The 57,671-nt window shown below is 43.0% G+C and carries 57 protein-coding genes and 1 pseudogene (1 of these 58 only partly in view); 23 read left to right on the forward strand and 35 right to left on the reverse strand.

The annotated features are described in order from the left end of the window. From CS921_RS13275 to CS921_RS13290, 4 genes and pseudogenes are all read right to left on the reverse strand, one after another. A pseudogene (locus CS921_RS13275) lies at positions 1-1,577 on the reverse strand (DUF11 domain-containing protein); the annotation flags it as partial. Positions 1,578-1,854: 277 nt separating this feature from the next. Next, entirely contained in the window at positions 1,855-3,666 is a 1,812-nt protein-coding gene (locus tag CS921_RS13280; protein WP_099224683.1) for an ABC transporter ATP-binding protein, read from the reverse strand. Continuing rightward, entirely contained in the window at positions 3,663-5,387 is a 1,725-nt protein-coding gene (locus CS921_RS13285) for an ABC transporter ATP-binding protein (protein ID WP_121497047.1), read from the reverse strand. Before CS921_RS13285 ends, CS921_RS13280 begins: the two co-directional genes overlap by 4 nt. A 7-nt stretch (positions 5,388-5,394) precedes the next feature. Beyond that, positions 5,395-5,862: a MarR family winged helix-turn-helix transcriptional regulator gene (locus tag CS921_RS13290; RefSeq protein WP_099224685.1), complete on the reverse strand. Its 468-nt coding sequence runs from the start codon at positions 5,860-5,862 to the stop codon at positions 5,395-5,397. A 314-nt stretch (positions 5,863-6,176) separates the two neighbouring features. On the opposite strand from CS921_RS13290, the gene CS921_RS13295 reads away from it, so the two are divergent. Both CS921_RS13295 and CS921_RS13300 read left to right on the forward strand, forming a co-directional pair. Further along, the gene (locus tag CS921_RS13295; RefSeq protein WP_099224687.1) at positions 6,177-7,517 is read left to right on the forward strand and encodes an MATE family efflux transporter; all 1,341 of its coding nucleotides are present in this window, start codon (positions 6,177-6,179) and stop codon (positions 7,515-7,517) included. A 51-nt stretch (positions 7,518-7,568) separates the two neighbouring features. Continuing rightward, positions 7,569-7,961: a hypothetical protein gene (locus tag CS921_RS13300; protein ID WP_240422367.1), complete on the forward strand. Its 393-nt coding sequence runs from the start codon at positions 7,569-7,571 to the stop codon at positions 7,959-7,961. A 489-nt stretch (positions 7,962-8,450) separates the two neighbouring features. Here the strand turns inward: CS921_RS13300 and CS921_RS13305 are convergent, their stop codons facing one another. From CS921_RS13305 to CS921_RS13315, 3 genes are all read right to left on the reverse strand, one after another. Then, positions 8,451-8,798 (reverse strand): hypothetical protein, encoded by a 348-nt coding sequence (locus tag CS921_RS13305; protein ID WP_099224689.1) that lies wholly within the window; start codon positions 8,796-8,798, stop codon positions 8,451-8,453. 260 nt (positions 8,799-9,058) lie between these two features. Continuing rightward, positions 9,059-9,841: a hypothetical protein gene (locus CS921_RS13310; RefSeq protein ID WP_099224691.1), complete on the reverse strand. Its 783-nt coding sequence runs from the start codon at positions 9,839-9,841 to the stop codon at positions 9,059-9,061. Positions 9,842-9,862: 21 nt separating this feature from the next. Further along, positions 9,863-10,363, reverse strand: coding sequence for a GNAT family N-acetyltransferase (locus CS921_RS13315; RefSeq protein WP_099224693.1), 501 nt, complete (start codon positions 10,361-10,363; stop codon positions 9,863-9,865). A 189-nt stretch (positions 10,364-10,552) separates the two neighbouring features. Here CS921_RS13315 and CS921_RS13320 point away from each other — a divergent pair, with 189 nt between their 5' ends. The 3 genes from CS921_RS13320 to CS921_RS13330 all read left to right on the forward strand — a co-directional run bounded on the left by CS921_RS13320 (position 10,553) and on the right by CS921_RS13330 (position 13,448). After that, the gene (locus tag CS921_RS13320; RefSeq protein WP_099224695.1) at positions 10,553-11,110 is read left to right on the forward strand and encodes a biotin transporter BioY; all 558 of its coding nucleotides are present in this window, start codon (positions 10,553-10,555) and stop codon (positions 11,108-11,110) included. A gap of 122 nt (positions 11,111-11,232) precedes the next feature. Further along, complete coding sequence (locus CS921_RS13325) at positions 11,233-11,955, forward strand: Crp/Fnr family transcriptional regulator (RefSeq protein WP_099224697.1); 723 nt, start codon at positions 11,233-11,235, stop codon at positions 11,953-11,955. Between the two features lie 200 nt (positions 11,956-12,155). After that, a complete protein-coding gene (locus CS921_RS13330) occupies positions 12,156-13,448 on the forward strand; it encodes an LPXTG cell wall anchor domain-containing protein (protein ID WP_099224699.1) in 1,293 nt (430 codons plus the stop codon). A gap of 105 nt (positions 13,449-13,553) precedes the next feature. On the opposite strand, the gene CS921_RS13335 is transcribed toward CS921_RS13330, so the two are convergent. The 4 genes from CS921_RS13335 to rhaB all read right to left on the reverse strand — a co-directional run bounded on the left by CS921_RS13335 (position 13,554) and on the right by rhaB (position 18,366). Then, a complete protein-coding gene (locus CS921_RS13335) occupies positions 13,554-14,705 on the reverse strand; it encodes an iron-containing alcohol dehydrogenase (RefSeq protein ID WP_099224701.1) in 1,152 nt (383 codons plus the stop codon). A gap of 99 nt (positions 14,706-14,804) precedes the next feature. Next, positions 14,805-15,623: a rhamnulose-1-phosphate aldolase gene (gene rhaD / locus CS921_RS13340; protein ID WP_099224703.1), complete on the reverse strand. Its 819-nt coding sequence runs from the start codon at positions 15,621-15,623 to the stop codon at positions 14,805-14,807. 18 nt (positions 15,624-15,641) lie between these two features. Further along, on the reverse strand, positions 15,642-16,904 hold the full coding sequence (gene rhaA / locus CS921_RS13345; RefSeq protein ID WP_099224705.1) for an L-rhamnose isomerase: 1,263 nt from the start codon (positions 16,902-16,904) through the stop codon (positions 15,642-15,644). After that, on the reverse strand, positions 16,894-18,366 hold the full coding sequence (gene rhaB, locus CS921_RS13350; protein WP_099224707.1) for a rhamnulokinase: 1,473 nt from the start codon (positions 18,364-18,366) through the stop codon (positions 16,894-16,896). Before rhaB ends, rhaA begins: the two co-directional genes overlap by 11 nt. A 232-nt stretch (positions 18,367-18,598) precedes the next feature. On the opposite strand from rhaB, the gene CS921_RS13355 reads away from it, so the two are divergent. Next, complete coding sequence (locus tag CS921_RS13355; protein WP_099224813.1) at positions 18,599-19,357, forward strand: DeoR/GlpR family DNA-binding transcription regulator; 759 nt, start codon at positions 18,599-18,601, stop codon at positions 19,355-19,357. Positions 19,358-19,430: 73 nt separating this feature from the next. Here CS921_RS13355 and CS921_RS13360 read toward each other — a convergent pair whose 3' ends face one another. From CS921_RS13360 to CS921_RS13375, 4 genes are all read right to left on the reverse strand, one after another. Then, positions 19,431-19,889, reverse strand: a complete 459-nt coding sequence (locus CS921_RS13360; protein WP_099224709.1) for a 2-thiouracil desulfurase family protein — start codon at positions 19,887-19,889, stop codon at positions 19,431-19,433. A gap of 112 nt (positions 19,890-20,001) precedes the next feature. After that, complete coding sequence (locus CS921_RS13365) at positions 20,002-20,913, reverse strand: pseudouridine-5'-phosphate glycosidase (protein ID WP_099224711.1); 912 nt, start codon at positions 20,911-20,913, stop codon at positions 20,002-20,004. After that, the gene (locus CS921_RS13370; protein ID WP_099224713.1) at positions 20,910-22,031 is read right to left on the reverse strand and encodes a carbohydrate kinase; all 1,122 of its coding nucleotides are present in this window, start codon (positions 22,029-22,031) and stop codon (positions 20,910-20,912) included. Before CS921_RS13370 ends, CS921_RS13365 begins: the two co-directional genes overlap by 4 nt. 166 nt (positions 22,032-22,197) lie before the next feature. After that, complete coding sequence (locus tag CS921_RS13375; protein WP_162921775.1) at positions 22,198-23,640, reverse strand: GW domain-containing glycosaminoglycan-binding protein; 1,443 nt, start codon at positions 23,638-23,640, stop codon at positions 22,198-22,200. Between the two features lie 280 nt (positions 23,641-23,920). Between CS921_RS13375 and CS921_RS13380 the strand changes: the two genes are divergently transcribed. The 3 genes from CS921_RS13380 to CS921_RS13390 are packed head-to-tail and all read left to right on the forward strand — an operon-like array spanning position 23,921 to position 26,865. Next, positions 23,921-25,114, forward strand: a complete 1,194-nt coding sequence (locus CS921_RS13380) for a quaternary amine ABC transporter ATP-binding protein (protein WP_099224717.1) — start codon at positions 23,921-23,923, stop codon at positions 25,112-25,114. After that, the gene (locus CS921_RS13385) at positions 25,107-25,958 is read left to right on the forward strand and encodes an ABC transporter permease (protein WP_099224815.1); all 852 of its coding nucleotides are present in this window, start codon (positions 25,107-25,109) and stop codon (positions 25,956-25,958) included. The genes CS921_RS13380 and CS921_RS13385 overlap by 8 nt, the downstream gene beginning before the upstream one ends. 13 nt (positions 25,959-25,971) lie before the next feature. After that, the gene (locus tag CS921_RS13390) at positions 25,972-26,865 is read left to right on the forward strand and encodes a glycine betaine ABC transporter substrate-binding protein (protein ID WP_240422368.1); all 894 of its coding nucleotides are present in this window, start codon (positions 25,972-25,974) and stop codon (positions 26,863-26,865) included. A gap of 180 nt (positions 26,866-27,045) precedes the next feature. Here CS921_RS13390 and CS921_RS13395 read toward each other — a convergent pair whose 3' ends face one another. The 3 genes from CS921_RS13395 to CS921_RS13405 form a co-directional block, all read right to left on the reverse strand. After that, complete coding sequence (locus CS921_RS13395; protein ID WP_099224721.1) at positions 27,046-27,375, reverse strand: hypothetical protein; 330 nt, start codon at positions 27,373-27,375, stop codon at positions 27,046-27,048. Then, a complete protein-coding gene (locus CS921_RS13400) occupies positions 27,375-28,499 on the reverse strand; it encodes a hypothetical protein (protein ID WP_099224723.1) in 1,125 nt (374 codons plus the stop codon). Before CS921_RS13400 ends, CS921_RS13395 begins: the two co-directional genes overlap by 1 nt. Positions 28,500-28,716: 217 nt before the next feature. Continuing rightward, complete coding sequence (locus CS921_RS13405) at positions 28,717-29,478, reverse strand: SDR family oxidoreductase (RefSeq protein WP_099224725.1); 762 nt, start codon at positions 29,476-29,478, stop codon at positions 28,717-28,719. Positions 29,479-29,642: 164 nt separating this feature from the next. On the opposite strand from CS921_RS13405, the gene CS921_RS13410 reads away from it, so the two are divergent. Further along, the gene (locus tag CS921_RS13410; protein WP_099224727.1) at positions 29,643-30,224 is read left to right on the forward strand and encodes a TetR/AcrR family transcriptional regulator; all 582 of its coding nucleotides are present in this window, start codon (positions 29,643-29,645) and stop codon (positions 30,222-30,224) included. On the opposite strand, the gene CS921_RS13415 is transcribed toward CS921_RS13410, so the two are convergent. The 3 genes from CS921_RS13415 to CS921_RS13425 form a co-directional block, all read right to left on the reverse strand. Beyond that, positions 30,208-30,927 (reverse strand): pseudouridine synthase, encoded by a 720-nt coding sequence (locus CS921_RS13415; RefSeq protein ID WP_099224729.1) that lies wholly within the window; start codon positions 30,925-30,927, stop codon positions 30,208-30,210. The two genes, CS921_RS13410 and CS921_RS13415, sit on opposite strands and share 17 nt — an antisense overlap. A gap of 17 nt (positions 30,928-30,944) precedes the next feature. Beyond that, on the reverse strand, positions 30,945-31,265 hold the full coding sequence (locus CS921_RS13420) for a MazG nucleotide pyrophosphohydrolase domain-containing protein (RefSeq protein WP_099224731.1): 321 nt from the start codon (positions 31,263-31,265) through the stop codon (positions 30,945-30,947). Positions 31,266-31,342: 77 nt separating this feature from the next. After that, the gene (locus CS921_RS13425; protein ID WP_099224733.1) at positions 31,343-31,573 is read right to left on the reverse strand and encodes a hypothetical protein; all 231 of its coding nucleotides are present in this window, start codon (positions 31,571-31,573) and stop codon (positions 31,343-31,345) included. Positions 31,574-31,835: 262 nt separating this feature from the next. Between CS921_RS13425 and CS921_RS13430 the strand changes: the two genes are divergently transcribed. Continuing rightward, positions 31,836-32,183, forward strand: a complete 348-nt coding sequence (locus CS921_RS13430) for a DUF7674 family protein (RefSeq protein WP_099224735.1) — start codon at positions 31,836-31,838, stop codon at positions 32,181-32,183. Between the two features lie 193 nt (positions 32,184-32,376). Here the strand turns inward: CS921_RS13430 and CS921_RS13435 are convergent, their stop codons facing one another. Both CS921_RS13435 and CS921_RS13440 read right to left on the reverse strand, forming a co-directional pair. After that, entirely contained in the window at positions 32,377-34,149 is a 1,773-nt protein-coding gene (locus CS921_RS13435) for an ABC transporter ATP-binding protein (protein WP_099224737.1), read from the reverse strand. Continuing rightward, entirely contained in the window at positions 34,149-35,870 is a 1,722-nt protein-coding gene (locus CS921_RS13440; RefSeq protein ID WP_099224739.1) for an ABC transporter ATP-binding protein, read from the reverse strand. Before CS921_RS13440 ends, CS921_RS13435 begins: the two co-directional genes overlap by 1 nt. A 334-nt stretch (positions 35,871-36,204) precedes the next feature. Here CS921_RS13440 and CS921_RS13445 point away from each other — a divergent pair, with 334 nt between their 5' ends. Together CS921_RS13445 and CS921_RS13450 are read left to right on the forward strand one after the other, a co-directional pair. Then, a complete protein-coding gene (locus CS921_RS13445) occupies positions 36,205-36,969 on the forward strand; it encodes an ABC transporter ATP-binding protein (RefSeq protein WP_099224741.1) in 765 nt (254 codons plus the stop codon). 13 nt (positions 36,970-36,982) lie between these two features. Then, positions 36,983-38,788 (forward strand): ABC transporter permease, encoded by a 1,806-nt coding sequence (locus CS921_RS13450; protein WP_099224743.1) that lies wholly within the window; start codon positions 36,983-36,985, stop codon positions 38,786-38,788. A 119-nt stretch (positions 38,789-38,907) separates the two neighbouring features. Here CS921_RS13450 and CS921_RS13455 read toward each other — a convergent pair whose 3' ends face one another. Genes CS921_RS13455 through CS921_RS13465 form a run of 3 tightly spaced genes read right to left on the reverse strand, consistent with a single transcriptional unit; the run spans position 38,908 to position 42,191 of the window. After that, on the reverse strand, positions 38,908-39,927 hold the full coding sequence (locus tag CS921_RS13455) for a WxLIP family cell surface protein (RefSeq protein ID WP_099224745.1): 1,020 nt from the start codon (positions 39,925-39,927) through the stop codon (positions 38,908-38,910). Positions 39,928-39,944: 17 nt separating this feature from the next. Then, positions 39,945-40,688, reverse strand: coding sequence for a WxL domain-containing protein (locus CS921_RS13460; RefSeq protein WP_205527789.1), 744 nt, complete (start codon positions 40,686-40,688; stop codon positions 39,945-39,947). A 57-nt stretch (positions 40,689-40,745) separates the two neighbouring features. Next, positions 40,746-42,191 (reverse strand): WxL domain-containing protein, encoded by a 1,446-nt coding sequence (locus tag CS921_RS13465; protein WP_099224747.1) that lies wholly within the window; start codon positions 42,189-42,191, stop codon positions 40,746-40,748. A gap of 385 nt (positions 42,192-42,576) precedes the next feature. Between CS921_RS13465 and CS921_RS13470 the strand changes: the two genes are divergently transcribed. From CS921_RS13470 to CS921_RS13495, 6 genes are read left to right on the forward strand one after another with little or no spacing between them, the layout of a single operon-like run. Further along, positions 42,577-42,906 (forward strand): hypothetical protein, encoded by a 330-nt coding sequence (locus tag CS921_RS13470; RefSeq protein WP_162921776.1) that lies wholly within the window; start codon positions 42,577-42,579, stop codon positions 42,904-42,906. After that, positions 42,903-43,211 (forward strand): hypothetical protein, encoded by a 309-nt coding sequence (locus tag CS921_RS13475; protein WP_099224751.1) that lies wholly within the window; start codon positions 42,903-42,905, stop codon positions 43,209-43,211. Before CS921_RS13470 ends, CS921_RS13475 begins: the two co-directional genes overlap by 4 nt. Continuing rightward, positions 43,201-43,848, forward strand: a complete 648-nt coding sequence (locus tag CS921_RS13480) for a hypothetical protein (RefSeq protein ID WP_099224753.1) — start codon at positions 43,201-43,203, stop codon at positions 43,846-43,848. Before CS921_RS13475 ends, CS921_RS13480 begins: the two co-directional genes overlap by 11 nt. Then, positions 43,841-44,206 (forward strand): hypothetical protein, encoded by a 366-nt coding sequence (locus tag CS921_RS13485; RefSeq protein WP_099224755.1) that lies wholly within the window; start codon positions 43,841-43,843, stop codon positions 44,204-44,206. Before CS921_RS13480 ends, CS921_RS13485 begins: the two co-directional genes overlap by 8 nt. After that, positions 44,199-45,599 carry a hypothetical protein gene (locus CS921_RS15745; protein ID WP_240422369.1) on the forward strand — a complete coding sequence of 467 codons (1,401 nt, stop codon included), beginning with the start codon at positions 44,199-44,201 and terminating at the stop codon, positions 45,597-45,599. Before CS921_RS13485 ends, CS921_RS15745 begins: the two co-directional genes overlap by 8 nt. Positions 45,600-45,613: 14 nt before the next feature. Continuing rightward, positions 45,614-46,330 (forward strand): PoNi-like cognate immunity protein, encoded by a 717-nt coding sequence (locus CS921_RS13495; RefSeq protein WP_099224757.1) that lies wholly within the window; start codon positions 45,614-45,616, stop codon positions 46,328-46,330. 121 nt (positions 46,331-46,451) lie between these two features. Here CS921_RS13495 and CS921_RS13500 read toward each other — a convergent pair whose 3' ends face one another. Together CS921_RS13500 and CS921_RS13505 are read right to left on the reverse strand one after the other, a co-directional pair. Continuing rightward, positions 46,452-47,789, reverse strand: coding sequence for a relaxase/mobilization nuclease domain-containing protein (locus tag CS921_RS13500; protein WP_162921777.1), 1,338 nt, complete (start codon positions 47,787-47,789; stop codon positions 46,452-46,454). Beyond that, positions 47,789-48,118, reverse strand: coding sequence for a MobC family plasmid mobilization relaxosome protein (locus CS921_RS13505; protein WP_162921778.1), 330 nt, complete (start codon positions 48,116-48,118; stop codon positions 47,789-47,791). Before CS921_RS13505 ends, CS921_RS13500 begins: the two co-directional genes overlap by 1 nt. 480 nt (positions 48,119-48,598) lie before the next feature. On the opposite strand from CS921_RS13505, the gene CS921_RS13510 reads away from it, so the two are divergent. Further along, a complete protein-coding gene (locus CS921_RS13510) occupies positions 48,599-49,498 on the forward strand; it encodes a helix-turn-helix domain-containing protein (protein ID WP_099224763.1) in 900 nt (299 codons plus the stop codon). A 422-nt stretch (positions 49,499-49,920) separates the two neighbouring features. On the opposite strand, the gene CS921_RS13515 is transcribed toward CS921_RS13510, so the two are convergent. Next, complete coding sequence (locus tag CS921_RS13515; RefSeq protein ID WP_162921779.1) at positions 49,921-50,811, reverse strand: helix-turn-helix domain-containing protein; 891 nt, start codon at positions 50,809-50,811, stop codon at positions 49,921-49,923. A gap of 357 nt (positions 50,812-51,168) precedes the next feature. Between CS921_RS13515 and CS921_RS15595 the strand changes: the two genes are divergently transcribed. From CS921_RS15595 to CS921_RS13525, 3 genes are all read left to right on the forward strand, one after another. Beyond that, positions 51,169-51,342: a hypothetical protein gene (locus CS921_RS15595; RefSeq protein WP_162921780.1), complete on the forward strand. Its 174-nt coding sequence runs from the start codon at positions 51,169-51,171 to the stop codon at positions 51,340-51,342. Positions 51,343-51,885: 543 nt separating this feature from the next. After that, positions 51,886-52,044 carry a transposon-encoded TnpW family protein gene (locus tag CS921_RS13520; protein ID WP_099224767.1) on the forward strand — a complete coding sequence of 53 codons (159 nt, stop codon included), beginning with the start codon at positions 51,886-51,888 and terminating at the stop codon, positions 52,042-52,044. Between the two features lie 98 nt (positions 52,045-52,142). Then, on the forward strand, positions 52,143-53,756 hold the full coding sequence (locus CS921_RS13525; RefSeq protein WP_099224769.1) for a recombinase family protein: 1,614 nt from the start codon (positions 52,143-52,145) through the stop codon (positions 53,754-53,756). Here the strand turns inward: CS921_RS13525 and CS921_RS13530 are convergent. The 6 genes from CS921_RS13530 to CS921_RS13555 form a co-directional block, all read right to left on the reverse strand. After that, a complete protein-coding gene (locus CS921_RS13530; protein WP_162921781.1) occupies positions 53,682-54,350 on the reverse strand; it encodes a hypothetical protein in 669 nt (222 codons plus the stop codon). The two genes, CS921_RS13525 and CS921_RS13530, sit on opposite strands and share 75 nt — an antisense overlap. Before the next feature lie 310 nt (positions 54,351-54,660). Then, the gene (locus CS921_RS13535) at positions 54,661-55,365 is read right to left on the reverse strand and encodes an SIS domain-containing protein (protein WP_099224773.1); all 705 of its coding nucleotides are present in this window, start codon (positions 55,363-55,365) and stop codon (positions 54,661-54,663) included. Positions 55,366-55,380: 15 nt separating this feature from the next. Next, on the reverse strand, positions 55,381-56,205 hold the full coding sequence (locus CS921_RS13540; RefSeq protein ID WP_240422370.1) for a PTS system mannose/fructose/sorbose family transporter subunit IID: 825 nt from the start codon (positions 56,203-56,205) through the stop codon (positions 55,381-55,383). After that, the gene (locus CS921_RS13545; RefSeq protein WP_099224777.1) at positions 56,186-56,986 is read right to left on the reverse strand and encodes a PTS mannose/fructose/sorbose/N-acetylgalactosamine transporter subunit IIC; all 801 of its coding nucleotides are present in this window, start codon (positions 56,984-56,986) and stop codon (positions 56,186-56,188) included. Before CS921_RS13545 ends, CS921_RS13540 begins: the two co-directional genes overlap by 20 nt. A gap of 17 nt (positions 56,987-57,003) precedes the next feature. Beyond that, a complete protein-coding gene (locus CS921_RS13550; RefSeq protein WP_099224821.1) occupies positions 57,004-57,471 on the reverse strand; it encodes a PTS sugar transporter subunit IIB in 468 nt (155 codons plus the stop codon). 11 nt (positions 57,472-57,482) lie between these two features. Further along, on the reverse strand, positions 57,483-57,671 hold the 3' end of the coding sequence (locus CS921_RS13555) for a PTS sugar transporter subunit IIA (protein WP_099224779.1). It continues 219 nt past the right edge of the window; only the last 189 of its 408 coding nucleotides appear in the window; its start codon lies beyond the right edge, outside the window — the gene reads right to left on this strand; the stop codon is at positions 57,483-57,485.

The raw sequence follows: 57,671 nt of genomic DNA on the forward strand, positions 1-57,671 counted from the left end.
TCTGGATTTAATGGATCTGTACCTGCCGCTTTTTCATCCCCATCTGACATACCATCCCCGTCCGTATCCGGATTCAGCGGGTCGGTTCCAGCAGCCTTTTCATCGCTATCTGTCATGCCATCTCCATCTGTGTCGCTGTTCGGATCAAGCGGATCAATATCTTGACCATCTGGCACTCCGTCTCCATCCGTATCTGGATTTAGCGGATCCGTTCCAGCGGCTTTTTCTTCATCATCTGTCAGCCCATCATTATCATCGTTCGGATCATCATCATCTATAATGCCATCCTTGTCATAATCCGCTTTTACGAAAACATTTACTTGTAATTCCGTCGTATTATCTGAGCTATCTGTAACCCTCAATGTTACAATATAAGTCCCTGCTGTATTAGCATCCACTTTATCTAAATCAATAACCTCAATATCTTCCATGCGGATTGCGCCATCTTCTTTATCCATTGCGCTCGCCTGGATAGCTGATTTAAATGTATTCGCATCTGGAACCGATGTATACTGAGTCATTGTATAATCTGATTGTGCATTGATAACTGGCGCTTCACCTGCTTCAACGGTAAGCGCACTTTTATTTGATACCGCTTGATAACTTTCATCATTGAAGTTTTTATCTATATATGAAACCTTAGCTGATGTCTCTACGCCTGTAGCAAGTTGCTCTCCTTTTACATTTAAGGTTACTGAAACTTTCTTTCCATCTGAAATATCTCCTAAATCAAAAGATACTTCTTGCCCATTCACACTTACGTTTCCAATAGTAGCACCACTCGCTTGTATACTACCCTCCACATAGCTGATTTCCTCAGGCAAAGTTACCGTTACTTTATTCGCACTTGATGGCATGCCTCCATTGTTTGAAATTTCCAAATCATACGTAGTAGTTTGATTTTTAAGGATGGTGGAATCTGCAAAACTACCGCTCATACTTAGTTCGGAAGGAGTAGAGAATACAACGTCATCTATTATCCCACCATTTCCCTGTGCTGTTCTTACAGATCTAAATTGAAAGCGGGTTGTTGTCTGACCTGCTGGTATTGTATATGTACCAGTATAAAGCTCCCAACTGCCCATATACGATGCCATTTCCACCTGCTGAACCAACTGTCCGCCTGGAGCACCAAATTCAACAATTGCTTTAGAATAGCCACTTCCCCCTTGATGGTATACTTGCCATCTTACTTTTTCACCTGGTGTCGTTGAAATGTCTTGATAAAGCGCCTCATTATCCCCATCCGTATTTAAATCTGCCCATTGTAATCCACTAGCTGCCGAGTGATTCTGGTAGCCTGGTTCTTCTTTTTGAAGCTCGATCTCTTGGGTAGAATCCGTCGTATGCCATCCTGGCACCTGATCTTCCGCGAAAAATTGATTTCCAACCTGACTTGTTATCACAGGGTTTTCAAAATCACCGTTTACTAACTTTATGACATTTGAATCTACCTCATCCGCATGAACAATATGCCGATTCCCTTCTGTATCTGTAAATAATACACAAGGAGATACGCCGCCCCCAAATACAATTAGCCCTGCTACAGCAACTTTTAACACATTAATTTTCGCCAATCAGTCCACTCCCTAAATTTGATGTCATTAAAATTATATGCTGTATTTAATTTTATTTTGTCCTAAAACTAAACTAAATAGGCTGGCAAGTGTTACAAACCTGTGAATATTATCGTATGCGAATAGTACTAAAATCATATTTTGTCAAAAAACACCCTTAGTTCATAAATTCTACTTAAAAATATCTTCCCATTACATTTACATGCGCCCTTTTCATTACAGCAAAAAAACCGGCTCCCCCTTATTTGGAGAACCGGCTTTTTCGTATTTTGCTATCTTAAACCGCCTGAGCACCAGCAAACTGGCTGTTATAAAGATCCGCATAGAATCCTTTTTCATCAAGCAGGTCTTTATGTGTTCCTTGTTCAATGACATTCCCGTGATTCATCACAAGAATATGGTCGGCATCGCGAATCGTTGACAAGCGGTGGGCAATGACAAAGCTCGTCCGTCCTCTCATCAAGTTGGCCATCGCGAGTTGAATGTTCAGTTCTGTCCGCGTATCGACACTTGAAGTGGCTTCATCCAGAATCAGGATAGACGGATCAGAAAGGATCGCCCGCGCAATCGTCAAGAGTTGTTTTTGCCCTTGGGAAATATTGCTGCCCTCTTCGTTCAGAATCGTGTCATAGCCATCCGGCAAGCGGCGAATAAAGTCGTCTGCATAAGCGGCTTTGGCAGCACCAACCACCTCATCAAAGCTGGCACCTTCGTGACCATAGGCAATATTTTCAGCAATCGTGCCGTTAAACAGCCATGTGTCCTGAAGTACCATCCCAAATTTAGCACGCACATCATTTTTCGTCATGTCGCGCGTGTCAACACCCTCAATCCGAATGCCGCCACCATCGACGTCATAGAAGCGCATCAATAGGTTGATGATCGTTGTTTTACCAGCACCAGTCGGCCCGACAATCGCGACCATTTGACCTTCTTCCACCTGAATATTGAGGTCCGTCATCAGTGGTTTGTCTGGTGTATAGCCAAATTGAACATGATCGAAAATGATTTCGTTGCTTTCATTTTCATGCACTTGAATTTGGTCTGGAATAACATCTTTTTCTTCTTCTTCATCCAAAATCTCAAAGACACGTTCCGCAGAAGCGATTGTGGACTGGATCACATTGGCGATATTGGCCACACTTGAGATTGGTTGTGAAAATAGTTGTACATATTGGGTGAACGATTGGATGTCCCCTACTTGGAGCGTACCATTCGTTACAAAAATCCCGCCGCCGACACAGACTGCTACATAGCCGAGATTTCCGACAAATTGCATCATCGGCATCATAATACCAGAGATAAACTGTGCTTTTTTGGCTGCTTTATAGTAATCATCATTGACCTGGTCAAATGCCTTGAGCGTATTTTTTTCCTGACCGAACGCCTTGATGATCGTTTGACCGCCGTATGTTTCTTCGACCGTATCATTCAAAACACCAAGATTGCGTTGTTGGGCAGCAAAGAAGCGCTGACTCTTGCTAGCAATAAAGGCCACAATAATAATGCTGAGCGGCACCGTACAGACAACAATCAACGTCATCTGCCAACTGATGGTGAGCATCATAATCAAAACACCAATGATTTGAACGACTGCTGTGATTGCTTGCGTCAGTGACTGTTGCAATGTATTGGCGATATTATCCATGTCATTGACCGCACGACTCAAAATGTCCCCATTGGAACGTGTATCATAATAACGAAGCGGCAAACGGGCCATTTTTGCCTTCAAATCACGCCGCATATCATAAACCGTTCTTTGAGCCACACTCGACATCACAAATTGTTGAATAAAGCTGAACAGCGAGCTTCCAAGATAAAGCAGGAAGACACCGAATAGGATATTGAAAATTTTATCGTCGTTAATCCCCGCTGGACTCATGACGCCTTTAAAAATTTCAGTTGTTGCTTTCCCTAATTCTTTTGGACTGAAAATGTTAAAAATAGTCGATAGGATCGCAAAAATAAAGACGAGTGAGATAGCGAATGTTCTTGGCTTCATGTAGCCTAACAGACGAAACAATGTTTTCTTAAAGTTGCGCGGTTTTGCCCCGATTACCGGACCGCGTGGACCTGGGCCTGGACTCATGCTATCTCCTCCTCTGAAAGTTGTGAACGCATGATTTCCTGATAAATCTCGTTGTTTTCTTTAAGTTCATCATGTGTTCCGATACCTGCCACTTTTCCTTCATTTAAAACAATAATCTGATCGGCATCCACAACAGATGTAATCCGCTGGGCAACGATCATCGTCACGGCCTCTTTGGTTTCATCCTTCAAAGCAGCCCGAAGTTTCGCGTCTGTTTTGAAATCCAGTGCCGAGAAGCTGTCATCAAAAATATAGATTTTCGGACGGCGTATTAAAGCACGCGCAATCGAAAGCCGTTGTTTCTGACCGCCGGAGAAGTTGTTCCCACCTTGCTCAACACGCGCTTCCAAACCTTTGTCCATTTTAGAAACAAAGTTTTTCGCCTGCGCCACATCAAGCGCATGCCAGATTTCTTCATCCGTTGCGTCTTCTTTTCCGTAAAGCATGTTGGAACGGATATTCCCCGTAAAGAGAACCGCTTTTTGCGGAACCAATCCGATTTTTTGACGCAGATCATCTTGACTCATTTCACGGACATCCGTCCCATTCACGCGAACAGCACCGCTTTCCACATCATAGAACCGCGGAACCATATTGATCAGTGTCGACTTCCCTGCACCGGTACTCCCGATAATGGCAATTGTCTGCCCAGCTTTTGCCTGGAATGTAATATCTTCCAGCACTGGTTTTTCAGCCCCTGCATAACGGAAGGTGGCATGATCGAACTCTAAGAAAGCCTGTTCATTCGCCTGTTTCACTTTTTCAGGATCTAAAATTTCCGGATCCATATCCAGCACCTCGTTGATCCGTTCAGCCGAAGCTCCGGCACGAGGGATGAAAATAAAGACGGCCGAAAGCATCATAAAGCTCATCATAATTTGCATCGCATATTGAATGAAGGCCATCAAATCGCCGACCTGCATATCGCCATCGCCGATAAAATGCGCACCCAGCCACACGATCGCAATCGTCGTTAAGTTCATGATCAGCATCATCAGCGGACTCATTAATGAAAGCAGCCGGTTGACGCCAATTGCTGTCACGGCATAATCATTATTTGATTCCTCAAATTTTTTCAGCTCATCATCGCCGCGATTAAAGGCACGAATAACCCGAATCCCTGTCAAGCCTTCCCGAATGACCCGGTTGAGTTTATCCATTTTCTTTTGCAGCGATTTAAACATTGGCATGGCTTTACTACCAAGTAAAACGACCAGTAGTAATAAAATTGGCAGGACAATCACAAAAATAAGTGACAGTTTCGCATCGCGCTGTACAGCCATTAAGATACCACCAATCAGCATAATCGGTGCCATGACCATCATCCGAAGCATCATATAGAGAACGTTTTGAATTTGAACCACATCATTCGTTGTCCGGGTAATCAAAGAAGCCGTCCCTACTTTGTCATTTTCCTGTAGTGAGAAACTTTCCACACGCGTAAAAATTTTATCACGCAGATCACGTCCGAATCCCATGGAAATCCGTGACGCAAAATAAACAATAATTACAGAGAGAATAACGGCAATTGCTGAAATCAGCATCATTTCGCCGCCTGTTTTCCAAATATAGGCTTTGTCGCCCTGCACGACCCCTTTATCGATGATATTACTCATCAACGTCGGCAGATACAGCTGCCCTAAAACTTGGAAAAACGTCAAGATCAAGACAATGGCAATCCCCCAAGAATAGGGTTTTAGCCGTCTCATCAGTTTCATCATTTTGGCATCATGCCTCCTTGTTTTGTGCCTTGTTGTTCAGATAGTCTGTTAGTTTATCAAGCAGTTTGATCAGCGTCTCCATATCTTCTTCGCCAATATAGTCGCGCATATCGAGAAAACTCTTATGAAACTGCTCAATAGCACTTGCTATCAGTTTTTCTCCCTTTTCAGTAAACTGCAGGTAAGCAGCACGCTTGTCTTCCGGATTTTGGATCCGCTTGATCAATCCTTTTTTTTCAAGTGCATTAATTTGTTGCGTGACACTCGGCTTTGACACATGCAGCATGGGACCAAGATTAGCCACTTTAACGCCCAGTTCATTCGGATTCTCTCTAAGCCCGTGATGGAGCATAAAAAGAAAACGGATCTCTGCTCGTGTGTAGCCTTCAAAATGAAAGCTTAACACTTCCGCCCGTTTAAAATTCATAAAAGCTTTGATCACTGAATGCCCCAAATCTTCCGGATGTTCATGCATGACTGCACCTCCTTTTTAATTAGTTTGCTTAATTAATTATATGCCGATTCATTCATTTGTCAAGTGATAAATGTAACAAATTAAATTTACTAATTTTTACTTATGAATAAACCCTTTCGATTCAATGGCTCATTTAAATCTTCAAGATAGAATCACAGGTTGTTTTTAATTAAATTTTATCGGAAATTACCCTATACTTTTACCTCCGTTTCCTATATAATGGCATTATTATTTTTGCAGATAAAAGCGCTATTTATACCTTACACGCTTTCTTCTCCTTCCAAACCCAATACTAAAAAAGGAGGTTTTTTTGTATGCCTGAAACAGACAGTAAAATGCGGCTTGGACTTTATACACTCGCATGGCCCATCTTTGTCGAACAGCTGCTTCGACTTCTGATCAGTTATGTGGATGTTTTCATGCTGGGACATTACTCCGATGAGGCTGTAGCTGCCACTGGGGTCGCCAATCAAATTTTAACGATTTCCATTATTTTTTACGGCTTTCTGACAGTTGGCGTTCAAATCGTGAGCGCACAGCTAATTGGTGCCAATAAAAAGCACATGATTGAAAATGTGATCACCAATGGGATTGTTGTGGCTTTCTTAATCGGAATTGCGATGAGTTTTATTTTTATCTTTTTTAGCGATCAGTTTTTACGCCTGCTTGGTTTAAGCGAGGATCTGGTTGTAGTGGGCTCACCATTTCTTGAAATTATCGGCGGAAGCTCCGTGATTATTGCCCTTCATTCTTCCATTTTACCCATTTTGCGAACACACGGTTATGTTCGTCAAGCCATGGTCGTGCCAATTACAATCAGTGTGATCAACGTGGTTCTCAATTATTTATTCCTGTACGGTCCGCTCAGTTTCCTAGATTTAGGCGTAACAGGCGTTGGGATTGCAACCAGTTTTGCCAATGTGGTCGGCATGATCATGGCCGTCTGGATGCTTCGCAAATATATTGGCTATACGTTCCACTTTGCGAAACTCAAACAATGTTCCAAAAAAATGCTCGGTTCCATTTTACGCTACGGACTGCCATCTGCTGGTGAAAATTTATCCTATGCCGGATCGCAGCTCGTCGTGACGGCCATCATCGCCATTTTGGGAACGGAAGCCCTGACCACAAAAGTCTATGCGTCTAGTGTCAGCCAGTTTGTCGCCCTGTTCGCCATCTCAATCGGGCAGGCCTCGCAGATCATTATTGGTCGGGCCGTGGGTGCCAAAGAAGTCGACCGCGCTTACCGTCAAGGAATCAAAAGCTGGCGAATCGGTCTCGCGATTGCCCTTTCAGTCAGCATCCTGATCTACCTGTTTGCTGAACCGATCATGCATCTGTTCACTTCCAATGTAGCCATCATCGAGATGACCAAGGAACTATTCCTCTTGTCCATCTTCCTAGAGCTGTTCCGTGCCACGAATATCATTGTGATCAGCAGTCTCAATGCTACAGGCGATGTTCGTTTTCCATTTATCTGCGGGCTGATCGTCATGTGGATTGTCAGTTTGCCGTTCTCCTACTTGCTTGGAATTTCAGCTGGTCTGGGACTTGTGGGCGTTTGGCTGGCTTATATTATCGATGAGGGAATCCGTTCACTCTTGATGTATAGGCGTTGGCGAAGTCGGATTTGGATAAAGAAATCTCTGTTTTAATCCGCTCAGATTTGCTATACTATGTGAGGAAAGAAAAATGGGGGTGACTGTATGGACAGCATACGTTTTGTCTTGGCCTATCTGATGGTCTTTATTCTTGGCATTTTTGCCGTAATGGGAATTGAGTCGATTCTCTTTGGCCCGTTGACACCAAAATTGATTTTTGCTGCGATTCTATTTGCTGCTCCGATGGTACTAGTAGGTGCAACAGCCGCCGAAATTTATTATGGTTTCAGCAGGAATGCCACGCGCGTGCGGTTTCTGCTTTACGGTCTTATCTATGGATTTTTAACGACGATCGTGACAATCAGCATCGTTCGGATTGGGCCACTAGGCATCACACTTTTAGTTTCACTTTTTGGCGGAATCATTGGTGCCGCGCTCGCCAGCATCTTTTATCGCATTCGCGGCGGCAGCGCAGGCAGTGGCAAAGCAGCTCGCTAAAAACAGCTTGATCTCAAATAAAAAACAGGAAGTTTAAGAGGAAATAGCTCCTCCAAAACTTCCTGTTTTTATATGTGACTTACATTTAAATTTTTGGTACTTTTAGCCATTTTACCAATTTAATAACTAGAAAAATGATACCTGCTAGTATTAGAATTGGGATAACCGCACCCATAATAACAAATCCACTCATCTCGCCCACTCCTCTTATAATCCGTATAAGTTAAAAGTTCCTGATGTAGTGCTAACACTGACATAAGCTGAGGTATTTGTGTAAACCGCACCCCATACCGTATATTTTCTCTTTTGATCCAAATAATTTACCGTTGCTTTCTTTCCTGATGTACTCGTCAAAGAAGAACTATGAACCAAACCAATATAGGTACCGCTGTTGCCAACAAGACCATATGCACTTTGTGAGACCACTGTCTTTATTTTAGTTATTTTAGAACTACCACTATTTATTTTAGCAGTCGTTTTCCCAGAATATCATTGATCGCCAGGATTAATAGCATTTAAATGACTAGATATACTTCCAGTAAGAGTAACTTTAACACCCATTGATGTTTTAAATTTATTGAAATTTTCCGAAAAAGTTCCCTTATAAAGTTTCACACTTTTAAGGAGAGGTCTTCCATTTGCTGTAGTAACCTCTTCATTTGCAACAGCCCCATCATCTGAAGCATAATGCACAACAAACTCTGCATCTTCGTCAGAAAAAGGCTCTTCAACATTATATTTTTGATTGATTTTAAGAAAACGATTTTCTATTTCTTCTTCGCTTAAATTTTTATTACAATCATACATAATTTCATTAGATTGCGGTAAATTTGTCATATCTTCGGCTCTTGCATCAAGCGGGGCAAGTATGAACATTAATGAGAGGCTAGCAACTGCTACCAAAAAAATTTAAGTATATTTTTCATTTTCCTTCTCCCTTTTTGTCTATTCTGCAGCTGCAAAATTATCGTATCATGAAAGCGTTTTAAAAAAACAATGTTTTTCAAAATTTCTGTTGATTATTTTTAAATGTATTTATGTCCTATATTCAATCTAAAAAAAAGAGAAGGATTCACTCCCTCTCTTGTCCTGCCTATCTACTCTCTGCTATCTTTCACGATCTTTTGAACTACGAGTAAAAGCTTTCCCCCTGAAAACGTAAGTGTCTCTTCATGCGAGCGATAAATCATCCACTCAAAATCCAAGGCACACCAAACTGTTTCAACCCCTATTAAATCAAATTCACTACCACTTTTTTCATAATGGCTTCCCGTTTCATCAATTTGGTAAAAAGTGCCGTCTATCATGGATCGAACTGCTTGTATAAGCTCACTTTGATAAGGCGTAATTTCCTCCACATTAAAGGAAAGACTCTTCACCCCATCAACCTCGATCAATGGAATCCATGCAAAGTCATCAAACTGATAAGTCGCTTGCAGACGACGACGTATTTCCCGCGCTTCATCATCACTTAATCTTCTCACGTAAGGAAGCGGCATAACAAACTGCTCATCAATATGTGCTCGATCAATGCCGTCAAGAAAAGCCAAATAGTTCATTTCTTCTTCTAATAGCGCCTTTTTTGCTCTTGGATCAGTTGTCAATTCTGTCAGATAAATGGAGTGATAATGAACAGCCTCTCTCAACTGCGCCATGCAGTCATCCGCGTTTAAAAATATTTTGCCAACAAGGCTCTCAATCCCATATAGAATCCGCTCCAGCTTCTGGAACCTTGGAAAAATATCATAATCTTTTCGGTCCAGCTGATAGGAAGCCGACTTTATTCGCGCGCGTCTTTTAGAATAAACATTACTCCAATACTTGTAATGCTCCAAACAGTAGCGTCTCGAGAGTGTCACCAATTTTTCTTCTGCATTCATGTTGCTTCTCCTGTTCTTTTTCTACTCTTCCTCTTCCAAATGCTGCGTCAAATGATACCGGATCGTCTCCAAATCATAACCATAGAAGTCCTCCGTGAATTCTTCCAGCTTATGAAATCCGCGAGCTTCGTAAAAGCGAATCGCCTGCTCATTGCCTTTTTCCACATTGACAAACATCGGTAGCGGAATATTGAACAACTTGATCCCTTCCGCCAGTAGCTGTGTCCCATAGCCCTTATACTTCAGCGCAGGATCCAGATAAAAAGCCGCCAGTTCACTCTTTCCTTTGGCCAGCTCGACAAAATTAGCGAAACCAATCAGCTCACCGTCCTGCTCCGCTACTGCAAAAGGCGTTGCACTGATTCTGTTTTCTAGCGTTTCAATATTGTAAAACTTATTCAAAAAATACTCCTGCACATCAGCCGGGATAATCTCTTTGTATGTGTCGTGCCATGAAAGTGTAGCAATCTTCTGAACACCTAGCGCGTCTTCCAGATGGGCTTTGCGAATTTCAATCGTCATTCTGATTCCCTCCCATTTCGTGGTTAACATCGGTTTACCCGTTTGCTCGCTCGATGATGCATGATCGACGTTTTCTTTTTATTATAACGGTTTCATTTTAAATTTGCTATTTTAGGGCTTGTCAAATTCGGTCGTTAATGTTAACCTGATATCAATATTAAGTTAACATTTAATTTTAGGAGGTCTATCATGCAAAATCAAAAATTAAAATTTCTAATTGTCGATGCTTTATTTGCCGTCATTATTGCGATTCTCGCACAGATCGCCTTTCCACTTGGGCCGATTCCATTTACCGGTCAAACATTTGCTGTCGGCTTGGCGGCAACGATTCTAGGGGCTCGACATGCCACCATTTCGGTTTCGGTTTATATTTTGCTTGGGGCTTTTGGTATCCCTGTTTTTCAAGGAATGACAGCGGGTCTGGGGATTATTCTAGGCATAACGGGCGGCTTCATCATCGGCTTTCTCTTCAACGCGCTCACAACAGGCTGGATGCTCGACCGTTTTGGTTACAAGATGTGGAATGCCATCCTTGCCAATATTATTGGGGCTATGGTAACACTTGTTTTCGGCGTTCTCTGGTTAAAAATTAGTACGGGCATGAGTCTCACGGATGCACTGATGACAGGGATGATTCCATTCTTAATTCCCGGCATTTTAAAAGCAGTGCTTGCCGCTGTGATTGGTCTAAAAATCCGCGACCGCTTAGTCAAAAGCCGCTTGCTACCTGAAAAAATGCCTTCCTGATCGCGTTCACTTCTGCACAGTTCAAATGATACCCAAACTGACTTTTCTCCTATATAATGAAAAAATAGACTTCTGAGACAGCACTTTAGCCATAAATGTTTGAGAAAAAGGGGACTCAGTTTATGACTTACTATCATTTGGGAGAAAATGAGCCGCCTGCTGAAAGTGAAAGCACTTTGTTGACACTTTTGAAACAGAGCAGCGGAGCCATTTTACCTTACACAAGAGTGGAATTTAAAAGGGGCGAAACCATCTTGCTCGAGGGGGAAAATCATCCCTATTTTTATTTGATTGAGGACGGCGCCCTTGCCATGTGCAAGCGAACCTGCCGGGAAGACAGCATTCTTGCCTTCAAAGGAGCGCATGAGGGAATCGGTTTTTTACATATTGAGCAAGGACAAGTAGCACCTGTTAGTTATACGGCGATTAGTGAGGTCACAGCCTTTCGATTTGAACGGGACTATGTTCGCCATATTTTCCATGAAAAACCAGAAGCAGCTGCCTATTTGTTTCAGAGCGCCCGGCTTGAAATCGAACCCATTTTAGCCAGGGAAATGCATATCCACCTGCCCAGTGATCAGAAAGTACTGGCCGGTTTGCTTGAAATTGGGGAGAAGTTCGGGCGACTGGAAGAAGATGGTTCTTATCTGATTCCTTATTACTTTACACAAAAACTGCTCGGCAACTATCTCAACTTAGCCCGCGCCTATATTGCCACTAATTTACGCAAGCTGGAAGAAGAAGGCATCATAAAACTTTCGCCCAAGCCTTGGTGCATTTTAAAATTTAACGAGTGTAAAAAAAGCCTATTAGATCAATATTCGTCCTCATATAAATCATTTTAATCTGCCTAAAAGTGCCGTCTGTAAGAAGAGTTGCTTCTAACGGTGCTTTTTTACTGATTACTGTAGGGTATCTAATCCAAGTACAAACATTCACAATTCGGACACAAAAAGAAAATAAAACACTATTTCTTCTATCGAAAAATTCCCCCTCTTGTTATAATACAATTGTAAAACAACAACATAGAAAAGAGGTAAAATGTATGAAGAAAACAATCAAAAAAGGGATGGTTGGTGCATTATCTTTAGGCCTTGCTTTCAGTGTCGCAACACCTGCACTTGCAGAAGAAGTTGAAAGCGCTACCGAAGAAAGCACCAAATCCACTGCGCAAGTGGACAGCAAAACTGTGAAGGAAGATACACAGGCTGACGCGAGCACAGAAAAAGATGCAGCCGCAGAGGATGCGACCAAGGAAGACGCAGACAAAGCGACGGAAGAGGCTGCAAAGAAAGAAGAAACAGCTACAGATGCAAAAACAGAAGACAAGAAAGCAGATGTCAAAGCAGACGCGGACCACTCTTATACGCTTAACGAAAATGTGACGTATAAAGTCGGCGAAACACCTGATGTAAACGATTTTGTGACAGTGACAGGCGGAACAGCGGATTTTTCTGTCGTTCCATCCACTCGTCAAGTTGGCACTCAAACGGTTTACATTTCGATCAAATATGAAAATCCTTTATCCTACGTGCAGGTGAAAACAACGATGAATGTCGTGCCAAGGGCAGCTGCTCCTGTGATTACTCCCCTACCTGCCGACCAATTAGTCTTTGAAGTGGGTGATTATTTCCTTCCTGAGGATTTGGCGACAGCTACAACAACCCTTGATAATGACTACATTCTGATGACTTTTGCAGATGGAAAAGGACCTGACACAGATACAGTTGGTGTTCATACTTCAACAGTCGTAGCCAAAGATGCAGACGGCAATACTTCCACCAGAGAAATTTCCTATACCGTTTGCAACTTTGATCTGAAAACACCTTATGTCAACACATATCGTAGTACAAATACAGATATTTACGGCTCCGCAGATCCAAATGTAACAATCGTCATGACTGATGAAGATGGCAATGATGTGATGTCCGTGAAATCAGACGCAAATGGGGATTTCCATTTCCATCTTAGTCAACCACTTGAACTAGGCGATAAGTTTGGTATCTATGCACAAAATGGTGACTACGAGTTTAGTAACTACATCCAATACTATACTTACTCTAAAATCGATAACAATGGTTCAACTGGAACAGACGAAACAAACGGTATCTCTGGAAACGATGCGGCAAACACCAATTCCAATCCAAACGTTGCAGAAAATGTTTCAACAGATGCTGCTGCTAAAAATACAGCCGCTAACACAAACGTGACATCCACTGCAAAATCGACAGCCAAAACACTGCCAAAAACAGGTGACAAGAGTTCCTTGCCACTTGGCTTAGCAGGCCTCGTTCTTGCCGGTTCAGCTGCAGTAGTATTACGTAAATCAGTTAAATAAAAATTAGCAAATCTCACATCTATAATTGAAATTCCACCACCACCAAAAAGAGAGGATACTACGCGAACAGTATCCTCTCTTTTATCTATTTTATGGACTTTCTTCTTACAAAATTTCTTCAAACATAGCGATTGTTTCTTCTTTGGTTGGCATGTAGGGGTTACCTGGTGCACAGGCATCCTTCAATGAATTATCCGCTAGTTTGTTCAAATCTACGTCTGTTAAGCCAAGTTCGGATAGTTTTTCGGGAATCCCTACTTCAACAGAAAGTTCACGAATGGCATTGATGGCAAAGTCGGCACATTCCTGATCTGATTTTCCTTCCGTGTGCATACCGATCGCTTCGGCAATGCGGCGGAATTTTTCAGGGACACGTTTGGCATTCTCACGTTCGACGATTGGCAGTAGCATAGCGTTGCAGACGCCGTGTGGTAAATCATAAACGCCGCCAAGCTGGTGCGCCATGGCATGAACAAAGCCAAGTCCGGCATTGTTGAAAGCCATACCGCCAAGGAAGATGGCATAAACCATTTGCTCCCGTGCTTCAATATCATGACCATCTTTTACTGCGCGCGGCAAGTATTGGAAAATCAGTTTGACGGCACTTTCTGCTACAGCCTCCGTGACTGGATAGGCACCTGGTGTAACGAGCGACTCGATGGCATGAGTCAGAGCGTCCATTCCTGTTGCAGCTGTTAGAGCGGCTGGCTTGTCGACCATCAGCTCAGGATCGTTCACAGAAATTTTTGCTAGACTATTGGGATCAATGCAGACCATTTTTACTTCCCGCTTTTCATCAGTGATCACATAATTGATGGTGATTTCAGCGGAAGTTCCGGCCGTTGTATTGACGGCTACAACTGGCAAGCCTTTTTTAGCAGATTTTCCTACGCCTTCATAATCGCGCATATCACCGCCATTTGTTGCCAGAATGCTGATGCCGCTTGCCGCATCTTGCGGGGAACCGCCACCTAGAGAAACGATGAAGTCACAGTCGTTTTCCTGTAATTTTTTCAAACCATCTTCTACATTTTTACAGGTTGGATTCGGTTTTACTTCATCATACAACACATACTCGATTCCTGCTTTTTTGAGTGGTTCTGTTACTTTTGCCAAAATCGGGCTGCTGCTTAAAAATTTATCCGTCACTAAAAGCGCCTTTTTGAAGCCTAGCTCCTCAATATGCGGGCCAATATCATGGATGCAGCCTCTTCCCATTAAGTTGACAGATGGTACATAAAAAACGTGTGTAGTCATACTTGTTTCCTCCTTCATGTTAATGTTTTCACATATTTTATTATTGATTAGCCCTGCCTCCCAAAAGAGACAGAGCGTTCATCCAAAAATTAGTAGCTGTTACGCTAAAAAGCCTTCATGAGGGGTTACGCCAAATGCTGCGGCCAAATCGCGCAATTCCTGATCGGTAATCGTTTGCTTGATACCGCCTTGCGCTTGGACAAGTGTATAGACTTCTGCTGCTTTCTCCGCTGTTTCAATCAAGCCGAAAACTTCATCCATATCTTTCCCAGCGCCGAAAATACCGTGGTGCGGCCAAATAACCAGCCGATATTCCTTCATCTTAGCGGCAGTAGCTGTGCCAATTTCATCTGTACCCGGTACCATCCATGGCAGCATCCCCACGCCTTCTGGAAAGACGACGATACATTCGGTGCACATTTGCCAAAGCGTGCGTGTAAAGGCTTTTTCAGACAAGTCATGTGTGAAGGTCATGGCGATGATATTCGTTGCATGGTTGTGCATGATAATGCGATGTTCCGGGTCTACTTTCAAGCGTTCAATGTGGCTCATGAAGTGGGCTGGCAGTTCGCTGGTTGGGCGTCCGCCGTCCTTAAGTCCCCATAGCAGCTCGACATGACGGCCGTCTTCTGCCACGCGGATTACGCCGAGGTTCACTTCCGGTTCATCGATGACATTTTTAAAATATTTGCCGGAACCTGTGACGATAAAATAGCGCCCTTTTAGTTCGCTGGCATCAAAAATCATCGGAATTTCACGGATCACTTTTGATGTATCCAGATAGTCGCTCACCTCTTCTTCTGTAAGCAGATAGCTGATGTTGCCACCATTTCTTTCATCCCAGCCAAGACGGTACAAATTGGCCGTTGTTTTCATCATTTCTTGCGTGAATGGTGCTTCAATGATGTTTTTACTCATCCTTTTCTCCTCCTCTGATTAGCTGCGTTTCGTGAGCACTTCTTTTTCATATTGTTCGACTTCTTTTAACCACGCTGCACGTACTGGGACATCATTTTTCGCACAGTAATAATCCCAAATCGCGCCAAATGGGTAGTCTTTTAGTTCTTCTGTGAGGGCAAGGCGTGTGGTGAAATCGCCATCCAGCTCGATTTTTTTCAGATATTCGGTTGGCTCAAGCATCGCTTTAAGAAGCGCCTTGATGGTATTGCGCGTCCCGATTACCCAGGCAGCAACACGGTTGATCGTTGCATCAAAGAAGTCCAGTCCGATATAGGTTTTGCCTAAAAGGTCATTCCGAACCAGCTCCCGACCGATTTCTTGCAATTCATCATCCATAATCACCACATGATCGCTATCCCAGCGGACCGGACGGCTGACATGCAGCAAGATTCCTTCGCTGAAAAGTGCTAATGAGGAAAGCTTATTAGAAATCACTTCTGTCGGATGGAAATGGCCGGCATCTAGTGTGACCAGTTTATTGCGAGTCAAGCCGTAGCCCATATAGAATTCATGCGAGCCGACCGTATAAGCTTCAGCGCCAAGGCCGAATAATTTGCTTTCAACAGCGTCCAGTGTATACTTTGGATCGATTTCTTCGGCAAAAACTTCATCGAGCGATTCCATCAAACGACGACGCGGTGCCAGGCGATCGATTGGGTTATCCTTGTAGCCGTCCGGAATCCAAAAATTATTGACGCACGGTTCGCCTAATTCGCGACCAAAATATTCCGCTACTTTACGACTGCGTTTCCCATGTTCAATCCAGAAATCACGGATTTTTTTATCCGCACTGCTAAGCGTAAAGCCATCTGCCGAATTAGGATGGGAGAAGCAGGTTGGATTGAAGTCCAGTCCAAGTCCTTGTTCCTTCGCCCATTCGACCCATTTTTCGTAATGTTTCGGTTCGATTTCGTCCAAGTCGATTTTTTCGTCTGTATCCACGTAGATGGCATGTAGGTTGAGTTTATGCTTGCCTGGAATGAGCGAATAGGCTTTTTCCAAGTCCTGCCGCAATTCATCCGGTGTGCGCGCGCGGCCAGGATAGTTGCCCGTTACGGAAATCCCGCCAGTCAACTCTTGATCGGGTGCCATAAAGCCGCGGACATCATCGCCCTGCCAGCAGTGCATCGAAATTTTGACATCGGCTAATTTTTTGAGTACTTCGTCTGTATCCACGCCAAGTGCTGCATATTCCTCTTTGGCCGCCAGATATTTTTTTTCAATTGTTTCAGTTAACATGCTTTAGACCTCCATTTTCCTCACAAATCATTTGGTACTTCGCTAAAACTTCGGCAAAATTTTCACCGCTTGGTATATAGGTTTCGATTGGGAAAGATTCTTTGATGAGCTTTCTGGCATGCGCAATATCCGCTAGCTCTTTAGAGGCAATCAGCTGGACGGCCAAGTTGCCAATCGCTGTCGCCTCTGTCGGACCCGCAAAAACACGGAGTCCCGAAAGGTCAGCAGTCAGTTGATTGAGCAGTGCGACATTTGCCCCGCCGCCAACAATGTAGAGCGACGAAAGTGTTTTACCTGTCAGCTGCATCAATTCCCTCAGCTGCAAGGTGTAACAGATGGCCAAATTATCATAGATTGCACGTGTGACTTGCCCCGGCGTCTCTGGAACAGCCTGTCCGGTTTCCCGGCAGTAGGCTTGGATTTCCTGAATCATATCAGCCGGATTCAAAAAGCGCTCATCAAGCGGCGGAAAGAAAAATTGAAACGCTTCTTCTTTTTCAGCAAGCGCAGCCAGTTCAGGGAAACTGTATGCCCCTTTCAAAAGGCGCGCGACTTCTTGAACCAGCCACATTCCCATGATGTTTTTCAGGAAACGATAGCTGCCATAAACGCCCCATTCGTTGGTGTAATTGGCTGCAAAGGCCTGCTGACCGACAATCGGCTCACGGCTTTCGATTCCAAGCAGTGACCATGTGCCGCTGCTGAGATAAGCCCAATCCGTTCCCACGCCCGGTGTGCCAGCTACTGCCGCCGCTGTATCGTGCGTCGGTGCCACGATGACATCCGTTTCCGGCAAGCCATATTCTGCTGTGAGTGCAGGCTTCACTTTTCCTAAAAAGTCGCCCGGCTCTGCAAATGGTGCAAACTGCTCTTTCCTAACACCTGAAAGCGCGAGTAGCTCCTCATCAAAAGTACGCGTTTTCAAATTCAGCATTTGGGATGTCGAGGCATTGGTGACTTCCGTCCGCATCTCTCCGGTCAGCAAAAAGCCCAGATAATCAGGGACAAACAGGATTTTATCTGCTTTTGCGAGTAGCGCAGGATCTTCTTCATAAAGCTGATAAAGCGTATTAAACGGCAAAAATTGAATGCCTGTTTTTTGATAGATGACATCTGCTGGAAGCTTTGCAGTCACATGATCAATCGTATGGTCGGTTCGATGATCTCGGTAGCTGACCACTTCGCCTATCCGCTCGCCGGCTACATCCACAAGCGCGTAATCTACTGCCCACGTATCAATCGAAAGCGTACACTTTGTCACACCTTCTTGTCGCACTTTTGCAAGACCTGCGAGGATCTCTGTGAATAATTGATCAATATTCCAAAGACATCGACCTTGTTTTTCTGTAAATCCATTTTTAAAGCGGTGGATTTCTGTGAGTTCAAGTCTGTTGTTCTTGATTTCACCTAGAACCAGACGGCCACTCGATGCACCGATATCCACTGCCACATGCATCTTCATAGAGGTCCTCTCCTTTTCCTAACTTTCTACATGTTCATAATAAAACAGAATTCTACCCAAGTCAACACATTTATACATAATTTATGTGGTTTTATTTTTGTTTCGCTTGTTTTATGGAGGATGATTGTGCGATTATCCCGCAAAAGCCGTTCATTACATCTTGGTTCTTTTTGTTTTTTCTTTGTTTTTATACTATAATAGACGTATTGAAAATGGAAAGGATGAGGCACAGATGCTCGCATTTGAACGTCGCGAACAAATTCTGAACACTTTATATAAAGAAAAAAAAGTTTTTGTTTCTGCGCTTGCTGAGAGTTTTGATGTGACGGAGGAGACGATTCGTCGCGACTTGGAAAAGATGGAGCGCGAAGGAATTGTGACACGTACATACGGAGGGGCTACATTAAATATCCACACGAACGAGGATCTTCCTTATCAAACTCGCGGCACCATCAATATGGAAGAGAAAAAGGCGATTGCCAGACATGTCAGCGAATTTATTAATGACAGTGATACACTGATGGCAGACACCAGCTCCACCGCTTTTGAAGCATTGCGTGAATTGGCCGTTCAAAAAAATCATTTGACTGTCATTACGAATTCCGTCATCGCCCTGCAGGAATTCTCGCAAAATCAATTTCACCTGATTTCAACGGGTGGCTCGTTGCGTGCCAAATCGCGCTCGCTTGTTGGCCCGCTCTCCCATGAAGCACTCAAACGTTATCATGTCGATACGGCGATTCTCAGCTGTAAAGGGCTGTCCCGTCAAAAAGGCATTACCGATTCAAATGACCCCGAGGCAGACTTGAAAAAAATCATGCTGGAACAAGCCAACAAGGTGATCTTGCTCGCCGATCATACAAAATTCGATGAGGTCGCTCTTGTAAAAATTACCGATTTCCATTTGATCGACGTGCTGATTACTGACCAGAAGCCAAGCGACGAATGGCTGACTTTTCTGGAAGAACAGCAAATCACGGTCATTTTTTAAATGTAAAAGAATAAAGACCCAGCCATATCTAGCAGCAGTGACGCGGCTACATGGCTGGGTCTTTCCTTATCATTTATCCTGTCTGTTCGTTAAAATTTTCATCTGATCGAACGTTGATGCCATTACGTTTGAATAAAGCCGCCGCTACTCCAAGTCCTGCTTTCGTCTTGCCAGTGAATGTTCCATCATAAATATGGCACGCCCCGCAGGATGGACTTTTTTCTTTCAAAATGACTGTGTCAATCCCTAGCTGCTGCAACATTTTCAAAGCTTTTTCTGCACCGGCCAGGTAGGCTTTCGTCACATCATTTCCCGCCTGGTCGATCACGCGTGCTTGGCCGCACCAGACCGCTTCCCCGTCTCCCCCAACGATTTCAGCGGGCAGCCGAGGCGTAGCAAGTCCGCCCATTACCTCCGGACAAAGCGCTACTGCTTCTCCTTGAATGACGAGATTTTTTAATACCATATTCTCCTTATTTTCACCGTCATAGCGGCAATTGATTCCTGCTAGGCAGGCGCTGACCATTTTCACTTTTATCCCCTCATTTCACTATTTTCACTTTAGCAAAACGAAGGAAATTTGGCAATGATACTAAAAAACCAGCATGCTTCAATAAATGAAACATGCTGGTTTCGCGATGATTTTACAGTTCGTTATACGCAACGGCGATTTGGGCACCGATGAGCGCGTTGTGTTTTACAAGTGCAATATTTGCTTCCAAGCTTTTTCCTTCTGTCAGGTCTTTTACTTTAGCAAGCAAGAATGGTGTTACGTCTTTTCCTTGGATATGATTTTCTTCTGCTTCTTTTAGAGCTTGCTCGATGACAGCGGTAATATCTGCTGCCGGCATAGCGTGGCTTTCTGGAATTGGGTTGGCGATGACTGCACCACCGTCAATTTTCAGATCCCATTTTGCTTTTAGGCTGGCTGCAACTACTTGCGGATCATCCACACGCGTGCTTAGGGCAAAATCACTTTCACGTGTATAGAAAGCTGGTAGAACGTCGGTTGCGTAACCCATTACTGGCACACCTTTTGTTTCCAAATATTCCATTGTTAGGCCGAGGTCAAGAATCGATTTTGCTCCTGCGCAGATGACGGCTACATTGGTTTTCGCTAGCTCTTCCAAGTCAGCTGAAATGTCCATTGTTGTTTCCGCACCGCGGTGTACGCCACCAATTCCGCCGGTAACAAAGATTGAAATCTCGGCAAGCTCTGCACAGATCATTGTTGCAGCAACTGTTGTCGCGCCTAGTTTTTTCGTTGCGACCAAGTATCCGATATCGCGGCGGGAAACTTTTGCCACGTCGCTTGCTTTCCCGAACAATTCTAGTTCTTCGTCGGAAAGACCGATTTTGATTTGGCCGTCCATAATAGCGATTGTTGCTGGTACAGCGCCGTTTTCACGAATGATTTCTTCTACTTCGCGTGCTGTTTGGACGTTCTGCGGATAAGGCATACCGTGAGAGATGATGGTCGACTCGAGTGCCACGACGGGTTTTCCTGCTAATTTTGCTGCTTTTACTTCTTCTGAAAATGAGAGATATTGTTTCATTTGATTAATTCCTCCAAATCTTTTTGTAATTGAGATGTTGATAAATTTTGTCTAACGGTATATTCAGATTCCAGGGTGCGTGCGGCATTGACACTGCCCGCCTGCAAGACTTCACGCAAGCTCCGGCCTTCCAACCAAGCATAAATGACAGCTGAACAGAATGCATCACCGGCTCCGGTTACATCCTGAATATCCGCCACGACGATTGCCGGTTCATGAATGATCCCTTCCGCCCTACTGCCTGCCATCGCACCGAGTTTGCCATTTGTGACGATGACATTCTGAACGCCGGCATCCAGCCAGTTTTGAACGGCCTTACGCCAATCCGCTTCTGTTTCGATCGTCATACCGAATTTGGTTTCCGATTCGTCACGGTTGCAGATAATCCAGCTGACCTTCTCAAGTGCTTCGGGAAGCCGCACCATTTTCGGCGAGGAAACCGGCACGAGAACAAGTGGTATCTGGCTGACTTCGGCAAAATGCGTCAAATATTCAAGCGTTTCTTTCGGACAATTCAGGTCTGCCACGATCGCACTGGAACGACTGAGTAGCGCTTCCTGCTTGGAAAGGACATCTGGCGTCAGATGCTCGTAAGCTTCCATATCGGCCAGCGCCACCAGCAAATTCCCATCCTGCTCCAGCACCGCCGTATAGCTGCCCGTCGAAATGCTCGGAAAAGCCGTCACATAGTCCAGATTCATATAGGTGTTGCTGGCTTTTTCGATTGCATCCCAATCGGCATCCGTCCCGCAGGCTGTCAGTAAAATGACTTCTTTGCCGAGTCGCCCAAGATTTTCGGCTACGTTTCGGGCAACCCCACCGGCGCTCTGTGTCGATCTGACCGGATTGCTCGTCCCCAGCTGTGCCTGCTCTTTCATGTAAAACTTCCGATCGACATTTGCTCCGCCGATACAAATGATCTGTCTCGCTTCATTTAAAATGTAAGCTTTGCCAAGAATTCGGCCTTTTTTGATCAGACCGGAAATCAGATTGGCCACAGTCGGGCGGGAAAGATCCAAAATATCCGCTAATTCCTGCTGTGAAATATAAGGATTCTTACGGATTGAGTTGTAAATGATCTCTTCCTTCTCATTCATTCGGCTCTGCTCATTTTCCATCAAGCTGCACCTCCTGTCAAACTTTTGTTTATTTTTTAAACACAAGTTTATTATAACGCTTCCACTTTAAAATAACAACTCTTTCCACACGAAAAATCCGTCCTTTTCTAAAGCTAAAAAAGGACGGATTTTGGTAAAGATCCACTTGCCAGATAGGTGGGCTTTCTTAGTATTTCAAAAGTTCTGCACTGCTGGTCGTATTGACAATATAAGCGCCGCTCGACAATTGCTGCATCAGTTGTTTCATTTGTGTTTCTGGAATGGCCACGCAGCCGGCTGTCGGTTGACCGTTTGAACAGTGCAAGAAGAAGCCGGAGCCCTTGCCCGGTGTCCGTTCGACCGTGTTGTAATTGATGACTATGGCATATTTATACTGAGTGGGATAGTCGATCAAATGTTCATCTTGACTGCTGGAAGTGTTTCGTTCCTGCCATGAGTTATACTGGCTGTCGCTCGTATTGCTGATCCAGTAGCTGCGGTTCGTGATTTGCCGGTAGTTGAGTTTCGTGCCGGGATTGCTGGTCCCAAATGCAAAACCCAACGAGTAAGCTCCGCGTGGCGTCCTCGAGTGGTACTCATCTGCTGCCCCAACGCCTTCACTTCCTACAAAGCCTGAGACGCTAAACTTGCGGTACCAGGTGTCACCCGACTTTTGCCAATAAGCAACGGTTGCTTTACTGCCACTGGCAACGGTCGTGACGATTTGAGTGGTTTTCTTTGCAAGCGGCATATGGGAAACATAATCATCGATCACATTCGTAAACGCCCGCGCATCCACCCAGCCTATATCACGGTCGCCCTGCTTCACATAGTACCAAGTGGCGCGTGCTGTCGTCGCTTCCTGAACAAGTCGCAATGTTTTCCCCTGATAGTTTTTCATGCTGCCTTGATAAGTGGAGTTGGCGGTGGTCATATAGATTTCATTCCAAATCCCGTCATTTCGGCTCGTTTGATTGACCACGCCCTGCTTATAGATCAGGTGCTGATTGGCAATCTGATCATAGTTCTGCTGGACGTTCTTGAAGGCGCACGCATCCACCCAGCCAAGCGCTGTACTGCCTTTTTTCACATAATACCAAGTGGCTCGGGCAGTTTTGGCCTCGCGAGTGATACTGAGTGTCTGTCCCTGATAGCTTTTCATACTGCCTAAGTAGCGAGCGTTGATGGAGGTCATGTAAATTTCATTCCAAATCCCGTCATTTCGAGTTGCCTGTTCCACGGTGCCTTTCAGTGCGACATTTTTCTCATCTGTAATCGTGTCGAAAAAAAGAACATTGGTGAAAGCTCGGGCGTCCACCCAGCCGAGTGCCTTGCTGCCGTCTTTCACATAGTACCATTTCGCCTTGACGGTCGTGGCTTCCTGCGTTAGTTGCAGTGTCTTGCCTTGATAATTTTTCATGCTGCCCTGATAGCTGGCGCTGGCCGATGTGGCATAGATTTCATTCCAAATGCCATCATTTCGTGTTTGTTGTTCGACTTTGCCACTCGCATGGATGGCCTTTTGGTTGCTGATGGTATCATAGCTTGCTGCATGTGTTTCCCATGTGCCTTGAGTTAGAATCAATAGAAGTAAAGCGGTAAATAATCCCCATTTTGCTTTTCCTCGCATATTTGACTCCCCTTTCATATTCGTTTTTTATTTTACTAAAGTTCAAACTATTATTCAAAAAGTGTTATCTTTCACGTTCTCTTAAAATATTTTTTGAAATTTTTTCAACCTTGCTCAAAGCCGATGCTCATGCGGGATAAAGCGATAACAAAAACTTATCAAATCTTGAAATATAAGTAGAACACGTGATTTTACTTTGTTTTTTGTGTAGAATAGTAAATGGTTGGTTTTATTTTTGTATAAAATAAAACCTTTTGGAAAAGAGAAAGGGGAATCATTTTTGAGTAAAATCGAAGTTAAGGATTTAACAAAGATTTTCGGCAAAAAGACTTCGAAAGCTTCACAGTTGCTTTCACAAGGAAAATCAAAAACCGCTATTTTAAAAGAGACAGGCGCGACGATTGGTGTTAATCGGGCATCATTTTCTGTCGAGGAAGGCGAAATTTTTGTCATTATGGGCCTATCTGGTAGCGGTAAATCAACGCTTGTTCGCTTGCTGAATCGTTTAATCGAGCCTACCAGTGGAGAAATTTGGCTGGACGGCGAAGATCTTTCTAAAATGGATAAAAAAACTTTGCGCACGGTAAGAAGAAGAAGTATGAGTATGGTTTTTCAAAGCTTTGGTCTTTTTCCGAATCGAACTATTTTGCGTAACGTGGAATACGGTCTTGAAGTACAGAAAATTCCGAAAAATGAGCGTGCCCAAAAAGCGGCAGATGCACTGGAGCTTGTCGGACTGGCTGGTTACGGCGAGCAGTATCCCGCACAGCTTTCTGGCGGCATGCAGCAGCGTGTAGGGCTTGCTCGTGCGCTGGCCAATAATCCGGACATTCTTTTGATGGACGAGGCCTTTTCAGCACTTGATCCGCTCAACCGAAAGGATATGCAGGATCAGCTGATTGACTTGCAGGATAAGATGCAGAAAACGATCATCTTTATTACCCATGATCTGGACGAGGCGCTACGAATTGGCGATCACATTATGATCATGCGTGATGGTTCTGTAGTTCAAATCGGCACACCGGAGGAAATTCTCTCCCACCCGGCCAATCAGTATGTCGAAAAATTCATTGAAGATGTCGATCGCTCAAAAGTCTATACGGCGAGCAACGTGATGATCCGTCCGGAAATCGTTCATTTTGAAAAAGATGGCCCTCGTGTGGCTTTGCAGCGGATGCGCGAGGCTGGTACGAGTAGTATTTTTGTGGTCAAGAAAGGCCGGGAGCTGATGGGCATTATCCATGCCACCGATGTCTCCCGTCTGATCAAAGAACAGGTGACATCGCTTGAGTCGATTATTGATGCGAATGTGCCGACGACGGAACTGGATACGCCACTGACCGAGATTATGGATCAAATGTCGACAACAACTATTCCGATGGCTGTGACAGAAAATGGAAAACTGCGGGGCATCATTATTCGCGGTTCCGTTCTGGCGGCACTTTCGGGAAATGAGGTGAACCTGAATGACTAATGTACCCATGATTCCACTAGCTGACTGGATTGACAAATTAGTCGACAGTCTGACACAATTTGAAGGCTTCTTCAATGTGATTACCAACATCATTGGCGGCATTGTCAATGCGTTTCAATGGGTGTTCGATTTGATCCCGCCAGCACTTTTCATTTTGCTGGTCATCGCCTTCACTTTTTGGATCAACCGGAAAGGAAAAAAATGGGGGCTCATCCTCTTTGAACTGATTGGGCTCCTCTTGATTTGGAATTTGGATCTGTGGCGCGACATGACGCAGACCTTGACACTGGTTTTGACGAGTAGCTTGATTGCGCTTGTTATTGGGGTACCGCTCGGCATTTGGATGTCGAAAAGCAATCTTGTCGAGGCGATTTTCAAACCGGTGCTCGACTTTATGCAGACGATGCCGGCGTTCGTTTATCTGATTCCGGCGGTTGCCTTTTTCGGCATCGGGATGGTACCGGGCGTTGTGGCCTCTGTCATCTTCGCCATGCCTCCAACAGTCCGGATGACAAATCTGGGTATCCGGCAGGTATCGACAGAATTAGTGGAAGCGGCGGACTCGTTTGGTTCGACTGGCTGGCAGAAGCTCTTCAAGGTACAGCTGCCCATGGCGAAATCAACCATGATGGCCGGGATCAACCAGAGTATCATGCTGGCGCTTTCGATGGTCGTCATTGCTTCGATGATTGGGGCGATGGGGCTTGGAACTCAGGTTTACTTTGCTGTAGGCCGAAACGATGCCGGGGGCGGTTTCGTGGCAGGTATCGCGATCGTCATTGTGGCCATCATTTTGGACCGGCTCACACAAAGTTTCAATAAAAAAAGAATGGGCGAAAAATAAGGGGGTTTTTCATTTGCGTAAAAAAATCACGGTTCTGCTTGCCGCGCTGCTTGGCGTTTTCACCTTGACGGCTTGCGGAACGGAACTTGCTAGCTACGATCCTGAAAAACCTCTTGGCGAACAGATCAATTATACGATTACGGGGATTGACGCGGGGGCGGGCATCATGCTTTCCACGCAGAACGCTCTAGAGGCATATGGCTTGGCGGACGAAAACTGGCAACTACAGACGAGTTCCACGGCGGCGATGACGAGCACACTTGAAAAAGCAATCAAAAACAAGCAGCCCATCGTTGTGACTGGCTGGACGCCGCACTGGATGTTTACCAAATACGATCTAAAATTCTTGGACGATCCGAAAAATGTTTACGGAGATGCCGAGGATATTCATACGATTGTTCGTAAAGGCTTGAAAAAAGACATGCCTTCTGCCTACGAGATGCTCGATCGTTTCAACTGGACGCAGGAAGATATGTCGGAGGTGATGCTTGATGTCAATAACGGCATGGATCCTGAAAAGGCCGCCAAAAAATGGATCAAGGCGAATCCAGATAAAGTGGCCGAGTGGACAGACGGCATTGAAAAGGTGGACGGCGACCCGATCAAGCTGACATATGTGGCGTGGGATTCTGAGATTGCCTCGACAAATGTGGTCAGTGAAGTGCTGAAAAGTCTTGGCTATGAGCCGACCATTCAGGCGATGGAAATCCAGCCGATGTGGGCATCAGTCGCAACGGGCGCCGCTGACGGAATGGTCGCCGCATGGCTGCCAAATACAGCCGGCGTTTACTATGAGGATTATAAGGACGACATTGAAGATCTCGGTATCAACTTGAAAGGTGCCCGTGTCGGTCTGGCGGTCCCTACCTATATGGAAAATATCAATTCGATTGAGGATTTGAAATAGCTATTTCACAGTTGAGAAGTATACTTGTATTTCTTCTATTACGAGCATTTAGAATGCAAAAATATTGAAGGTATCAATGAACTGAAAAACATGTAATAACAACATTTTTTAATGGATTTTACATGTTTCTCGGTTCTTTTCAAATTCCAATTACTATTCCAGAATTAAAACTAGACTTTATCATTTTAGAACAAGTTTCTCATTCAACCTAAAGCGTACACACATACACACCGTAGTTGGATCAACATCGTATGTAGAAGCTATGATATTGAGATCCACCATTAAACAAGTGAGATACATTTTTTTATCAGTATTAGGAATTCTTTTCTTAAGCAGCTCCTCACGCCTCTTTTGCTCTTGACAAATATCTTTTCTTTGTGTGATTGATAAATCATTAAATTCTTGCATGATTTGTTGCCAGTCTTGTATGCTATGGGATAGAGCTTTTAAAGTTGATATACTATTAATTAACTGATTTTTTTTGATTGGGGTATATTTCATTTTTGACATCATAAAGTCTCCCAAAATTTTTTTACGCTTTTGAAAGCCAGTTTTTTCTGATTACCCAATTGAGATAAACAAGATCTTATTAAATCACACTCGGACTCATCATAATAATAAAAGGTACAGTAATCCAAATTCGCCTTATCAATCATGTCAAATAGATGACGATCATTATGCGGAGATAAACCAAACACCGTAAGGTTACCTTTCATTCCTCGAAATTCTTTTTCGCAATAGTCTTCTTGAAAAAAAAGATTAGGATCCTTGATTTTTAGTTTGATCGCCTGATATAAATTTCTTAGTATTTGATTATCTTGATTAACATAACTATCAATCTGACTCTTCATGGAAACACTAGTTTTATACCCATCTACCATTTTTTCTATAAACTCGTTAGTTTTTCTAGCTTGCCTAATTTTATACTCTTTATAATCTCCACAATATGTTGATAGTGCGGTTGAATGCAAATATTGATATTCTGGTTCATTTTTTATCCCCTCTAATGGATTATCATTTAAATGATTTCTAAATGAGTCAGGGTTATATACTTCACTGAGCTTATCAAATTGACCATGAATATGATAAATATTCATGCCAGTTACTGATTCTAAATTACTATCATAATTTGTAGTAAAAATATTATCAAAAGAGCGCAGAAATCTACCGAGTCCATCATCATATTTTTTATACAACATATTTAATTTATTATTGTTATAAATTGAATGAAGATATGCATTTTTTAAAGCTTCTTTTATTCTAAATTTTTCTGGATTCTTTATATGTACTTTATGACACAGCAAATCGTGAATCAAGTAATAATCCTCAAAACCAATATCTGCTATTCTCAAGTTCTTTTTCTTTCTGCTATATCGATCCTTAAAATCCTCTAATCCTTTTTTTTCAATACTACTTATTGTATATTTATCAAAAGACCCATCTAAAGCTTCTCTGGCTGCAAGAAAAAGTTCACCCATATAGTATTTAAGTTTCATTGGATCATCAATTATATAATCACAAGGATAGTTTTCATCATCCAAGCTATTGAGCATTCTTAATATAATCTTTTCAGCTGTATAGTCTATATTATTATATTGAATATTGATCCCATTACCGACTAAGATGTTTTCCATAAAAATCCCTCTCCAAATTCCTATTTAAATATGTGATAAGTATACTATTATACATCTCCCTTTTACAGAAATTTATATCTTCATTATCAACAATAAAAATACGGTACATTCTGCATTTAATAGATTAGCAGGCCATGCACCGTATAATATATATGTTTTTTAAATTTAAAAATCACTTAACAAAAAACGAAGTTTTTCTTTTAATTACTATATTCTTTTAATAAGCCGTCCAGCCTGCATCTGCTGTGATGACGGTTCCATTTACAAAGCTGCTGTCGTCCGAACCGAGGAACAGCGCTACTTTGGCAATTTCAGAAGCTTCGCCGGCGCGCGGATTGATATTGATTCCGGCCATGGCTCTCTCTTGGCCAAATGCATCTGGATTGTAGATGGTTGTTCCGATATTGGTATTGACGGCTCCTGGCGCAATCGCATTACAGCGGATGTTTTTAGCGGCATACTGGAAGCCGACATTTTTGGTTAGACCGACAACGGCATGTTTGGACGCTGTATAAGCGGCTCCTGCCCGGCTGCCGAATAGTCCTCCCGCTGAGGCAATGTTGACAATGACGCCCGCCCCTTCTTTTTCAAAGATGTGCAAGGCTTCGCGGGTCGTTTTCATGACGCCGGTTGCATTGACAGCAAAAACTTTATCCCACAGTTCATCTGTCACTTCACCTGCTGGAACAAAATTATCCATGATTCCGGCATTATTGACTAAAATATCCACACGATCAAAGGCTTCTAGTGCCGCCTCAAACATTTTCTTGATTTCCTCTTCATGTGTCACATTACAGGACACCGCCAAAGCTTCGCCGCCTGCTTTTTTTATTTCATCCACCGTTTTTTCAGCAGACTCAAGTTTAATGTCTCCCACCACGACTTTTGCCCCCTCTTCGGCATAAAGTTTCGCGATTTCAAGCCCCATTCCCGACGCGGCACCTGTTACGATTGCTACTTTTCCAGTTAATTTTCCCATTATGATTTCCTCCTTATTGATTGCATTTTGCTCGAGTTTTACCTCTTACTTCCAGTATAATTCGATATGTAAGCGCAATCAATCAGTAAATCGGTCGCTATGTGTGGTTTAAGCAACACTTTCGCGGGAATTGTAGAAAAAAGATAAAAAAAGGGGGCTTGATTATGGAAAGGAAAAAGGACCGCCGCATTCGCAAAACAAAGGCTGCTTTTCACACTGCCCTGCTCGACTTGCTGGATCAGAAAAGCTGGAAAGAAGTCACGGTCACGGATCTCGTCCAAACGGCAGATGTCAATCGGACAACTTTTTATAAACACTACTTTTCAAAAGAGGATTTGCTGGAAGAAATGATTACCGAGGTAACTGCTGCACTTGAAAAGGCCTATCTCTATCCCTATATCGCTGTGCCCCATTTCTCTGTACAGCATTTAAAAACGGAGGACATCAAGATTTTTGATCATATTTATACCTATCGTCATTTTTATCAGCACGTGGTTTCCGGAAAAATTGCGCCAGATCTGGAGGAACGGCTCTGCGAATTTATTGAACAGCTGATGTTGGCCGATTTCACTAAGTGGCCGCCAAAGGAAAAAACGATCGACCCGGAGATGATTGCCAGTTATCAAGCACATGCCATCTATGGATTGATCGTTTTCTGGGCCAAAAATCAGTTTAGTACGCCGCAGGAAAAAATGACTGCCCAGTTTCGGGCGATTTTGCAGCACTCGCTCACGACATCCCCTTGAGTGCGGCCAATTCTTCTGCAGTGAGTGGCCGATATGCGCCGAGTGGCAAATTCGCGTCCAATTGAAGGCTGCCCATCTGAAGCCGCTTTAAATAGGTCACTTTCATGCCGACCGCTTCAAACATGCGCTTCACCTGATGAAATTTGCCTTCCTGAATGATAATCTCCACTTCATTTTCTGCTTCCGTCTGCTTCAAAACCGCCAGTCGAGCCGGCATCGCCTGATAGCCATCCAGAAGCGTCAGTCCGTCTGCAAACTGCTGAATCGTCTCAAGTGTCACCTGGCCGCCCGCAACACGCGCCAGATAGCGCTTGTCGACATGGTGTTTAGGCGAAAGCAGTTGATGAGCCAGCTCTCCGTCATTCGTGAGCAAAAGCAGCCCTTCTGTATCCTTGTCGAGCCGGCCAACCGGGAAGGGGGAAAGCAGTCGATCGTCTGGAGCCAGGAGGTCGAGCACCGTTCTCGTGTGGGCATCCTCCGTCGCACTGATGACACCGGCTGGCTTATGGAGCATCCAGTAATAGTATGCCTGATAGTGCACTTCCTTTCCGTCTACTGCCACGCTTTCGGTCTCCGGATCGACTTGTTGCTTACCGTCTTTGATTCGTTTATCGTCTATCGTGACCGTTTGCTTTTTAAGAAGCGCCTTGATCTCCTTGCGCGAACCGTATCCACAATGTGCTAATAGTTTGTCAAGCCGCATTCAGGCACCGCCTCTCTTCATTTTTTCTGATAGCGCTCATTTAATTTTTCCACGTGGGATTCAAAAATATCGCCAATATCCATCTCATAATGCGTGGCGATCGCCATAATATTTCCGAGTACGTCACCCAGTTCCTCCATGAGCGCCTGCCGCTGCACGTTTTTTTCCTGTCCATCCTCATCCGCACGGTCACGCCCGATTTCAAGCGTCCGGATTGCTCGCGCCACTTCTCCGGTTTCCTCTGTTAAAAAACCGATTCGCTTAAAAATATCAAAATTAGACCACTGTCTGCTTTCATAATAACCTTCGACCCATTCCTGAAAAGTTTTCGCTTCCATTTTTTCTCACCTCAGCTATCATTTTAACAGGTTCAACGCGCCAAAAAAAGAAACTTCTTACTTAAAATGAAGAAGTTTCAACGTGATTGTATGGATTTTTGAAGGCGTTCCAAACGAGAGGCAGCTGCCGTTTCAAATTGTTGTGCCTCTTCTGTTTGTGTTAATCGGTAGTTCTCGAGCTCTTGTTCAATTTGAACGAGAACGTCGAAGGAATTTTTTTGCGGCACCTCTTGAAGCAGTTCTTCAATGGAAGAGAATACTTCCTTAAGCTGCCGGAGATCTTCAGGTTTAGGTGCTTTACGCTCCATATGAATTCCCTCCAATAACTAATACGATTATACTCATATTGTACTCTTTTTTTTGCGAAAACGTAACTACAATTCAAAAAAATTCACAGACTTGTCAAAGTTTTCGACGATTTTGATTGGATTTCCTCTAAAAAGGTATATCTTAAGTACTTTATGAATACTTTTCCTACAAATATGCTATACTAATGGCAGCTTAAATAAAAGGAGATGACTGGTGCTTACAAGGCTGGCTTGACTAAATGGATTTCAGGGAGGTTATAGGATGACAAGCGAAGAGTTAAACCAACGACTGCTCAAAAATTTTCCTCATTTGGAAGAAAGCTATCAGATTGAGATCAACTGGCAGGATGGAGATGCAACTGGATCACAAATTGTATACAGTGATATTTTCACGCCATTTGTCACAAAAAGCATTCTAAGTATGAACGATCAAGCTGTCAAAACGATTTTTTCATTTGTGGAAGAAATTTTACAGCTGAATGATGTTTACTGTACTGAGGTGATTACAGTCAGCGTGCTGGAAAATATTCAGGACCTGCTTCAGGAAGAGTCGTGGGCAAAGGATTATATGGGAAACCGTACTCGCGAGCTGATGATGATGCTGGATTAATTAAGAAATTTACAATAAAAAGAACTAGGAATTACTCCCGTCAATCTGTAGAGTGGCTAATTCCTAGTTTTTTTATACTTCTTTTAAACTATTCACGCTTATTTTTCATCAAAAAAAGATTAATTTACAATCAACTAAAAAGCAGGCAAGAAAACGATGAAAAGTTTCCTTGCCTGCTTTTATTTATGTTGCCCTATTCAAGAACAAATTGATTATGGTAAAGCTCTGCATAGAAGCCTTTTTGGCGAAGCAGACCTTCATGCGAACCTTCCTCAATAATTTCCCCTTGGTGGAGAACGACAATATGATCTGCATCTAGAATCGTCTTCAATCTGTGCGCGATTACAAAGCTGGTCCGGCCGGAAATGACATTGTCCATGGCTTTTTGGATTTTGCTTTCCGTCACGGTGTCCACGTTACTGGTCGCTTCATCCAAAATGAGTAGACTCGGATTGGTCAAGATCGTTCTGGCAATACTCATCAGCTGCTTCTGACCAACACTGAATATGCTGTTCTCATCGCTGACTTCTGTATCGTAGCCTTTTTCCAGCTGCATGATAAAGTCGTGAATGTTGGCCTGTTTAGCCGCCGAAATAATTTCATCTTCGGTTGCTTCCGTTTTCCCAAACGCAATATTTTCGCGAATCGTACCGGAGAAAAGAACGGAATCCTGCAACACGATGCCGACTTGCTGCCGCAGCGAATGCATGTCGATGTCGCGAATGTCCACGCCATCAAAACGAATCGCCCCTTCATCCACATTGTAGAAACGGTTGAGCAGATTCATGATCGTCGTTTTACCTGAACCAGTTGGCCCGACGACTGCCACCATCTTGCCTTTTTCAAGCGTAATGTTGACATCTTTTAGAATCGGTTTTTCCGGTTCATAGCCAAAGTAGACGTGCTCTAGTTCAATTTTTTCATTCACGCCGTCGATCGTTTGGACATTTTCACGTTCTGGTTCATTTTCTTCAGCAAATACTTCACTCACACGACGCGCACCAGTAATCGCCAGTTGCAACATGTTGTACTGGGAAGAAATCTGGGTTAGCGGCATGTAGAACTGCTGCGAATACTGAACGAACATCACGATAAGACCTAGTGCCACGTCGCGTTCCAAGTCCCCGTTCAGCGCTAAATATCCACCGAAGAAGATGACGATTGCCGTATTGACAAGTGAAATCCCCTGCATAACTGGAAACAGCAACCCGGAGTAAACTTGTCCTTTATAGGTCGCGTTTTTAACTTTTTCATTGTGTTTTAGGAAGCCGTCGATGGTTTCTTCTTCCAGTCCGTTTGTGATGACCACTTTTTGACCGGAAATTTTTTCATCGATATAGGCGTTCAGTTCGCCAATGCTGTCCTGCTGCAAATCCACATAGCGACGTGCTTTGCGGATGATCACGGCAGCAACAAATACGGCGATTGGTGATGCGAGCAGGGTCACAAATGCTAATTCGACATTCTGGTTGAACATCATAATCATAACACCGATCATCAGCGCCAAGTTGGACAGCACTTGAACAACCGCCTGATTCAGGGTGTTGGAGATATTATCCATATCACTTGTGAAACGGCTGAGCATTTCGCCATCACTGCGTTGATCGAAGAAGCGGATCGACAGTTGCTCCATTTTGCGGAATAGGCCGATTCTCATTCGGTTTGTCGCCTTCCCGGAAACCCCCGTCATGATGATCGACTGGATGAAGGTGGCAACGGAAAGCAGTAGATAGAAGATTAGGAGAAGCCATAAGATGTGATAGAAATCACTCTTGTCATCTACCCCTGTCGTAAAGAGACGGACCACGTAGTTCGCCAGCTCCTGAACGGCATCCCCGATAAATTCCGGTGCCTTTACCTGCAAATAGGTTCCAGCTACGATTGCCACTAGGATTACACTAAGTTGAAGCTTGTAGGCGCGGAGGTAATGCCAGAAAAAGCGAACGATTTGTTTGAATTCTTTCATTACACTTCCACATCCTTTCCTTTTTGTGTTTCATAGATTTCACGGTAAACCTCACTCGACTGAACGAGTTCTTTGTGACTACCAACGCCAACCAGCTTGCCGGCATCGAGCACGAGGATTTTATCCGCATGAATCACAGAAGAAATTTTTTGCGCAATGATGAAAGTTGTCGTGTTTTCAAGCTCTTTGTTGAGCGCTTCTTTGACAAGCTTTTCAGAACGGGCATCGAGCGCGCTGGTACTGTCATCGAGGATTAGAATTTTCGGATCGCCGATAACGCCACGCGAGATGGACAGACGCTGCTTTTGACCGCCGGAGAAGTTGGTTCCCCGTTCTGCCACAGCCGCTTCGTAAATTTTGTCCTGCTTCTCGATAAATTCTTTGGCCTGCGCGATCGCCGTTGCTTTGTCCATATCTGCTTCACTGGCATCTTTTTTCCCGTGACGCAGATTATCTGAAATCGTCCCTGAGAAAAGGATCGCCCGTTGCAGGACAAGTGCTACACTTTCACGCAAAGTCTTTTTATTCAATTCTTTTAAGTTTTTGCCGCCGATCAGAATTTCCCCGTCTGTCGGATCATAAAGTCGCGGAATCAGCTGCGCCAGTGTAGATTTCCCGGCACCAGTCGCCCCAACGATTCCGACCATTTCACCCGGACGCGCTTCAAAGGAAATGTGCGACAAAGCATCTTGATCATCATTTTCATAGCGGAAGCTGACATCGCGGAATTCTACGCTGCCTGCCAAATCTTCCTCTTTTGCATCTTGATCATACGTAATATCTGGATCAGTATTCAAAACTTCCCCGATACGACCTAGTGAAATGAAGGCCCGCGACGCAAACATCATCATCATGCCGCCAATAATAATCGCCATCATGATCTGCATCAGATAACTCATAAACGAAGCAATCGCCCCGATTAAGTCTGGGTTGTCTTTCACCATATCGCCGACAAAATAAATCGACACGACCACTGCAAGATTGGAAACTAGCATGAAAGCAGGGATCATCACGGAAAACAGTGTTCCGACAATGATCGTGTGGTGCGTCAATTTGTCACTTGTTTTTGTAAAACGTCCAATTTCATTATCTTCCTGAACGAAAGACTTGACGACACGCATGCCGGCAAGATTTTCCTTCGCAATCGCATTCACGCGGTCCAAGAAGTGCTGGATTTTGGCAAAATGTCGTCCCATTGCGCCAAATGTAATCATCACGATGAGTACAACCAGTACCACTAGAACAATGATGACCCACCATAATTCTGGGAGTGTTACCATTGCGAGCACAAAACTGCCGATAAACATGACTGGAATTCTTGTCAAAGACTGCAAACTCATCATCACCAAGTTTTGAACCTGGGTAATATCATTGGTTTGCCGAACAACTAGATTCCCCGTTGAGAAACGTTCGATGTTGCTAAAGGAGAATGTCTGCACCTTGCGGAAAGTACTCTCGCGGATGTCAGCCCCCACACCTTGGGCAACTTTTGCTGAAATGACCGTATTCAGAATCCCAGCAATCAATCCGATCACCGCTACAACGAGCAAAATGATTCCGATTGAATAGATTTGGTCCATATCATCTTTCATGATCGCATCAAGCACTTGTTGCAAGAGCTTGGGCTGCCACAGTTGTGAGATCACCATGATCGTCACGAAAATGATCGATAATACAGTCTCTAAACGGTATTTTTTCAGATGTTGAAATAAAACTTTCATTGTAACCCTCCCCGATTGAAAAAAATAGAGACGAACATTTATTCTACTTTATCTAGAGGAAGAATTCAAGGATAAACTGAAAAAATTCACAAAAATACGGCTAGAGTCCTAGAATTTAATGTTTTCAATGCTTTTCCCGGACTCCTTTTATGTGAAATTGGGCAAAAGCCGATCTAAAAAGCCATTATATATGGAAGTTTTTTGCATATAACGCATACAAAAATACTAAATGACAAAACTGTAAGCTATACGAATGGAAATGTCACCTCAAAACAGGGACACTCTCAAGGAATTTCGATAAGATAGGTGCATGAAAGAAAAGGAGGCTGCTACCATGATCAAAAATGTAGTAGAAGTAGAACATGTTCAAAAAATTTACGGAAAGAAGAACGAAAGTCAATCCGTAGCATTGAAAGATATTTCTTTCACGATGAAAGAAGGCGAATTTATCGGCATCATGGGGCCATCCGGTTCAGGAAAAACAACCTTGCTTAATGTTCTTTCAACGCTCGATCGTCCGACTGGCGGAACTGTAAGAATCGCCGGTACAGATCTTACTCAAATGAAAAATAATGAACTGGCTGATTTTCGGGCTGAAACACTGGGCTTTATTTTCCAAGACTTTAATCTGCTCGAAAATCTGACTCTTTATGAAAACATCGCACTGCCGCTCTCCCTGCAAAATGTGAAACCGGTGAAAATCAGAGAACGAGTCGAGGTCGTTTCCAAGCAGCTGGGCATTCATGATATTCTAACCAAATATCCGGCTGAGGTCTCTGGCGGTCAGAAACAGCGAACGGCTGCTGCCCGCGCCCTCGTCCATGAGCCGGCGATCATTCTGGGCGATGAACCGACCGGGGCACTGGATTCCAAAAATGCCACAAGTCTGCTTGAAACCATGACCGAGTTGAACGCCAAGCAAAATGTTTCCATTTTAATGGTGACACATGATCCGCAAAGTGCCAGCTACTGTGAACGAATCTTGTTCATTCAGGACGGCGAACTTTACAAAGAGTTGAAACGCGATGAGGCAGACCGCGAACATTTTTACAAACAAATTCTGGATGTGCTGGCAACTTTCGGCACGCAGAAAGCCTAAGAGGTGACGTGTGATGTTGTTCAAGCTAGCCCTTTCCGGCTTTAAAAATAAATTCAAAGATTATCTTGTGCTGTTGCTCGGTCTTGTCATGTCGATCTCAATTTTCTATATGTTTGAAACACTGGCGATGAATGATGCTTTTATCAAAGAAAATTCAATGATTTCCGCCGTTATGTTTATTTTTCAGGTGGGCTCCGTTCTTTTGGCGATTATTACCATTGCCTATTGTCTGTATGCAAATAGTTTTCTATTTTCATTGCGTCAGAAAGAATTCGGCATGTATATGACACTAGGTGCGAAAAAAAGTAAAATCTCCTTGCTGATGTTTATTGAAACGGTCTTTATCGGGCTGTTCTCGCTGATTATTGGCATCCTGATTGGGATCGTACTTTCCCGCGTGGTTGGGGATGCGTTGATGGGGCAACTTGATTTTGAATCCACTTCTTACCAGCCGTTTTATCTCCCGTCGATGCTTGTTACGATCATCTTTTTTGCCATTCTTTTCCTGCTTTCAGCCGGGGCCAATTTAATCCAGCTGTCGAAAGTGACGGTCTTGGAACTCGTTCATGGCGAAAGTAAAGCCGAGCATATTTTGATCCGCAAGAAAAACATTGTGATTCAAGCCGTTATTTCACTGATTTTACTTGTAATCGGCTATGTCTCGATGATTTACATTGAAAAAACGCAGTATATCGGAATTATCGTGGCACTCGTGACGATCACAAGCGGCACCTATCTATTTTTTGCTACCTTCCTGCCTTTATTCGTACAAAAATTACGCGAAAAACAATTGCGCCGTAGTAAAAAAATAAATTCTTTCACATATGCACAGCTCTCTTTCCGCATTGGGCATTTATCGCGGGTGCTGGCAACTGTCGCCATGCTGATCGCACTGGGTATGGGGGCAATTGCTGTCGGATTTGCCTTTAAAAATAACGGTCCGCTGATGGTTGAAAAACAATATCCTTATGACACACAGATTTCTGCACAGACGCAGGAAGAAACTCATTTGCTACAGCAAGCGGGCGTGGATGAAACGGCTGATTATCATTACAAGGTCACAGCAGACAAAATCTATTTTAATGAAGCTGAATTAAAAGAGCAGCCGCCTCTAGTGGTTCAAACAAACCGAGAACAAAAAGAGAGCAAGCAGGTTCGCTTGACGACTCCGCCAAGAGTGGAAGATACAAGTTGGTATGCTTTTATGCAAGGGATGATTCCACCTGATGTGCTAGACCAGCAGCAGATTACGGTTCTTTCCGGGGATGCCTATCAACAAATGCAGGCGGATGAAACAGTCGTCACCTATACGCGTTTAAATGATTTTATGGACAATCAGGATACGCTGAAAAAAGTAGAGCAGCTGGAAACTGACCGCCACAAGGGGAATCCAAGCTACTATTCGACGAGCAAATACAGTACCTATGACAGCTACAATTCCTTTGCAAGCGGCACAGTGTTCATGGGCTTTTTCCTTGGCTTTGCCTTCCTTACCATGATGGCCAGCTCGCTGATGTTTAAGATCCTGACGGGGGCAACCAGTGACATCCGGCGCTATGATATGCTACGAAAAATCGGTGTCCGTCGTGAACTTCTGGTCAAATCGATTTACAAGGAAATGTTTTTCATCTTCCTTTTCCCTGGGATCGTCGGTTTCATTCATGTGGCGATCGGCATGAAAATGTTCTCCTTCCTGCTGATGGAGCCTTATTACCGGTTCTACATCCCTGTAGCCCTCTTCCTTGTTATCTACATCCTTTACTATTTCATCACCGTTTCGCTTTATAAGGGGATTGTTTTGACGAAAAAACGAGCTTAAATACCCAAAAATGAGCACAAAATGCCTACGTTCTGCATTTGTGCTCATTTTTTGGGTGGTTGCTTTTTTGGCGGAGGGGTGGAAGCTCTGCGGCCTGCTGACTACACCCGTACTCATTTTCAATGGTTGTTTTTTCGTTTGGATGACAGGCGACCGAGGAAAAAGACACCGAGAAGGAGAAGAAAGCCTGCTGTCAGATAAAGCGGCAAATGCTGTTTCCTTGTCTCTGGTTCAAGCTCTGCGGCCTGCTGGTTCAAATGATTCGCCCGATCCTTTTTGATTGTAAAGCTTTTTTCCCAGTTCCACTGATCGGTTCCTGTGGCGGCTGTGAGTTTCAGCTTGTATGTGCCTGGCTCAAATGGCTGGTCCTCCCAGCTGATTGGAAAATCGAATCGGGAGTTTGGGGCCATTTTCAGCTGCGCGGCTGTTGCCTCGTGAAGCGGCTTGGAATCGCCTTTTCGGTAGATGGCGGCTTTCACTTTTAGGTCTCTTACAATGGCGGCCTGCGGATTTTGAATGGTGGCAAACACGGTATTGCGCCCGTTTTTTTGGCCTGCTGCTACTTTTTGCAGTTTTAAAAACGGCTCGACGGCTGCTGTATCTTCTTGCAAAACGACACCGATTGTATAGGAAAACTGATTGTCAAACTGGACATTTTCCTGCTTGGTTTCATGTTTCGGCGGATTCTTTTCGGTAAAATAGAGCCCGCCTAAAATGATGCCCGAAAATGGCTCTGTCGGTATCTGAACGGGAATATCCACGGTTTTGGTTTCTCCGCCGGACAGTGTGACTTCTTCAGGTGGAGCCGCCAGTGTCGCAAAGGGATATTGAAGCGTTGGATCGAGCTTCGGGTCTGCCAGTGTATATTCGATTTGGCCATTGTTATTGGTAACGGCAGAATTGGCCGCAATCGCAATCGTTTTTTCCTGCTCCGTACCGTTCGACAATTGGACTTGGAGCGTTTGCGTCTCGCCTGCTTTTACCAAAAGATCAAAGTAGGTCTGTCCGTTACTCAGTTGATTGTCTGGCAAAATCGCCTGTACGGAAAAATCTGTCCCAGAAGCTTCAACGCCTATTCCCCAAAAGTTGACCGCTAAAATGAGCAGCCCGATAAAAAACCCTTTCCTCTGCTTCAACATCCTCACCCCCCTTTTGCTTAGTTTGGCGTATCTTCCAAGTTCCACGTCAGACTTGTGCGATATGTCGTGCCGGTCACTTTTGCCGTACTCATCGGCACATACAAACTAACGGCCGATCTGCCTTCTGTAAGTGTGCCACCAAAACCGATCGCCCAGGTGCCCATTCCCTTGCCGCTGGTGGCTGTGGCAACCGTCGAGGAGTCCGTCCCAGTCGGATCAAGCGACACGGCCTGTGTTGCCGGTGCATAGGCCACATCTGTGACTGATCGAGCGGTCCCCGCCACAAAACTGAGTACTGCATTCGTCAGTGGTGTATTATTGCCATCCGTCGTTTTCAACTGCCCATTTTGCTTCACAGACAGTTTCCAGCCGACATTGGTCCCCCGTTTATCTGTCACCTGAATAAAATTGGGCACATCAACGGTTGCCGCGTTCTGAAGCACCTTATCAGCTTGTGCATAATAGGTGGCGTTGGCACTGGTGATCACCTTGCTGCCAAAATGAAAATTCGACACGTAATCAATACTGAGCGGCCCGCTAGTTCCTGCTGCATGCGGATCATTCGGGTCTGACGGATTGACCGCTGTCACGGGTGTCGTCGGGTCGAGTGGGTTCAGTGGCGTTGTGACCGTTACGTCTGTTGTAAATGTGACATCTGTCGTACTATTCATCGTTCCGCTAACTGCTGCTGAAACTGGTCCTGCCGCAAGCAGTGTGAGTCCGAAAACAAGTGTCCCCCCAATAACTTGATAACTCTTCATGGTTTCCCCTTCCTTTACAACAAATTTATTATCAGCAGCGAACTGCGAATAACTGGTTTAAGGTGCATCTGTAAGCGTCCACATCAGCTGCCCTTGATAGCTTCGTCCCACTTCCACGGCTGGACTTGGCATGACGTTCAGTCTGAGTCCTTCTGATTGATTCAAATTGATGGTGTATGGCGTGTCGTCTGTCTCCAAATGGGTGGCGATCAGCTGGTTGACGTCGTTGATCGGCTGGCGGATGTTGTTTTTCTCATAGTAGAGGCCGCCCGGCAAACTTTTAGAGCCGTTTGAAAGCGGGCTGGTTTGCTTTAGATAAAGCTGCCACGCGGACTTGGTCACACGCCCGTCTGCAATTTGGATTTGTGTGCTGGCGGTGGGCTGATAGGTGGTTTCTTTGGTGGGGACGCGAATCGTGCCAAATGAGAGGCTGCTTGGTACGGAGACGATTCGCAGGCTGCCGTTTCCGATTGGCAGTTCATTTGTAAGGGTGACTGGACCGAATGCCGTTTGATTGCCGCCGTATACGCCGCTTGCCGTAAACACACTGGAAAGCGAAGTCGGATAACTACTGGCCACAATATCACCTGTATATTGCATCTGCAGTTTGTCGCCTTCTGCTTGCAGAGGAGCGCCGGTCAAGGTGGCGATGATTTTCTGTCCGCTTGGCAGGGAGCTGTCTGCTTGGACGACTGGGGCAGCAAGCGATTCGCGGGTTCCGTCAGCTTTGATTCGAATCAGATTGATATTTTGCAAATTAGTGAGACCGACTGGGACGGCCAACTGCAAGTTTTCTTTGTCCCAGCTGGCATATTGGTTGCTTAGTTCTGCCGTGGCCGTCAGGCGGACTGTCTGGCCGGAAACTGCGGCTGTTGCCGACATAAAATTGCCATCTGCTCCCTTTTCCTCAAAAGCTTGGGTGAGTGTCAGCTGGGGCACCTGATAAGGGACGTCTTGTGTCGTGGCGGCGCTCGTAACTAGCAATTCGCCGGTTCTTGTGCTGTAACCGCGGATCACGGCCGTTAGTCGCTCTCCGCCAGAAAGTGCTGGAATCGTTTGGCTGAATGTCGTCTGGCCATTTGCAAGCGGCAGATCATAATTCGTCTGGTCAACTGTCAGATAGGCGTGGTAATTGCCCCCGGATGTGGTGGGTGTAAAGCTGCCGCTAATTGTCGTATCCCCCGGCTTGGCAGCAGTCGTCCAGGTCGGAGCTGTGATCGGCCATTTCACTGTGACGGGGGCGCTTTCTGGGCTTTCATAATAATCTGCGTTTGTTTTGGATGCGGCGTGCAGTACGGCTTTCACCTGATCTCCGTATTCATAAGGGGCTGCGAGTGTCGTTTGGAAGCTGCCATCTGTCTGTACGGGCACATTACTTTTTATCGTCTGAACGCCAGCACGAGTTTGATAGATGAGATCAGCTGTATAGGTATAGCCGCTGTTCAGGGTTTGGTTCGCCTGTCCGGTCAGCACGGTTCCCAAATGAAGCAGATTGTCCGTCATGACGGGTGCTGTGACGGATAAGACGGGATAGCTGCCGATCGTCAGCGGATTGACGTTCAGCGTGGCATCCTTGGCATTTCCAGTGGTCAGATTAATGCCATCCGAAGCAGAAACAAAGGTTCCTTTTAAGGAGAATGCTCATAAGGAAGTAAACAAAACTAATTTATGAGTGGACGAATAAACAACCATATACAAGGAAAACACCAAAATGATGTAAATTTTGGTGTTTTTGTTTCTTTTCTGGCAAGGATTTATGAATAGTTGTTCTTTATTGAATGTAATATTGAATCCTATTTAGCTATCTAATATAATTAAGAAGAGTGTTCGTGCAAACGCTCACATTACGAGGGTGGAATATATAAATAAGGAAGAAAGGATGATTTCAATGGGACTATTTGATAGTGACGAACTCAAAAGCGCAAAGCGAAAACAACGAAAATATGAAGACTTAATCGAAAAAATTGATTATCTGATGCTTCAAATTCAAAATGCGCGTATGTGCGCCATCTCGCTTGATGTGGGCTATTTAGAACGTGACGGGCAACCGAATTGTTTAGTGGATGATCGAATGCGCCTGACTTTTGAAATGTTTACAGAAATGCGAACGAAACAAACAGATGCGATTGACGATATACGGGCAATGAAACAATCTGCGCAAACCAAATTAAGTTACGCCATTAGTGACGTAAACAGTTTGGAGGCGGCAGAAGAATGAGTCAACAACAATATAATGATGACTGGTATCAAACTTGGCAACAATTGATTACGGTTAAGCAAACACTTGATGATACTTATGTTAAAGCAAAAGCGCTCTCTGCAAATGTTGATAGTATGGCATGGAGTGGTGACCACTATGAACATATTCGGGCACTTCTTCAAATCGTGGTGGCTTATCATGGTGATTTACTGAACTGTTCTGTGGAGTTAAATGAAGCTATTTATCAATTTGGGCAAGACTATCAAGAATTTGAACAAATGCAGTCTTACCTCGCGATTAGGGGGATTGAATATGACTGGTAATCATTTAACCGCCCAAGAAATCTATTATTTATTGGAATTCCGGGATATTTCTTTTTTATTTGGTGTCCCCTTTCAAAAGCCAGATGAGACGGTGATGGCTTCTCTCGTTCAGAAGGGGATTTTAAGCCCAAAAGGTGAAATTTGCCAAATGACCGTTCACTACGTTGAGTTATTAAAAAAATATACAGAATCAAGTCGTTACATCCATATTCAACAATACTTATTTAGCTTGTCCGCGGATGGACTTTGTATTGCGTTGAAAGAAACGAATGATACATATGAATTACTGGTTGGGGATAGCTTATTGATGTTACAAACAGCGCTCAGTCACCCCATTATGAAAATAACGGCTCGTCCTTACTATGAACAAATAACGAAACAGTCTGCTCCTGCCGCATTAACTAATGTCTTTCTTTTATCTTCTCCTACTTTGTTAATGGAATGTTTTGATAAAAATTATCAGTTAGAAAGCCAATTAGCCATTGGATATCAAAATGAACAGTTTTATCTGTTAGATGAGGACTATCAGTTTATGGAAGTAACCACGATTAATCCGTTTGAATGGTTGCTGACACAAGTTCCTCAAATAACAGAAATAACAAAGCGGATATTGGAAGGGGCGGAACAAGATGAGTGAAGTAGTTATCAATGCGGATGAGCTGGAACAAGTGATGAATTCATTGGATGAACTGATGGGCTCGTTAATGGGCACAATGGAACAATTTGGCATGATTCGGAACACGCCTTTCTATCAGAAAGGACAAGCCAAGGATGAGATTGAACGGATTTTTAGCAGTAGTGCTAGAACAGGTGTGAATAATGCGGATTTAGTCCAAATGGAAGCCGACTTTTATGGGAAAATTCAAATGTTAGCCACCTATTATAATCTTTTAAATGAGTATTGTTATAATGCGTTGATTACTTTTAAAGAAACTGATGAGAAACTCGCGAAACTTTGGGAGGAAAGCATAGCGGAGGTGATGGCAAATGGCTGATCGCATCCATATTAAAAAGGACGAATTGGAAAGCTATAAACAAGACCATCATAACCGGATGTCAGAAATGTTGGATCAACTCTACGAAGTGGATCGGTATCTGAAACAGATGGATGATTATTTATACGATGAAGGACTGGCGAATGAGTTTTACTATGAGTATCGCTCCCAACATCAAAAACTGGATAACTTAAACGGGAAGCTGTGGACTTTATCAAACAACATTGTTAATCTATATTATGAAGCTAGCGAGATGATCGATAAGCCCTTTAAAAAGCGAATGGAACAATTTGTAGAGGATTTGAGTTTGGTGAATATTGACCGCTATTCCGTGAATGTGGATGGCTTCGTGGTGCAGGATGAAGGTTGGACACCCGGAGACAGTATTGGTGCTCCCTCTACTGCACATGCGACGTATACGCATAAAGATAAGATTAGTTTCATGGATATTATGAATAGCCCCTTTACAAGAAGGATGAAGCAAACCCAATATGAACTCTTTTTAGAACAAACGGGGCAACTGGATTATCAAGTTAATTACGAGACCTTTATTAACAGCTTATATCGCCGGACAGAATTTGATTATGAAACGGGTCGTGAAAGAGTCATGAATATCATTACGACTGGATTAGTGGTTGTTTGTGTGGGCGGTGTAGTCGTGATGACAGGCGGTGCCGCATTAGGTGCCGCGGTGCCCGGCTGGGTTGGGACGGCTGTAACCGTATCAGGTGGTCTCCTCACTGCAAAAGATGCCCTCCGTGGAATTACGGGTGTAGATATTAATGGTAACCCACTCAGCGAAAAAGAGCGGACAGAAGCGTTGATGTATGCCAGTGCGGATATGGCATTTATGATTGCGGGATTTGGTTTGAATAAATATCTGAAAACCCTTGAACATATTGATGATCCATTAACACAACAAAGAAAATTACAATATCAAGTGATTAATGACGTTAAGAATCAAAATACTTTGCTTACAACGACTAAGCGAAAAGGTAACTTTGGTGAAATGGTGATGGATAATTTTATTGAAGGTGCGTGGGATGCGACTAGAATAAATGGTACGCGTATCACTTCACTAGACGACCCTATCTTAAAAGGAATAGATGGCGTTTATGAGTGTTCTTCTCCGCCGCCAAAGTATATTATCGCGGAAGCCAAATATGGGACATCTAAGTTAAATAAGACCAATGACGGTCTACAAATGAGCGAAAAATGGATTATGGGAAGTGATAGATTAACTAATGCTGTTGGTCCAGAATTGGCAGAAACAATACGTGACGAAATGATTTTAAATCCAGATAATGTAAAAAACATATTAATTAACGTTGATGAAACCGGAAACGTTATTGAAAGCATTTTGGACTCTTCAGGTAAAAAGATGAAAAATTAATGGAGGCATAGATTATGCGCGATAAAATAAAAGACTCAAATTATTTTAATCAATATATAAAAGAAAATACTAGGGTTATTGAAAAATATGAGAATATGCGAATTCAACTTATTAATGAACGTGGGGCAGATGATCCAAGCATAGAAAGAGTTTCACTAGTCTTATCTAATAATTATATTAATAGGTTAAACTGTTTCTATTCCATTGGAGAATCTTTAGAGGAAATCAAAAAAGTTTATCATAAAGCCGTGAAATATCTTACTATTGTTTGGGAAAAAGAAACCAGTAGTTATATTCAACTTCTATGGTTGACATCAGTAGGAATTCTTTTAAACGAAGTAAGAGAAGTACAATCCATACAAGAGCTAGTAAAAAAAGAACAATTTGCAGATTATCTAATTGATTATATGTTAAATAATATTGACAGCCAATGGGAAATTACAACGAATAACCTTGCTTTTCCTGAAACATATAATGGCATTGCTCGTGTAATTAAATCAGAAAACAAAGAACAAGCATTATTATTTTTAAAGGATTACTTGGAAAAAGAATGGTATCAAGGGCATAAGGAGGCAGACTGGTATAATGCTCACAAAAATAAATTCGATACTTATAGTGGTTATTGGAGTTATGAGAGTGGCGCAATCGCCAAGATATTGAATCTTGATGATTCTTCGCTAAAAGACGAACCTTACTATCCATACGATTTAGTTCATTATTCTCGGTCTTAGACAACCCACTCGTACATAGCTAAACTGAAATGGTTGCGTGTCAACCGTTTTGGTTTGGCTATGCCAACAACTGCCGCAGTTCTGGCGGCGGGCGTTAGTCAAACAGATTTTATTTGTTCGACTAACGCTCTTTTTTATTACCTTTTTCCGGGAGTTGCTTGTTAGCTCCTAAAATACTATCAACATTGCTCTTGATTTTCTGCCATTTATTCAAATGCTGCTTTTCCTTCTTATAGGCTTGTGACAAGTTATTCTTCTCTTCTTGTAACTGCTGATACTGGTTGTTCAGTTGTTCAAGAGTGGGCAGTTTCTTATCGGGGTAAATCTTTTTCAATTCGTTTACTGCCGCCCTGTAAAGGATAAGCTCTCGTTGATGCTGTCGTTCAAACTGAGATTTATTTTTGCTTTGTTGATATGCCAAATAAACGGCTTTGCTCTGCTGATAGGTTTTCCTGTATTTAATCGCATGGGCAAGTTGATGCAATTGCTCATCCGTTCGTTTAAATGCCTGCCTTGCTTCTTGGTAACCATGCTGAGCCGCTTCCACTTGTTCGGTTAAAGCCTGATAGCTATCAAGATGCTGCTCTGTTAAATAGTTAATCGTTTTTGCCGCTTCTTTTAAATTATTGATTTTCGCCCAATGCTCATAACCGGCAGATTCCTGTACTTTAAGATTGTTCTCTAAATCAATGAGTAAGCCTATTTTTTTATTATCCGTGCTCATTTTCTTGCGTTTGGCTTCAAGTTGCTTCAAGATGGATGTCGTTTCGCCTAGACGTGCACGAATAGCATCCTCCGTATAATTGGTGCCCAAGCGTTTGGCGCGGGTAAACCGCTCTTGATTGGGCGCTCGAAAAGAAACATGCTTGCCATGCTTAATTTCATACCCGAATTCCTGCATCTTTACTAAGACTTCCTCAAAGGTTTGTGAAGTCTGGATACAGAGGTCTAAATGCTGCTTTAACTTGCTTTTCCATGATGTACCATTTTTATCAGCAAGCCATTCTTTATAACATTTGCCGCGATTGCCGGATGGTGTATCAATCACAGATAAATCATGTTCCCGACAAATACGGTCACTGGTGGCGCGTAATCGTCTGTAAGCGCCACGATCAGAATTGAATTTTTTATACGTCATGAAATTTGCCGCACAAACCATGATGTGATTATGAATATGCTCCTTGTCGATATGTGTGGTTACAATATATTCGTATTGATCGCCAAAATATTCCGCCGCAAACTCCATACCGACTTGATGAGCGGTTTCAGAATCAACTTCACCGGGTTTGAAAGATTGGACAACATGATAGGCTTTGTTGATATTGATGCCCTGACAATGTGACAACGTATCCGCAAATTGAGCAGCTGCCACTTCAGGCACTTGCGCACAAGCATGACTTGAAACCAGTAAACCGTTCATCGTTTTTTCAGGGTTACAGATATATTTAATTGCCTTCACTAGCGAACTTTTGATTGAGATGATTTTTGTAACTGCCATATTTGTTGGATTAAAGCCTCCAGTCTTTGAATATCTTCTTTGGATAAAATTTTGGTCGTATTTGCGATGCGTGCAATCTGATTAATGTTATTGCCTATTTTTGCCAGTTCAGCCACATAATTTTTATAGTCTGGTTTATCAACGGTAATCGCAAAGCCGGATAGCGCCATTTTGCGCAAAAAAGCAGATTTGTTTTTAATTTTTAAGTGCTGCATTCTTTGAAGAATCAGCTTATTTTCTTTTTCGTTTACGCGAAATTTCACTTGAATAGATCGATCTAAATTTGACAAAATAAGACAACTCCTTTTTAACCGGGGGTTTGGGGTACTCCCCAACAAGCACATTTTCGTGCCGGCTTTGCAAAGCAAACCGGGAGGAAATGAGGAAAGTGGTACCACTTTCCTATGCTTGCTATTCTTCCAAAAATAAAAACGTTAAAACGGAACAAATTTATTTTTATAAAAATCTTCATTACTATTAGTTATAAATAATGATTTCTAGACAGTTCTTCTAAAATTTTTGTTTTAAATATAAAAACCTCCTCATTAATACAGTCCAAAAAAACCGAAATCTGGCAAAGTTCGTCAGAAAAAAATAACATTTTTTGTTGGCTAAGAAAAATACCCCTGCATATATATAATGCGAAAAAAGAGAAATTTGGCCATGCTTTTGCGAAAAACTTTCTCTAAACATCAAAAAACAGAATATTGTGTCATTTTTCTTAAAATGGTATGATAGTCACATGGGTAGAGCTAGGATAGGTGAATAAAATGAAAGCAGTTCAACAAATTACAACGTTAGGCGTTGCGATTAAGGAATTACGAAAAGCGCGGAAATTATCACAAGAACGGTTAGCGGAAGAGATTAATATTCATCTCAATACAATTAAACGTATTGAAAATAATTCGTCTATTCCCGGAGCCGATACTTTGTTTAAAATCGCAGAGCGGTTAGGTGTGCCGGTAGACTATTTATATGCGTACACCAAAAGTAGTCAATACGAAAGCTTTGTGCGAATTAAACAATTGATTGAGTATGAGAATGTCAATAACTTCAATGTATTAGCGTTCCGGCAATATTTAGAGATGATTACAGAGCCTATGTACCAAACATTGTTGATTGCGGATAAACAGTGGTGTTTATATTATCAATCAATTTGTTTAGATTTTGTTGATCATGAACCAGAGAAAGCAAGCAAACTTCTTGAAGAAGCGTTATCTTTCACTTTCAATCCCCAAGCAACGATTTTTTCAAATCTGGAAGCACGCATTATCACTCGATTATTACGATATAAACAAACAAGAGATGAATATTTACCATTTGCCCAAAAGATTTATGAATGGTATCGACAAGGAAATACGACGTTTATTCAAATCGAAACCTTCTTAAAACTGTGTAACGCGCTGATTATTATTTATGTTGAAAGTGAAGATTGGAATAATGTTTATCAAATTGCTTTTCACAATGAAAAAACCGCGATCATCAAAGATTCCTGTATGTTTCTCATTAATTTTTGGTTCGCGCATGGGTTGGCACTTTATAAGTTGGGCAACCTTGTATCAGGTAAAGAAAAAATAACATCTGCCTTACAACTGGCAAAATGTTATCCGAATAAATTATTTTATGTAGAACTAGAAAAAGATATCGAAAGGTATGAAATCATCCTATGAAAAAAGCTGATATGTCGAGCATATCAGCTTTTACTAGTCAATCCAAAGAATGAACATTTGAAGCCATTTTAACATGATGTACACCTCCCTTACAGTACACATTGTAGCATGTCAAATCACCAAAACTAGACAGTTTACGGTCTGTTTATTGTAAGGTAACTATATACTTGTGTACTTCTTAGGTATAGAATAAGAGCCTACCCAGAAAAAAGCATTCACGATACAATAAAACTAGAGTTTGGAAGTATAAAAAATGAAGAAGAACTCTAGTAATCATAGGCATCTTGGCTAAATATTCATCTTTTATGTTGAAAGGAACTTCTTTTTTTCTTGCTTGCCTGTGATTGTGATTAACTCCGTTAATGGGGGGAATAAAAAAATAGCCATGATGATTTAAGTATTTCATCATGGCTATTTTCCATTTATATAGTGGAATAAGTCAGCTTCTTCCAATCATCTTGCATATCAAGTGAAATGTGTAAATATCCAAAACGCTCTAATACTGTTGTCAACTCTTGTACTTTATTTTCCCCAGTTTCTCTATTAATTTTTTCTGTACTGTAATCATATTCAATTCGATGATAATCACATCTAATAATAGTTAATAAATCATTATCCAGTTTACACAAACTTTCTACCTCGTTTATAAGTTCCCTTGTCTCTTTTATTCTTCCGTTCAACCGCAAGAGCGTGCAGTAATTGAATAAAGCCACTTTTTTTATATGATGAATATTTCCATAGCCCTTATAAACTTCAAATACTTTCATTAGTCTGCTAAACACATAATCTAGGGTCGGAAAATCAAATATGTAGAAAATATTTGTCATTAAAATTATATCGTAATAATACCAATTGTCTTTTTGTTCTAATTCCCCCCATATTTTTCTGAAAATATCTTGTGCATCTTTTAATCTGCCTGTTTTCTCAAAAGTAATATAACCATTAATCACTAATTGTAAATTGTGAAGAAATTTATTAGGGCTACTTTTCAGATAATCTGCTATTTCATTATCTAAGTTTATTAATTTGTTAATATTACCTGAATCTCCAACTTCTTTGAATTTATTAAGAAAAATTTGTGTATCGTCTAGTTGACGGTCTTTTAAAAGAAATTCAAATTCTGCTAATGAAATGGAGTATTTCTCCAATAAACGACAGATTTTTAGAAAGCTTGGTATATGCTCACCATTTTCTAGTCGATATAAATGAGATCTTGATATTACACTTTTATCAATTTCTCGGCGCTCTATCCCTTGATCTAGTCTAATTGCTGTTAATGTTTTTCCTATCTTCATCTCTAATTGCTCATCCATCATCATTGTCCTCCTTGTTATTTTCCTTTTTTTGAGACAATTTACTTTTTTATACTTTTCTAATGTTAGTATAGAAGTGTCAGGAGGTGAAAATAATGTTTTTATTTTCTTTTGTTAAGGGTCACTTATTGATTGGAGCATAATCAGTAATGTTGAGCTATTTAATCGGCATCCCAACCAAAATAAATAGCTCAAGCTAGTGGATTTCATTCATCCCACTATGTTTAATATAAAATTTATCATTAGTATTATCCAGTTAAAGGTACCTCCCAGCAAAAGAAATATGATTATTTTTCACACTCTTGACACATTATACAGAATACTTGTATTAATATGGTATTTGAATGAGGTGATAAGATGGAACGTCGAGAAGAAAAAGAAATAATCTCTATGGAATTTAACAATGAACAGTTTTCTTGTACCATCAAAATTAATCATGCCATGGTGAACAAACCTGCTATAAAGTCAGCAGAAGAAACAAACCCTGAAGACTCACAAAGCATGGATGCCGCAATTAACTGGCTTATGTAATTATTACGTCAATGCCAGTTACATTTTTTTCAATGTGATTGGCATTGGGGCAATAGCTCCAATTGGTAAATCGTGGTGAATCTAGTCACTCATGGTTCCAAGTTTTCATTCATCTCATTTGCTGTCAGATGATTTGTGAACTCATCCCAATAATGATGTACCTGTCATTTATCACATTTTGTATATCTTGACAGCACCGCCGGAAAATTATTTCCGGCGGCTTTTTTTGTTTATTTATATTTTTTCTCACAAACTTTGCCAGTTTGCTTGAAAAATGAATAGTATTTAATGAGGATATATTTTACCCTTTCTTCAAAAAAGTTCATTTTTCTAAAGAATTGTTGCCAGATTTCGGTTTTTTCGGACTGTATTAATGAGGGGGGATTTTATTACTCGTTTCATTTTTTTTAGATAAATATGGCCAAAAGCATCGTAAAATGAATTATATATATGAGAGGGATAATCATATATCCTCTCCTCAAAAATTCCCGCTGCGTCCAAAACTGAGCTGTTTGGAGTAGTGATATAGGAGGTGATAACAAGATGCCAGAAAATAAGCATGAAAAGACTGTCATAACAAATCGTCTATTAATCGGTAAAAAAGAATATGAGATTGTTTCGGCTTTTAACGAGAGTGCGAATGAAACATTTTCCGATAAGTTGGAACGCATCATTCTGAATGATTACCGTAAAACAAAATAATGATCAGTTATCCGATCGGAAAGGAGTGTTAAATAATTAGTGAAACTGATATAATAAAGGATGTATATGGTGTTTGTTCGTCTGCGAAGGAGGAAACCATGAAACGAACAAACACTCAAAAAATTATCGCATTATATCTGCGCCTTTCTCAAGATGATGAACGCGAAGGAGAAAGTAACAGTATTAGTAATCAGAAAAAGCTTTTAACAGCCTATGCTGCTGAACGCGGTTGGAAAAATACCAAACTCTATATCGATGATGGTATCAGCGGTACCAATTTTCAACGTCCTGAATTTATGCGAATGATTGCGGATGTAGAAGCTGGACTGGTGTCTACTGTCATTGTCAAGGATATGTCACGGTTTGGGCGTGGTTATCTAAAAGTCGGCTATTATACAGAAATATTATTTCCAGAACATGATGTGCACTTTATTGCTGTTCATGACAGTGTGGATAGCCAAAAAGGTGAGAACGAATTTACCCCATTCCGAAATATTATCAATGAATGGTATGCGCGAGATACCAGTAAAAAAATTCGGGCTGTTGTCAAAATGAAAGGTCTATCTGGTCAACATTTGACAAACAATGCACCGTATGGCTATAAGAAAAATCCAGATAATCCTAATGAGTGGCTGGTTGATAAACCCGCAGCAAGCATTATCCGCTATATCTTTCAATTAGCGATGGAAGGATTCGGTCCGACACAAATTGCGAAAAGGTTGCGGAAAGAAGAAGTCTTAACCCCTTCCCATTATGCAAAAAGTCAAGGGAACAAGAATATTTCGCAAGGCAATAAGAACCCCTTTGCTTGGTGCGGAGATACCATTTCCAAAATACTTGAAAGTCCTGAATATCTGGGACATACTGTTAATTTTCGCAGTGAGACTAAATCTTATAAAGACAAGCGGAAAATTAAGCATGACAAAAAAGATTGGCTCATCTTTGAGCACACACACGAAGCGATTATTGAACCAAGCGTCTTTGAAACGGTACAAGAATTACGGAAACATAAGCGCCGTCCAACCAAACAAAATACATTACCGCTATTTTCTGGAATCATTTATTGTGCAGACTGTGGGAAAAAGTTATACTTTGCGCGTGGGAAGACAATTTCTAAACATCAAGAAAATTACTTTTGTTCTTCGTATCGAAGGAATACAAGTACTTGTACGGCTCATTACATCCGTTCAATCGTGTTGGAAGAAGCTGTCAAGGTAAGCTTAAAACAAACCATGCACACTATCCAAACAGATAAGAACGCTTTTATCCGTTCCGTACTTAAAGAAGACCAGACCACAAAGCGTAAGCAAGCTGGAAAACGGCTAAAAACGATTGATAAACTTGAAAAAAGAATTGTTGAATTGGATGGTATTTTTCAGAAGTTGTATGAAGATAACATTAGTGGACGCCTGACAAATGAACGATTTGACAAACTATCAGCTACTTATGAGAAAGAACAAGCGGAGCTTCAAGAACAGTTGAGACAACTACAAGCTGAACAAGAAGCAGATCAACAAGCGACTGTCAATATTCAGCAATTTTTCAATCATGTGAAGAAGCATCTGTCTTTTAAGGAATTAACACCCGAGTTATTGCATGATTTAATAGACAGGATTGTGATTCATGAGAATGATAAGTCATACAGTCGTCAGCCTAAAAAAATTGAAATTCATTATAAGTTTGGAATCGGACAAAAAATAAAAGAGGCATAACTTTCTATGCCTCTCACAATCTTTATTATACTTCCTTAAGCGTAATCTTCTTACCGGATAGTTTTGTTTATTATAAGGAGCTGGAATACGAATACCACTTTTGTATAATTCTCCGACATCAAACGAAAGATTGACCTGCCAGTAGTTTGTTAGAACCAGCAAAGTCGTGCTTTGTGGAAAAGTAAAAACAAGCGAATGACTGGCTTCATCGTACCGTTTTGCCACTGCGGTCGTTGTTGCCAGTGCTTCATTTTTATTTGAAATAGTCGAGAGTGGGTAGGTGACATCTCCGGTCAGCTTGCTTAAAAAGGCGGCTTGCTTCGTGGTATTTCCGGCAAGCTGGTCGCCGATTTCAGTTGGAAGCTGGATGATGATGACAGGCGTGTCGTTTAGTGTAAGTGACGCAAGCGGCGCATAACGATACGTCAAATTAACGATCGACTGGTTATATGTACCAGAAGTGGCGGTAGCTGTCATCTGACTGCTTCCTAACGAAATAACGGCTTCCACTTTTCGGCTGTCCATCTGGAAAATCAGCCCTATCATCAAAAAAATGCTGAGCCACAGGACAATCCCCATTTTCCCCTTCCTCATGACACTCCCTACTTTCCCCCCCTAAGTTAACCCCCTTATTCCCTTGCTAAAAGCTTATAAACGTTCATATTGTGCCAATTTTAGGGACTAAAAGCATGTGGGAGAGGAAAAAGTCTCAGCCTGGCAAAAGAGTATTTTCTATCTGCATGATCAGGAATCCGCCTATTTGGAAGGTTTGCAGCTGTGTAAAATTACTTATAAAAAAATCTGAATAATCTTCAATTATTTTCATGCAAAAAACTGGAAGCACTCGAGCGGCCGCCATTTATCGTAGCTTGCTCACTGAGCGTTTCCAGTTCTCTCTAAAGTGTTAATACCGGAAGATCCGATCGGCATATTGATCTTCAAGCGCGAAATTGTATTCATAGCCGCCGTCAATGTTGGCACTCTTGTAGATTGGTGGCTCCACGCCTTTTGCGACTAGCTTTTCTACGGCTTCATAAATGACCTGTTGCAAAAGCAGGACAGCAGCAAATGAAGAGGTGCCGCAAATTTTGGCATCAAAGCCGTCCACAGAAAGTGCCGCGTCGCCAAATGCCGAGTGGTTGTCCAGCACGACATCTGCAAACTCATAAAGCAGCTTGCCGGATGAATGCCGTGAGGTGGAATTTTTGGAAATATCCAGTGCCGTCACGACGATCAGCGGGTTGCCTTGCGCTTTGACCCATTCAGCCAGCTCGATCGACAGTGGATTGCGGCCGGAGTTGGAGATCAGGAAGAACACGTCGCCAGGTTTCGCTTCCAGCCGGTGTGTCAAGAGGCCGCCCACCCCTTCGATCGATTCGTAGATGCCCATTGCCGGATCATGGATCACTTTTGATGGAATGAAGCCACCTGCCCGGCCGCAAATTTCAATCGCCGCCGCATAGGAATGGCCGCTTCCGAACGCCTGAATGATGCCACCTTTTGCCAGACCGTTCGCTAAAATTTCAGCCGCTTGATGAATGGCTTCTGCTTCGGTCGCTTCCAGTTTACTCGTTATTTCCTTCGCTTTTTCAAAAAAGGCTAATGTCACTTGATTTTCCTCCTATCAGGTTCCTAAAATTTTTAAATTGTACAAGATAATCCCGAGAATCATGACAATAATAATCGCTTTTGATGAAGTCATTCGTTTGTGCCCTAGCATCGCATAGACGAGGCCTACCAAGAGAACGGGAATCAGTGCGGGCATGATTTGATCCAGCATGTCCTGCATTTTCAGTGTGACGTCTCCGGATTTATAGACGTAGCTGACTTTCGCGGTGATCACTGTCGGAATTAAGGCTCCCACAACTGTCACGCCTAGCAAAATAGCCGCATCGGTTAACGCGTTAAGTTTTCCCGCAAATTCATTGACAAGTTTGCTCCCTTGCCGATAAGCCACTGGTAGAAAAACGCACCGCAGACCGACAACCAAAATGTTGACGATGATCCAGAGTATCACACCCGCTACATTGCCCTGTTGACCCATATAAGCTGCAATCGAGCCAAAAATCGTTGGCAGAATAACGCCGAAAATCGTATCGCCAACCCCAGCAAATGGCCCCATCAGCCCCGTTTTCACGCCGACAACTGCTTCTTTTCCCTGAATGCGTTCCTTTTCCTCAAGCGCCATATCAATCCCAAGAATGAGTCCGCCCATCATCGGATTCGTATTGAAGAACTGATTGTGCGTTTCCATCATCTGCTTTTGTTCATCTTCATTGGGATAGAGTTTTCGCAAGACCGGCAGCATTGTATAAAGATAACCTGTCGACATCATCCGTTCGTAGTTCCAGCAGATCTGGCTGGTCAAAAGCCAGCGCACATTGGCCGCCCAAAGGTCCCGCTTCGTGATCGCCTTTTCGACATCCATGTCAGTCTTCATATTCGCCATCTTCATTCTCCTCTCCACGTACCGCGCCGCCAGCAAGAGCCGGCTCAGCCTCCCGATAATTTTGCTTAAAGTAAATGATCGCTAGTGCAAAGCCAAGAAGCGCCACACCGAGCATCGGTACTTTCAAATAAGCCGCCGCAATAAAACCAACGATCAAATAGGCCACATATTGCTTGGTCGGCAAGTAGCGCAGCAAAATTGCAATCCCGACAACCGGCAAAATGCCACCGGCCACCTGCAAGCCACCCATCAGCCAATCCGGCATCTCGTCCAGAATAAAGTTTACGACGTCCTGCCCGAATGTAATCATGATGAAAACTGGCACCGCCCGTGAAAGTGCCCAAGGAAGCGCCCCATAGATCACGTTCCGCTTGACCGCCCGCACGTTGCCCGTCTCAATATTCCGGTCGATCCGATGCAGGAAGAAGGTGTTGGTAAAGCGTGCCAAAATGTCGAGCTGCACCATGAGAAGCCCCACCGGCACCGCCAGCCCGATCGCAAATTCCGCATCCTGCCCGGAGATCACCGCAAAAACGGTTCCCACGATTGCCCCCGTTGTGAAATCTGGAATGGAAGCCCCGCCATACGTCCCCACGCCGAGCACCATCAGTTGAAGCGTCGCCCCGATCGCCAGACCCAGCGTCACATCACCCATAATCAAGCCAGTAATTGTCCCCGTAATGACCGGGAAGTTCAAACCGATCACAAATGTCAGGGAATCCAAAATCGTACAAGCTGAAAGTAGTACCAGTAAAACGATTTGCCATACTGCAATATCCATTTTTGTTCCTCCCTTTGCTATTTAAGTAAACTAGAGAAGCTGACCGGATCCTCGCTTGGCACCATTTGCGCCGTGATTTTCAACCCTTTCTGCTGCAAGTAATCAAAATCTTCCAAATCTTTATCCGTGACGCTGACCGACTTTTTGATGGAACGACTGTCCTTTTTCGTCGACATATTGCCCACATTGATCACCGGAAGCTCCACCCCCGCATCAACCAGCTCGCATAAAGCACGCGGCGATTTGGTAATCAGCATGACGCGTTGCCCGTCGTATTTGCCGGCTAGAATGTTTCGCGCTGCGCCCTGCGTCGTCAAAATACTCAGCTTGATGCCGCTTGGAACAGCCGTTTTGAGCGCGGTCTTCTCCAACTCATTTTTTACGACCGAATTATCGACAATCATGACGCGCGTTGCTTGTAGCGTGTTCAGCCACATGGTCGCCACCTGCCCATGAATCAGTCGTTCATCGATTCTGACGTGCATAATCCCATTTGTCAATCTTCTTCCTCTCCTTCCTCATTTTTCGACATTCGACCTTTTTCTTCCGGAATGCTTACTCTTTGCAGTCCCTCTTTTGCCGCCGCCAGTGCCGCATCCAGCGTTTCCCCAAAGACAAGTGGCAAAACGAGCGGCAGAGAAAGCCCCGTCACCACTTCCACGCCCGCATGACTAGCCGCAAACAT

Source organism: Listeria costaricensis (assembly GCF_900183385.1).
In the GTDB taxonomy this organism is placed as follows: domain Bacteria; phylum Bacillota; class Bacilli; order Lactobacillales; family Listeriaceae; genus Listeria; species Listeria costaricensis.

Coding starts and splice junctions, on each gene's coding strand:
- CS921_RS13280 (WP_099224683.1), bottom strand. CDS start 3,666: ATGAGTCCAGGCCCAGGTCCACGCGGTCCGGTAATCGGGGCAAAACCG.
- CS921_RS13285 (WP_121497047.1), bottom strand. CDS start 5,387: ATGATGAAACTGATGAGACGGCTAAAACCCTATTCTTGGGGGATTGCC.
- CS921_RS13290 (WP_099224685.1), bottom strand. CDS start 5,862: ATGCATGAACATCCGGAAGATTTGGGGCATTCAGTGATCAAAGCTTTT.
- CS921_RS13295 (WP_099224687.1), top strand. CDS start 6,177: ATGCCTGAAACAGACAGTAAAATGCGGCTTGGACTTTATACACTCGCA.
- CS921_RS13300 (WP_240422367.1), top strand. CDS start 7,569: ATGGACAGCATACGTTTTGTCTTGGCCTATCTGATGGTCTTTATTCTT.
- CS921_RS13305 (WP_099224689.1), bottom strand. CDS start 8,798: ATGACAAATTTACCGCAATCTAATGAAATTATGTATGATTGTAATAAA.
- CS921_RS13310 (WP_099224691.1), bottom strand. CDS start 9,841: ATGAATGCAGAAGAAAAATTGGTGACACTCTCGAGACGCTACTGTTTG.
- CS921_RS13315 (WP_099224693.1), bottom strand. CDS start 10,363: ATGACGATTGAAATTCGCAAAGCCCATCTGGAAGACGCGCTAGGTGTT.
- CS921_RS13320 (WP_099224695.1), top strand. CDS start 10,553: ATGCAAAATCAAAAATTAAAATTTCTAATTGTCGATGCTTTATTTGCC.
- CS921_RS13325 (WP_099224697.1), top strand. CDS start 11,233: ATGACTTACTATCATTTGGGAGAAAATGAGCCGCCTGCTGAAAGTGAA.
- CS921_RS13330 (WP_099224699.1), top strand. CDS start 12,156: ATGAAGAAAACAATCAAAAAAGGGATGGTTGGTGCATTATCTTTAGGC.
- CS921_RS13335 (WP_099224701.1), bottom strand. CDS start 14,705: ATGACTACACACGTTTTTTATGTACCATCTGTCAACTTAATGGGAAGA.
- rhaD (WP_099224703.1), bottom strand. CDS start 15,623: ATGAGTAAAAACATCATTGAAGCACCATTCACGCAAGAAATGATGAAA.
- rhaA (WP_099224705.1), bottom strand. CDS start 16,904: ATGTTAACTGAAACAATTGAAAAAAAATATCTGGCGGCCAAAGAGGAA.
- rhaB (WP_099224707.1), bottom strand. CDS start 18,366: ATGAAGATGCATGTGGCAGTGGATATCGGTGCATCGAGTGGCCGTCTG.
- CS921_RS13355 (WP_099224813.1), top strand. CDS start 18,599: ATGCTCGCATTTGAACGTCGCGAACAAATTCTGAACACTTTATATAAA.
- CS921_RS13365 (WP_099224711.1), bottom strand. CDS start 20,913: ATGAAACAATATCTCTCATTTTCAGAAGAAGTAAAAGCAGCAAAATTA.
- CS921_RS13370 (WP_099224713.1), bottom strand. CDS start 22,031: ATGGAAAATGAGCAGAGCCGAATGAATGAGAAGGAAGAGATCATTTAC.
- CS921_RS13375 (WP_162921775.1), bottom strand. CDS start 23,640: ATGCGAGGAAAAGCAAAATGGGGATTATTTACCGCTTTACTTCTATTG.
- CS921_RS13385 (WP_099224815.1), top strand. CDS start 25,107: ATGACTAATGTACCCATGATTCCACTAGCTGACTGGATTGACAAATTA.
- CS921_RS13395 (WP_099224721.1), bottom strand. CDS start 27,375: ATGTCAAAAATGAAATATACCCCAATCAAAAAAAATCAGTTAATTAAT.
- CS921_RS13400 (WP_099224723.1), bottom strand. CDS start 28,499: ATGGAAAACATCTTAGTCGGTAATGGGATCAATATTCAATATAATAAT.
- CS921_RS13405 (WP_099224725.1), bottom strand. CDS start 29,478: ATGGGAAAATTAACTGGAAAAGTAGCAATCGTAACAGGTGCCGCGTCG.
- CS921_RS13410 (WP_099224727.1), top strand. CDS start 29,643: ATGGAAAGGAAAAAGGACCGCCGCATTCGCAAAACAAAGGCTGCTTTT.
- CS921_RS13415 (WP_099224729.1), bottom strand. CDS start 30,927: ATGCGGCTTGACAAACTATTAGCACATTGTGGATACGGTTCGCGCAAG.
- CS921_RS13420 (WP_099224731.1), bottom strand. CDS start 31,265: ATGGAAGCGAAAACTTTTCAGGAATGGGTCGAAGGTTATTATGAAAGC.
- CS921_RS13425 (WP_099224733.1), bottom strand. CDS start 31,573: ATGGAGCGTAAAGCACCTAAACCTGAAGATCTCCGGCAGCTTAAGGAA.
- CS921_RS13430 (WP_099224735.1), top strand. CDS start 31,836: ATGACAAGCGAAGAGTTAAACCAACGACTGCTCAAAAATTTTCCTCAT.
- CS921_RS13435 (WP_099224737.1), bottom strand. CDS start 34,149: ATGAAAGAATTCAAACAAATCGTTCGCTTTTTCTGGCATTACCTCCGC.
- CS921_RS13440 (WP_099224739.1), bottom strand. CDS start 35,870: ATGAAAGTTTTATTTCAACATCTGAAAAAATACCGTTTAGAGACTGTA.
- CS921_RS13445 (WP_099224741.1), top strand. CDS start 36,205: ATGATCAAAAATGTAGTAGAAGTAGAACATGTTCAAAAAATTTACGGA.
- CS921_RS13450 (WP_099224743.1), top strand. CDS start 36,983: ATGTTGTTCAAGCTAGCCCTTTCCGGCTTTAAAAATAAATTCAAAGAT.
- CS921_RS13455 (WP_099224745.1), bottom strand. CDS start 39,927: ATGTTGAAGCAGAGGAAAGGGTTTTTTATCGGGCTGCTCATTTTAGCG.
- CS921_RS13460 (WP_205527789.1), bottom strand. CDS start 40,688: ATGAAGAGTTATCAAGTTATTGGGGGGACACTTGTTTTCGGACTCACA.
- CS921_RS13465 (WP_099224747.1), bottom strand. CDS start 42,191: ATGACGGACAATCTGCTTCATTTGGGAACCGTGCTGACCGGACAGGCG.
- CS921_RS13470 (WP_162921776.1), top strand. CDS start 42,577: ATGGGACTATTTGATAGTGACGAACTCAAAAGCGCAAAGCGAAAACAA.
- CS921_RS13475 (WP_099224751.1), top strand. CDS start 42,903: ATGAGTCAACAACAATATAATGATGACTGGTATCAAACTTGGCAACAA.
- CS921_RS13480 (WP_099224753.1), top strand. CDS start 43,201: ATGACTGGTAATCATTTAACCGCCCAAGAAATCTATTATTTATTGGAA.
- CS921_RS13485 (WP_099224755.1), top strand. CDS start 43,841: ATGAGTGAAGTAGTTATCAATGCGGATGAGCTGGAACAAGTGATGAAT.
- CS921_RS15745 (WP_240422369.1), top strand. CDS start 44,199: ATGGCTGATCGCATCCATATTAAAAAGGACGAATTGGAAAGCTATAAA.
- CS921_RS13495 (WP_099224757.1), top strand. CDS start 45,614: ATGCGCGATAAAATAAAAGACTCAAATTATTTTAATCAATATATAAAA.
- CS921_RS13510 (WP_099224763.1), top strand. CDS start 48,599: ATGAAAGCAGTTCAACAAATTACAACGTTAGGCGTTGCGATTAAGGAA.
- CS921_RS13515 (WP_162921779.1), bottom strand. CDS start 50,811: ATGGATGAGCAATTAGAGATGAAGATAGGAAAAACATTAACAGCAATT.
- CS921_RS15595 (WP_162921780.1), top strand. CDS start 51,169: ATGGAACGTCGAGAAGAAAAAGAAATAATCTCTATGGAATTTAACAAT.
- CS921_RS13520 (WP_099224767.1), top strand. CDS start 51,886: ATGCCAGAAAATAAGCATGAAAAGACTGTCATAACAAATCGTCTATTA.
- CS921_RS13525 (WP_099224769.1), top strand. CDS start 52,143: ATGAAACGAACAAACACTCAAAAAATTATCGCATTATATCTGCGCCTT.
- CS921_RS13530 (WP_162921781.1), bottom strand. CDS start 54,350: ATGAGGAAGGGGAAAATGGGGATTGTCCTGTGGCTCAGCATTTTTTTG.
- CS921_RS13540 (WP_240422370.1), bottom strand. CDS start 56,205: ATGGCGAATATGAAGACTGACATGGATGTCGAAAAGGCGATCACGAAG.
- CS921_RS13545 (WP_099224777.1), bottom strand. CDS start 56,986: ATGGATATTGCAGTATGGCAAATCGTTTTACTGGTACTACTTTCAGCT.
- CS921_RS13550 (WP_099224821.1), bottom strand. CDS start 57,471: ATGCACGTCAGAATCGATGAACGACTGATTCATGGGCAGGTGGCGACC.